37 protein-coding genes, 1 tRNA gene and 1 pseudogene are annotated in these 45149 nt (G+C 70.5%); 14 read left to right on the plus strand and 25 right to left on the minus strand.

The features are described 5' to 3' along the window. Window positions 1–127 precede the first annotated feature (127 nt). The gene (gene mscL / locus ACZ7M7_RS38925; RefSeq protein ID WP_383606414.1) at window positions 128–586 is read left to right on the plus strand and encodes a large conductance mechanosensitive channel protein MscL; all 459 of its coding nucleotides are present in this window, start codon (window positions 128–130) and stop codon (window positions 584–586) included. 4 nt (window positions 587–590) lie between these two features. Here the strand turns inward: mscL and ACZ7M7_RS38930 are convergent, their stop codons facing one another. Beyond that, window positions 591–776: a hypothetical protein gene (locus ACZ7M7_RS38930; protein WP_472125396.1), complete on the minus strand. Its 186-nt coding sequence runs from the start codon at window positions 774–776 to the stop codon at window positions 591–593. Window positions 777–875: 99 nt separating this feature from the next. Between ACZ7M7_RS38930 and ACZ7M7_RS38935 the strand changes: the two genes are divergently transcribed. From ACZ7M7_RS38935 to ACZ7M7_RS38950, 4 genes are all read left to right on the plus strand, one after another. Further along, entirely contained in the window at window positions 876–2114 is a 1239-nt protein-coding gene (locus tag ACZ7M7_RS38935) for a low temperature requirement protein A (RefSeq protein ID WP_383606420.1), read from the plus strand. Between the two features lie 91 nt (window positions 2115–2205). Further along, window positions 2206–3234 carry a P1 family peptidase gene (locus ACZ7M7_RS38940; protein ID WP_472125399.1) on the plus strand — a complete coding sequence of 343 codons (1029 nt, stop codon included), beginning with the start codon at window positions 2206–2208 and terminating at the stop codon, window positions 3232–3234. Between the two features lie 179 nt (window positions 3235–3413). Next, on the plus strand, window positions 3414–4634 hold the full coding sequence (locus tag ACZ7M7_RS38945) for a L,D-transpeptidase (RefSeq protein WP_472125402.1): 1221 nt from the start codon (window positions 3414–3416) through the stop codon (window positions 4632–4634). A 178-nt stretch (window positions 4635–4812) separates the two neighbouring features. Continuing rightward, complete coding sequence (locus ACZ7M7_RS38950) at window positions 4813–5559, plus strand: DUF6227 family protein (protein ID WP_383606428.1); 747 nt, start codon at window positions 4813–4815, stop codon at window positions 5557–5559. A gap of 495 nt (window positions 5560–6054) precedes the next feature. Here ACZ7M7_RS38950 and ACZ7M7_RS38955 read toward each other — a convergent pair whose 3' ends face one another. The 17 genes from ACZ7M7_RS38955 to ACZ7M7_RS39035 form a co-directional block, all read right to left on the minus strand. Then, entirely contained in the window at window positions 6055–6297 is a 243-nt protein-coding gene (locus ACZ7M7_RS38955) for a hypothetical protein (protein ID WP_383626643.1), read from the minus strand. Between the two features lie 120 nt (window positions 6298–6417). After that, a complete protein-coding gene (locus ACZ7M7_RS38960) occupies window positions 6418–8586 on the minus strand; it encodes a PTS fructose transporter subunit IIABC (protein ID WP_472125405.1) in 2169 nt (722 codons plus the stop codon). A 265-nt stretch (window positions 8587–8851) separates the two neighbouring features. Next, window positions 8852–9799, minus strand: coding sequence for a 1-phosphofructokinase (gene pfkB, locus ACZ7M7_RS38965; protein WP_472125409.1), 948 nt, complete (start codon window positions 9797–9799; stop codon window positions 8852–8854). Further along, window positions 9796–10557, minus strand: a complete 762-nt coding sequence (locus ACZ7M7_RS38970; RefSeq protein WP_472125412.1) for a DeoR/GlpR family DNA-binding transcription regulator — start codon at window positions 10555–10557, stop codon at window positions 9796–9798. Before ACZ7M7_RS38970 ends, pfkB begins: the two co-directional genes overlap by 4 nt. Window positions 10558–10721: 164 nt before the next feature. Continuing rightward, on the minus strand, window positions 10722–11267 hold the full coding sequence (locus ACZ7M7_RS38975) for an HD domain-containing protein (RefSeq protein ID WP_472125415.1): 546 nt from the start codon (window positions 11265–11267) through the stop codon (window positions 10722–10724). Then, window positions 11264–12112, minus strand: a complete 849-nt coding sequence (locus tag ACZ7M7_RS38980) for an inositol monophosphatase family protein (protein ID WP_472125419.1) — start codon at window positions 12110–12112, stop codon at window positions 11264–11266. The genes ACZ7M7_RS38975 and ACZ7M7_RS38980 overlap by 4 nt, the downstream gene beginning before the upstream one ends. Beyond that, on the minus strand, window positions 12109–13350 hold the full coding sequence (locus ACZ7M7_RS38985) for an alpha-D-ribose 1-methylphosphonate 5-triphosphate diphosphatase (protein WP_472125422.1): 1242 nt from the start codon (window positions 13348–13350) through the stop codon (window positions 12109–12111). The genes ACZ7M7_RS38980 and ACZ7M7_RS38985 overlap by 4 nt, the downstream gene beginning before the upstream one ends. After that, the gene (locus ACZ7M7_RS38990; RefSeq protein WP_472125426.1) at window positions 13347–14099 is read right to left on the minus strand and encodes a phosphonate C-P lyase system protein PhnL; all 753 of its coding nucleotides are present in this window, start codon (window positions 14097–14099) and stop codon (window positions 13347–13349) included. The genes ACZ7M7_RS38985 and ACZ7M7_RS38990 overlap by 4 nt, the downstream gene beginning before the upstream one ends. 14 nt (window positions 14100–14113) lie before the next feature. Continuing rightward, entirely contained in the window at window positions 14114–15979 is a 1866-nt protein-coding gene (locus ACZ7M7_RS38995) for an alpha-D-ribose 1-methylphosphonate 5-phosphate C-P-lyase PhnJ (RefSeq protein WP_472125429.1), read from the minus strand. Beyond that, the gene (locus tag ACZ7M7_RS39000; protein WP_472125431.1) at window positions 15976–17097 is read right to left on the minus strand and encodes a carbon-phosphorus lyase complex subunit PhnI; all 1122 of its coding nucleotides are present in this window, start codon (window positions 17095–17097) and stop codon (window positions 15976–15978) included. Before ACZ7M7_RS39000 ends, ACZ7M7_RS38995 begins: the two co-directional genes overlap by 4 nt. Further along, window positions 17097–17756, minus strand: coding sequence for a phosphonate C-P lyase system protein PhnH (gene phnH / locus ACZ7M7_RS39005; protein WP_472125434.1), 660 nt, complete (start codon window positions 17754–17756; stop codon window positions 17097–17099). The genes ACZ7M7_RS39000 and phnH overlap by 1 nt, the downstream gene beginning before the upstream one ends. After that, window positions 17753–18187: a phosphonate C-P lyase system protein PhnG gene (locus tag ACZ7M7_RS39010; RefSeq protein ID WP_472125437.1), complete on the minus strand. Its 435-nt coding sequence runs from the start codon at window positions 18185–18187 to the stop codon at window positions 17753–17755. The genes phnH and ACZ7M7_RS39010 overlap by 4 nt, the downstream gene beginning before the upstream one ends. Continuing rightward, the gene (locus tag ACZ7M7_RS39015; protein ID WP_472125439.1) at window positions 18187–18951 is read right to left on the minus strand and encodes a GntR family transcriptional regulator; all 765 of its coding nucleotides are present in this window, start codon (window positions 18949–18951) and stop codon (window positions 18187–18189) included. Before ACZ7M7_RS39015 ends, ACZ7M7_RS39010 begins: the two co-directional genes overlap by 1 nt. A 182-nt stretch (window positions 18952–19133) precedes the next feature. After that, on the minus strand, window positions 19134–20909 hold the full coding sequence (phnE, locus tag ACZ7M7_RS39020) for a phosphonate ABC transporter, permease protein PhnE (RefSeq protein WP_472125442.1): 1776 nt from the start codon (window positions 20907–20909) through the stop codon (window positions 19134–19136). Between the two features lie 5 nt (window positions 20910–20914). After that, window positions 20915–21718 (minus strand): phosphonate ABC transporter ATP-binding protein, encoded by an 804-nt coding sequence (gene phnC, locus ACZ7M7_RS39025; RefSeq protein ID WP_472125445.1) that lies wholly within the window; start codon window positions 21716–21718, stop codon window positions 20915–20917. Further along, a complete protein-coding gene (locus ACZ7M7_RS39030; RefSeq protein WP_472125448.1) occupies window positions 21703–22662 on the minus strand; it encodes a phosphate/phosphite/phosphonate ABC transporter substrate-binding protein in 960 nt (319 codons plus the stop codon). The genes phnC and ACZ7M7_RS39030 overlap by 16 nt, the downstream gene beginning before the upstream one ends. A 254-nt stretch (window positions 22663–22916) precedes the next feature. Then, entirely contained in the window at window positions 22917–24452 is a 1536-nt protein-coding gene (locus ACZ7M7_RS39035) for an MFS transporter (RefSeq protein ID WP_472125451.1), read from the minus strand. Between the two features lie 62 nt (window positions 24453–24514). On the opposite strand from ACZ7M7_RS39035, the gene ACZ7M7_RS39040 reads away from it, so the two are divergent. Further along, window positions 24515–25489 carry a helix-turn-helix transcriptional regulator gene (locus ACZ7M7_RS39040; protein ID WP_472125454.1) on the plus strand — a complete coding sequence of 325 codons (975 nt, stop codon included), beginning with the start codon at window positions 24515–24517 and terminating at the stop codon, window positions 25487–25489. Between the two features lie 208 nt (window positions 25490–25697). Here the strand turns inward: ACZ7M7_RS39040 and ACZ7M7_RS39045 are convergent, their stop codons facing one another. Both ACZ7M7_RS39045 and ACZ7M7_RS39050 read right to left on the minus strand, forming a co-directional pair. Continuing rightward, window positions 25698–26315 carry a TetR/AcrR family transcriptional regulator gene (locus ACZ7M7_RS39045; protein WP_472125501.1) on the minus strand — a complete coding sequence of 206 codons (618 nt, stop codon included), beginning with the start codon at window positions 26313–26315 and terminating at the stop codon, window positions 25698–25700. Window positions 26316–26746: 431 nt separating this feature from the next. Then, window positions 26747–27745, minus strand: coding sequence for a sigma-70 family RNA polymerase sigma factor (locus ACZ7M7_RS39050; protein ID WP_383606445.1), 999 nt, complete (start codon window positions 27743–27745; stop codon window positions 26747–26749). Window positions 27746–27914: 169 nt separating this feature from the next. On the opposite strand from ACZ7M7_RS39050, the gene ACZ7M7_RS39055 reads away from it, so the two are divergent. Further along, entirely contained in the window at window positions 27915–28445 is a 531-nt protein-coding gene (locus tag ACZ7M7_RS39055) for a GNAT family N-acetyltransferase (protein ID WP_472125456.1), read from the plus strand. A 22-nt stretch (window positions 28446–28467) separates the two neighbouring features. On the opposite strand, the gene ACZ7M7_RS39060 is transcribed toward ACZ7M7_RS39055, so the two are convergent. Beyond that, window positions 28468–29256, minus strand: coding sequence for a dioxygenase family protein (locus tag ACZ7M7_RS39060; protein WP_472125459.1), 789 nt, complete (start codon window positions 29254–29256; stop codon window positions 28468–28470). A 119-nt stretch (window positions 29257–29375) separates the two neighbouring features. Between ACZ7M7_RS39060 and ACZ7M7_RS39065 the strand changes: the two genes are divergently transcribed. Next, window positions 29376–29912 (plus strand): MarR family winged helix-turn-helix transcriptional regulator, encoded by a 537-nt coding sequence (locus ACZ7M7_RS39065; protein WP_427845356.1) that lies wholly within the window; start codon window positions 29376–29378, stop codon window positions 29910–29912. Between the two features lie 121 nt (window positions 29913–30033). Here ACZ7M7_RS39065 and ACZ7M7_RS39070 read toward each other — a convergent pair whose 3' ends face one another. Both ACZ7M7_RS39070 and ACZ7M7_RS39075 read right to left on the minus strand, forming a co-directional pair. Beyond that, window positions 30034–31575 (minus strand): MFS transporter, encoded by a 1542-nt coding sequence (locus ACZ7M7_RS39070; RefSeq protein ID WP_383606457.1) that lies wholly within the window; start codon window positions 31573–31575, stop codon window positions 30034–30036. A gap of 174 nt (window positions 31576–31749) precedes the next feature. Beyond that, window positions 31750–32394, minus strand: a complete 645-nt coding sequence (locus ACZ7M7_RS39075; RefSeq protein ID WP_383606460.1) for a TetR/AcrR family transcriptional regulator — start codon at window positions 32392–32394, stop codon at window positions 31750–31752. A gap of 267 nt (window positions 32395–32661) precedes the next feature. On the opposite strand from ACZ7M7_RS39075, the gene ACZ7M7_RS39080 reads away from it, so the two are divergent. Both ACZ7M7_RS39080 and ACZ7M7_RS39085 read left to right on the plus strand, forming a co-directional pair. Beyond that, window positions 32662–33942: a M6 family metalloprotease domain-containing protein gene (locus ACZ7M7_RS39080; RefSeq protein ID WP_472125464.1), complete on the plus strand. Its 1281-nt coding sequence runs from the start codon at window positions 32662–32664 to the stop codon at window positions 33940–33942. A 106-nt stretch (window positions 33943–34048) separates the two neighbouring features. Beyond that, window positions 34049–35722, plus strand: a complete 1674-nt coding sequence (locus tag ACZ7M7_RS39085; protein ID WP_472125468.1) for an IclR family transcriptional regulator domain-containing protein — start codon at window positions 34049–34051, stop codon at window positions 35720–35722. An 86-nt stretch (window positions 35723–35808) separates the two neighbouring features. Here the strand turns inward: ACZ7M7_RS39085 and ACZ7M7_RS39090 are convergent, their stop codons facing one another. After that, window positions 35809–36396 (minus strand): NADPH-dependent FMN reductase, encoded by a 588-nt coding sequence (locus ACZ7M7_RS39090; RefSeq protein WP_472125471.1) that lies wholly within the window; start codon window positions 36394–36396, stop codon window positions 35809–35811. Window positions 36397–36610: 214 nt separating this feature from the next. Here ACZ7M7_RS39090 and ACZ7M7_RS39095 point away from each other — a divergent pair. Further along, window positions 36611–36686, plus strand: a tRNA-Arg gene (locus ACZ7M7_RS39095). Between the two features lie 68 nt (window positions 36687–36754). Here the strand turns inward: ACZ7M7_RS39095 and ACZ7M7_RS39100 are convergent. Beyond that, window positions 36755–37112, minus strand: a pseudogene (locus ACZ7M7_RS39100) (tyrosine-type recombinase/integrase); the annotation flags it as partial. 948 nt (window positions 37113–38060) lie between these two features. On the opposite strand from ACZ7M7_RS39100, the gene ACZ7M7_RS39105 reads away from it, so the two are divergent. The 3 genes from ACZ7M7_RS39105 (at window position 38061) to ACZ7M7_RS39115 (ending at window position 44568) form a co-directional block, all read left to right on the plus strand. Further along, window positions 38061–41333 (plus strand): RHS repeat-associated core domain-containing protein, encoded by a 3273-nt coding sequence (locus ACZ7M7_RS39105; protein WP_472125474.1) that lies wholly within the window; start codon window positions 38061–38063, stop codon window positions 41331–41333. Between the two features lie 79 nt (window positions 41334–41412). Then, window positions 41413–41919 (plus strand): hypothetical protein, encoded by a 507-nt coding sequence (locus ACZ7M7_RS39110; protein ID WP_472125477.1) that lies wholly within the window; start codon window positions 41413–41415, stop codon window positions 41917–41919. 2103 nt (window positions 41920–44022) lie between these two features. Continuing rightward, the gene (locus tag ACZ7M7_RS39115) at window positions 44023–44568 is read left to right on the plus strand and encodes a hypothetical protein (protein WP_472125480.1); all 546 of its coding nucleotides are present in this window, start codon (window positions 44023–44025) and stop codon (window positions 44566–44568) included. The last annotated feature ends 581 nt before the right edge of the window (window positions 44569–45149 follow it).

A 45149-nucleotide genomic window follows, 5' to 3' on the forward strand; every position in this document is an offset into this window, starting at 1 on the left:
CACATGGCGCTGGACGCCCTGTCAAGTCCCTCGTTCAGGTGGCCTGATTGGACAGGATGGCGTAGCCCTGACGTAGGTTGCGGAGCTGTTCGTTCCACAACCTGCGTATGCGAGGAGAGACTCCGCGGTGAGCGAGAAGAAGGATCCGGGCCTCTGGGACGGCTTCAAGGCCTTCCTGATGCGCGGGAACGTCGTCGATCTGGCGGTCGCGGTGGTCATCGGCGCCGCGTTCACCAACATCGTCAACGCGGTGGTGAAGGGGATCATCAACCCGCTGGTCGGAGCGATCGGCACCAAGAACCTCGATCACTACAGCTCGTGCCTGAGCTCGACGTGCGAGGGCGAGCAGGGCATCCAGATCCTGTGGGGGAGCGTCCTCGGCGCGGCCCTCAGCTTCGTGATCACCGCGGCCGTCGTCTACTTCCTGATGGTCCTGCCCATGGCGAAGTACCTGGCCCGCGTGGAGGCCCGCCGCAAGGCGAAGGAGGGCACGCAGGAGGTCATCGAGGTGACCGAGCTGGAGGTGCTCAAGGAGATCCGCGACGCGCTGGTCGCGCAGCGCGGCTCGGGGCACAACGAGCAATAGGGGCTCAGATGTGGTGGGGCGGCTTCTCGTCGAGGAAGCGCTTCAGGTCGGCCGCGCTGTCGCCGCCGGTACCGGGCCGCTCGCCCCACCCACGGTCCGTGTCGTCCGAGGACTGCTGGTCCAGCGGGTCGTCGAAGACCAGCGCGGGCTTCGGCTCGCCCGGTTCAAAGGCGGCGGGGGCAGTGCTCATGCGTCCAGGGTACGGCCCGCCCGGCGATGACCCGCGCCCTCGCACACGGGTGATCCCTTACAGGAGAAATTCCCCGCTCCATCTGCTGTGCTTGTCCCCATGACGTCCAGTTCCACTCCCGCGTCGGGCTCCCCCCGCCCACCCGGACACCGCCGCCCGCTGCGCAGGCTCACCGCCCGTGGCCGGGGCGAGGAGCACCGGGTCGCCACTCCGCTGGAGCTCTTCTTCGACCTGTGCTTCGTCGTGGCCATCGCCCAGGCGGGCATCCAGTTGGTGCACGCGGTCGCCGAGAGCCACGCGGGCCAGGGGATCCTCGACTACGCGATGGTCTTCTTCGCCATCTGGTGGGCCTGGATGAACTTCACCTGGTTCGCCTCCGCCTACGACAACGACGACATCCTCTACCGGGTCGTCACCCTGATCCAGATCGCCGGTGTGCTGGTCCTGGCGGCCGGAATCTCCCGGGCGTTCGAGGACCACGAGTACCTCGCGGTGCTGCTGGGCTATGTGATCATGCGGCTGGCGCTCGTCGGGCAGTGGCTGCGAGTGGCCAGGTCGAGCGAGGGCCCGGAGCGGACAATGGCCCTGCGGTACGCCGGCGGCGTGCTGCTGTGCCAGATCGGCTGGGTGGGACTGGTGCTCCTGCCCGAGGACGCCAGACCCTGGCTGTTCCTGGTGATGGCGATCCTGGAGATGTGCGTGCCTCCGTTCGCGGAGCGGGACCACCCCACGTCCTGGCACCCGCATCACATCGCCGAGCGGTACGGACTGTTCACGATCATCGTGCTCGGCGAGACCATCGCGGCGGCCACCGTGGCGGTGAAGACCGGCATCGACGAGAACGACGCGCTGGGCGATGTACTGCCGATCGCCGCGGGCGGGCTGCTGATCATCTTCGCCGCCTGGTGGATCTACTTCGTGGTGCCGATCCACGGCCATCTGCGCTCCAACAGACAGGCGTTCCTGTGGGGCTACGGCCACTACGTGGTGTTCGCGTCGGCGGCCGCGATCGGCGCGGGGCTGGAGGTGGCGGTGGAGCAGACCGTGGGCAAGGCGCACATCTCGACGCTGGCCGCATCGGCCGCGGTGACCCTGCCGACGGCGCTCTACCTCCTGACGGTCTGGCTGCTCCACTCGCGTTACTTCAAGGTGGGCATCACTCAGCAGCTGGTGCTGCCGACCACGGCGCTGCTGGTGATCTGCTGCACGTTCCTGGGCGAATGGGCGGTGCTCGTGGCCGGCATCGTCACGGCGCTGGCGGTGGTGACCGGGGAGACTCTGACGGCCACCAGGTCGGCCCGAGGCCGCGGGACGACGGCGGAGACGCCGCTCACCTGACACATGGGGCCGGTCGGGCGCCGGTCACCCCAGCGGCCCCGTCCGGCCGGATCTCGCGGGACCGCACCGGTGGCTGCACGAGACTGGGCCCATGACAGTTGACGCACTGACAGATGTCGCCGGGCTGCGGGTGGGCCATGCGACGCGCACCGGCGACGGTTGGCTGACCGGCACCACGGTCGTCCTGGCGCCCGAGGGCGGGGCCGTCGCCGCCGTGGACGTACGCGGCGGCGGTCCCGGCACCAAGGAGACGGACGCCCTCGATCCGCGCAACCTCGTGCAGAAGGTCGAGGCGATCGTGCTGACCGGGGGCAGCGCGTACGGGCTGGACGCGGCGTCCGGGGTGATGGCCTGGCTGGAGGAACAGCGGCGCGGGGTGCGGGTCGGGGTGGATCCGGCTCATGTCGTGCCGGTGGTGCCCGCCGCATGTGTCTTCGATCTCGGCCGGGGCGGCGACTTCCGGGCGAGGCCGGACGCGGCCACCGGGCGGGCAGCGGTCGAGGCGGCCGCGGCGAGCGAACCGGGCGACCCGGTGCGGGAGGGCTGCGTGGGCGCCGGTACGGGGGCGACGGTCGGGCCGCTGAAGGGCGGGATCGGCACCGCGAGCCTCGTCCTCGACTCGGGGATCACCGTGGCCGCGCTGGTGGTGGCCAACGCGGCGGGGTCGGCCGTGGATCCCGAAACCGGGGTTCTGTACGGGGAGTTGTTCCAGGGGCGCGTGGACTACCCGGAGGAGAGCGTCCACGAGGCCGCGCGCCGGAGCCTCGCCGAGATCGCGGCGAAGAACGCCCCGCCCCCGCTCAACACCACGCTCGCCGTGGTCGCCACCGACGCGGACCTGACGAAGGCGCAGGCGCAGAAGCTGGCCGGCACGGCGCACGACGGCATCGCGCGGGCCGTACGGCCGGTCCATCTGCTCAACGACGGGGACACCGTGTTCGCGCTGGCCACCGGGGACCGCCCGCTCGACGCCGGGCAGCCCCTCGCGCTGAACGAACTTCTCGCGGCGGGCGCGGACGCGTTGACGCGCGCGATCGTGCGGGCCGTGCGGGCGGCTGTGTCGGTGGACGGGCCGGGTGGATTGTGGCCGTCGTACGGGGAGTTGTACGGGGAAGGGTGACGAGGAGCAATAACGGGGAGCGGTAACGGGGGCTCCCGTGCGGGCGCCGCGGGCGATTGTCCCGGTTGTGTCACGTGATGGCGTTCACGGCGCACGTTGGGAACCCGGTCCCGTGGCGGTGGCCTCTTCCACCGTGGAACGGAACGGATCCCGCAGATCGCATGAAGATGGAGTATCTCGTGACAACGCCGGACATAGCAGCGCGGCGCGCAGTGGGGGCCTGTGCCGCCCTGATGATCGGCGCTCTGACGCTGACCGCCTGCGGTGGGAGCGCCAACGCCGATCACGAGGACGGAAAGGGCGGCAATGACTCGTCCAAGACTTCCGCAGCGCAGATCGCGATCTCGGCGAAGGACGGCTCGACGGGGGCGTCGATCAACTCGACCGGTGTGAAGGTCAGCGACGGCAAGCTGACCGAGGTGAAGATGACGGTGGCCGGGACCGACCGGGCCGTGCCGGGCTCCCTGGCCGCCGACGGGGTCAGCTGGAAGCCGAAGGAGCAGCTGGAGCGGGGGACGAAATACCAGATTTCGGCCACCGCGAAGGACGCCGACGGGCGCAATGCCGCGGCCGACTCGACCTTCACGACGGTGTCCAAGGCCAACAGCTTCATCGGGACGTACACGCCCGACGACGGCACCACGGTCGGCGTCGGCATGCCGGTGTCGTTCAACTTCGACAAGGCGATCAGCAACAAGAAGGACGTCCAGTCGCACATCACCGTCACCTCCAGCAGCGGCCAGAAGGTGGTCGGGCACTGGTTCAACGGGCAGCGGCTCGACTTCCGGCCCGAGGCGTACTGGAAGGCCGGCTCCAAGGTCACGATGAAGATCGACCTGGACGGCGTCGAGGGCGCGAACGGTGTCCACGGGGTGCAGAAGAAGACGGTCACCTTCACCGTCGGGCGCTCGCAGGTCTCCACGGTCGACGTCAACACGCAGACGATGACGGTCGTGCGTGACGGCAAGACGGTCAAGTCGGTGCCGATCTCGGCGGGCAGCTCGGAGTTCTCCACCTACAACGGGCAGATGGTGATCTCCGAGAAGTACAAGAAGGTCCGCATGGACAGCCGCACGGTCGATCTCGCCAACGCGTACGACATCAAGGACGTGCCGAACGCGATGCGGCTGACGCAGTCGGGGACCTTCCTGCACGGCAACTACTGGTACAACCAGGGCAACCCGCCCTTCGGCCGCCAGGGCACCAGCCACGGCTGCGTCGGTCTGCAGGACATGAAGGGCGGGCAGGGGGACACCCCCGCCAAGTGGTTCTACGACAGCTCGATCCTCGGTGACGTGGTGATCGTCAAGAACTCCCCCGACAAGACCGTGACGCCGGACAACGGGCTCAACGGCTGGAACATGTCGTGGAACGAGTGGGGCGCGGGCAGCGCCGTGTGACCCACTGAAGTACCGTCCGAGCAGGGATTCTTGACAGTTCGTCGGGCCGCGCGGGAACTCCTCGCGCGGCCCGCGCGTTTTACCGGACGTACGTTTTCTCGGTTCCCGGACATGATGTCCGACCGAGGGGCTACGGTATGCACCCACAAGGTGACATGCAGCAACGCCGGGAGAAACCTTGAGCGTTCCGTACGAGACGGCAGCGTACGAACCACCCGAGTCGCCGGAGTCTCCGGAGGAGCACCTCGCGCGACTCCTCGGCCGTGCCCTGAACTCGTTCGAGCTGCCCGACGAGACGATACGGCGACTCGACTGTGCGCTGGCTCACGACAGCTCGCTGCACTCCGCGCACCACAGCGCGGGGCTGCATCGGGAGACGTACCGGCATACCTGGCTGCTCGCCGACGGGTCGGCGCTCACGCTGTGGGAGCTCGTCCACAACACCGCGCGGGGCCGGGCCCCGCAGCACGAGGTGTATGTCGACGAGGAGGAGCTGCGCGCCGCGACCGGGCGGCTGCCGCTGCCGCCGGACGCGCCGGACTTCGAACTGCCGGTGACGGTGCAGCTGTCGCCGATCCCCGCGGCCCGGCACGCCTATGTGCCGGACGACTCGGCGGACCACGCGCGCCGGTTGCTGCGCCGCGCGGAGAACCCGGACCGGCCGGACACGGCCACGGCCACCCTGTTGACCACGGCGTTCGCCCACCAGATCACCCAGGCCTTCGGCCGCCCGGGCCGTGCGGGCCGCCCCGGGCTCTGCTTCTCCCTCTACGAGCACGCCTTCCTGCTCCGCGACGGCAAGGAGATCTCCCTCTGGGAGGTCGAGCACACGGCCACGCCCGACGGCCGGCACATGTGCGAGGTGTACACCAGCGAGGACGCGGCACGCGACGCGATGGAGCGACGGGCTGCGCAGGTGCCGTAGGGGTCGGGCGGGGGCCGCGTGGGGGCGGCACAGGTACCGGAGGCGGCGGCGTAGGTCCCGCAGGCGGTGGGCGCAGGTCCCCCGCTGGTGGCGTGCGCAGGTCCCACTGGTGGCGTGCGCAAGTGCCGCCCGCGGCAGGACCAGTGCCGCACGAGCGGCGAGCGGAGATGCGCCAAGTGCCCCGCAGGTGCCGCAGACGCGGCGAGCGCAGGTGCCACGGACGCGCGAGCGCAGGTGCCACGGACGGCAGGCGTGCAGATGCCAGGGGTGGCGATCACAGGCCCCGATGGTGGCGAGCGCAGGTGGCCACGAGCGGCCTGGGTGCCGCAGGCGCAGACGTCGCGGGCCGGTGACGAGCCAAGTGCCGCAGACGCGGTGACCTCAGGCGCCGCAAGCCGTCGAGCCAAGTACCGCAGGCGCCGCGAGTGCATCTGCCGCGGGTGGCCGAATCAGGCGCCGACGGAGCCGCCGGACCCGTTCAGCCGGCGCGGCCCTTCAGCGGCTGTCGTCGAGTTGGCGTACCAGGCCGGCGAACGCGTCCCGTTCTGCCGGGGTCAGTTCCACGGCTTCCAGGGCGGGGGCGGTCTGCCGTTGGGGCGGGAGGCCGGAAAGTGCCCAGGGGGTGGTCTCGGGGCGGGTGCGGCGCAGGAGGCGGGCCAGCCCCATCACCCACAGCACAGCCGCAAGGGCGAGGACGACCGGGCCCAGCAGCTGGATGATCGAGACGTTCTCAGGCATACGCTCCAGTAGACAACACGGTCCGGGCCATTGGGCCCGGACCGTGACGTATCTCGCAGGTGCCGTGAACAACTCACAGCGCCCCAAAGGGACAAGCCGGAGGCCTGCCCTGCGGAGGGCTCAGGCCGCCACCGGCTGCTTCGCCGCCGTGGTCGCGGCCGACGCGGGATCGGCGGCTGCGGTGCCCTCGGGAGCCGTCCTGCGCATGCCCTTCAGGACGATGACCAGGCCCGCCGTGACCGCCGTACCGGCCGCGATGGCCAGCAGGTAGAGGAACGGCTTGCCGATCAGGAAGGTGACCCAGATGCCGCCGTGCGGGGCGCGCAGGGTCGAGCCGAAGGACATGGTGAGCGCGCCGGTGACCGCGCCGCCCGCCATGGAGGCGGGGATGACGCGCAGCGGGTCGGCCGCCGCGAAGGGGATCGCGCCCTCGGAGATGAAGGAGGCGCCCAGGACCCAGGCGGCCTTGCCGTTCTCGCGCTCGGCCGTGGTGAACAGCTTCTTGCGGATCGTGGTGGCGAGGGCCATGCCGAGCGGCGGGACCATGCCGGCGGCCATCACGGCGGCCATGATCTTCATCGCGGAGTCGCTCGGCGCCGCGACCGAGATGCCGGCCGTCGCGAAGGTGTAGGCCACCTTGTTGACCGGGCCGCCGAGGTCGAAGCACATCATCAGGCCGAGCAGGACGCCGAGCAGGATGGCGTTGGTGCCGGAGAGGCTGTTCAGCCAGTCCGTCAGGCCCTTCTGCGCCTCGGAGATCGGCTTGCCGATCACCACGAACATCAGGAAGCCGACGACCGCCGAGGAGACCAGCGGGATCACCACCACCGGCATGATGCCGCGCAGCACCGGTGGGATGTCGATGCGCTGGATGCCGAGGACGACCCCACCCGCGATGAGACCGGCGACCAGACCGCCGAGGAAGCCCGCGCCGATCGTGACGGAGATCGCGCCGCCGACGAAGCCGGGCACGAGGCCGGGGCGGTCCGCCATGCCGTACGCGATGTATCCGGCGAGGACCGGGACGAGGAAGCCGAAGGCCGCCGCGCCGATCTGGAACAGCAGCGCGCCCCAGCTGTCGACCTGCCCCCAGTCGAAGTGCTCGGTGACCGACTTGGCCTCGTTGATCTGGTAGCCGCCGATCGCGAAGCCAAGGGCGATCAGCAGACCGCCCGCCGCGACGAACGGGACCATGTAGCTCACGCCGGACATCAGCCACTTGCGCAGTTTGGTGCCGTAGCCCTCGCCGGGCTCGCCCGCACGCTCGACCGGGGTGCCGCCGCCGGGCCGGGCGGCGGCGGTGACCTCGCCGCGCTCCGCCTTGGCGCGGACCTCGGAGATGAGTGCGGCGGGGCGGTTGATGCCCGCCTTCACACCGACGTCGACGGTCGGCTTCCCGGCGAACCGGTCCTTCTCCCGTACGGCCACGTCGTGCGCGAAGATCACACCGTCCGCCGCCGCGATCACGGCCGGGTCGAGCCGGGTGAAGCCGGCCGAGCCCTGCGTCTCGACGACCAGCTCGACGCCGGCCTCGCGGCCCGCGTTCTCCAGCGACTCGGCCGCCATGTAGGTGTGGGCGATGCCGGTCGGGCAGGAGGTGACGGCGACGATACGGAAGGGGCGGTCGCCGGGGGCCTCGGCGGGGGCTTCGGGAGAAGCACCCTCGGCGGAGGGGGTGGTGCCCGTGGCGTCGTCGGCGGAGGCCGCCACCGACGACGCCACGGAGTCCTGGGAACCTGCGGAGGCTCCGGAGCCTTCGGAATCGGCGGTGTCGGCCGCCCCTACCGCCTCGGCCACCCCTACCGCCTCGGCTGCCCCTTCCGCCTCGGCTGCCCCTTCCGCCTCGGGCTCGTCCCCCCGAATCAGCGCCGCCGCCGACGCCGTATCCCCCGCCGACCGCAGCCCGTCCGTGAACTCGGGGTTCATCAGTTGCCGGGCCAGCGACGACAGGATCGTCAGGTGGGCGTCGTCCGCGCCCGCCGGAGCCGCGATCAGGAAGATCAGGTCGGCAGGGCCGTCCGTGGCGCCGAAGTCGATGCCGGCGGCGCTGCGCCCGAAGGCGAGCGTGGGCTCGGTGACGTGCTCGCTGCGGCAGTGCGGGATGCCGATGCCGCCGTCGAGGCCGGTCGGCATCTGTGCCTCGCGGGCGGCCACGTCGGCGAGGAAGCCCTCCAGGTCGGTCACCCGGCCCAGGGCGACCATGCGCTCGGCGAGGGCGCGCGCCGCCGCTTCCTTGGTGTCGGCGGACAGGTCGAGATCGACCAGGTCCGCGGTGATCATGTCGCTCATCGCGGGCTCCTTCGCACGCGTATCGCCCGGGGAGTCTGGTGGGCGGTGAAGGGGACGGGGGTGCCGTGGGGGGCGGCATGAATGCGGTGGGGGGAGGCGGAGACAGCAGAGGTGGAGACAGGAGAGGCGAGGTCGGGGAGAACCCGCTTCCCCCGGGCGGCGGAGCGGCTCAGGTTGCCCTGCCGTCCGTCGGCGGCCGTGAGTAACGCTGAGCTTCGCCGGTCACCGACCAGATCAGCGAGAACTGTGACAACCACGACATTCGTCATGACACCGGCTCCTTCAGTACGCGGTCCACCGGCACCTCGGCCGTGACCGTCACCGCGGACGGGTCCAGATCGGTCGGCGAGGGCATCACGCTGCCGGGCAGCTGTACGGCTGCCGCACCGTGCGCGACGGCGGAGGCCAGCGCCTCGGGCCCGGCTCCCCCGGCGATCAGAAAGCCGGCGAGGGTGGAGTCACCGGCGCCGACATTGCTGCGTACGACGTCGACGCGCGCGCTGCCGAACCAGGCGCCCGAACCGTCCACGAGCAGCTGCCCGTCGGCGCCCAGGCTCGCCAGTACGGCACCGGCGCCCATCTCGCGCAGCTCCTCGGCGGCCTTCAGCGCGTCGCCTACGGTGGTCAGAGGGCGCCCGACGGCCTCCGAGAGCTCCTCGGCGTTCGGCTTCACCACGTCGGGCCGGGCACGCAGCGCTTCGAGGAGGGCGCGTCCGGAGGTGTCCAGCGCGATCCGCGCGCCGCCCGCGTGCGCCCGGGTGACGGCATCGGCGTACCAGGACGGGGCGAGCCCTCGGGGCAGGCTGCCGCAGCAGGCGATCCAGTCGGCATCGGGCGACTGCTCGCGGACCGTCTCCAGCAGGAGCTCCTGCTCGGCGGCCGACAGCTGCGGCCCAGGTGCGTTGATCTTCGTGAGCACGCCGTCCGACTCCGCGAGCGCGATGTTGGACCGGGTGGCGCCGGCGACCGGCACCGGTGCGACCTCGATGCCCTGCGCGTCGAGCAGGTCGGCGACGAGCGCGCCGGGCGCACCGCCCAGGGGCAGGACGGCGACCGTGCGCTGACCGGCGGCCGTCACGGCGCGCGAGACGTTCACGCCCTTGCCGCCCGGGTCCATGCGCTCGCCGGTGGCGCGTATGACCTCGCCGCGGTCGAGGGACGGCACCTCGTAGGTGCGGTCCAGGGACGGGTTCGGGGTGACGGTGAGGATCATGCGCGCACTACTTCCGTGCCGCCGCGCTCGATCGCGGTGGCGTCTTCGGGGCTCAGCCCGCTGTCGGTGATCAGCAGGTCCACGTCGCTCAGGTCAGCGAAGCGGGCGAAGTGCTCCTGGCCGTGCTTGGAGGAGTCGGCGAGCAGCACCACGCGGCGGGCCGCGGCCACCGCGGCCCGCTTCACCGCGGCCTCGGCGAGGTCCGGGGTGGTCAGACCGTGCTCGGCGGAGAAGCCGTTGGCCGCGACGAACAGGACGTCGGCGCGGATCTCGCCGTACGCGCGCAGCGCCCAGGCGTCCACGGCGGCGCGCGTACGGTGCCGTACCCGCCCGCCGACCAGGTGGAGCTGGATGCCGGGGTGGTCCGCGAGGCGGGCCGCGATCGGCAGGCTGTGGGTGACGACGGTGAGGGACGCCTCCAGCGGCAGCGCGGCGGCCAGGCGGGCCACCGTCGTACCGGCGTCGAGGATCATCGTGCCCTCGGTCGGCAGCTCCGCGACGGCCGCCTTGGCGACCCGGTCCTTCTCGTCGGCAGCCGTCGACTCGCGCTCGGCGAGATCCGGTTCGAAGTCCAGGCGCCCGGCCGGGATCGCGCCACCGTGCACCCGGCGCAGGAGCCCGGCGCGGTCGAGGGCCTTCAGATCACGGCGGATCGTCTCCGCCGTGACCTGGAACTCCTCGGCCAGCGACAGGACGTCGACTCGGCCGCCGTCACGGGCGAGGCGGAGGATCTCCTGCTGCCGCTCCGGTGCGTACATGTCCGTTCGCCTCCGAACTGTGCCCGAACTTGTGGTTTCAGCGGGAGGCTACGCCTGGATTTCCGGAAAGTAAACAGGTTCGGGCTTGGGTCGGACACAAACAGACTTGAGCCTTCCGTGTGGCCTCGGGATGTGACTTCAGGATTCGGCCTCGGGATGCGACCTCAGGACGCGATGCAGCGCGCGTGGGCCGCCAGGAGGGCCGGCATCGGCAGCAGCGGACCGTTCGGGTCCTTGGCCGCGTCGTCCCAGCCGCGCAGGGCCACCGCGTCCACGGCCAGCGGATGGGCGGCGAACTCCGCCGCCTCCCGCTCGTCCATCGGGCCGCCTTGGACCTTCAGCGACGCGATCGACGCCGGGCTGAGCAGGGCGAGGTACGCGGGGTCGGTCGCCACCAGATAGCGCTTGGCCGGCACGTGCTGGGCGATGACCCAGGCCGCCCGTTCGCCCAGCCGGCGCCGGGCGAAGGCGGCCCCCGCCAGCTCGTGCGGCAGGCCCGGGTGCTCGGTCCGGACCGGTCGGGCGCGGCCGATGTCGTGCAGCGCGGCGGCCACCACCAGCTCGTCGTCCGCGTCCGCGGCCATCGCCAGCCAGGCCGTCTGCAGCGCGTGCGTGCGCTGGTCGACGGCCTCGCCGCCGTACGGCAGGCCCGCGAGGCCGTCGACGAGTGCGCTCAGTTCCTCGCTCGTGAGCGGGGTGAGGGTGGTCATCGCTGCTCCGTTCCACGGATGGTGTCCGCCAGTTCCTCCGCGAGCCGCGGCGTCGCCGCGATCACGCCCGACCAGCGGCGGCTGAGGTCGGGGTCGATCTCCAGCGGGCGGCCGTGCACATCGATCACCGCGCCGCCCGCCGCGGGGACCGTCACCATCGCGGCCGCCAGGTCCACGATCCGGTGCGTGTCGGAGCCGGCGTCGGCGAACGCGTCGATCGACCCCTCGGCAACCAGCACCGCTTCCAGGCAACTCGTCGACAGGATTCGGATCCTGGCGGCCCGGGCCGCCACCCGCCACCACGCGTCGGCGATGTGCCGCTGAGGCCGCAGGAGGCTCACCGCCGCGCCGTCCAGCTCCGTACGGCCGCTGGTCCGGTACGGCGACGGCTGCCCCGCCACCGTGTGCCAGCAGCGCCCGGTGTCCAGCCAGCAGGTCAGCGCCTCGGTCGGTACGCCGTCCACCGCGATGACACCGGCGAAGGCGGACAGCGGGACACCCGAGGCGGCGTTCGCGGTGCCGTCCACAGGGTCGGTGACGAGCGTGACCGCGGAGCCGTTGTCGATGCTGCCCAGCTCCTCGCTGAGCAGGTTGATCCGGTGGGCGTCCACGACCTCGGCGATCGCGGTGTCCACCAGGATGTCCAGCCGCATCGTCGGTGTCCCGTCGGCGCCCATCTGGACCTTCTCGGCCAGCTGGGCCCGGTCGTACGCCTCACGGGCGGCCCGGAAGGCGTTCACGGCGGCGCGGGTCGCCTCCGCCAACGCCGGGTGGACGCCGGTCGGCAGCTGCGGTTCGGGCACCGGCCACGGAATGCGGCCGCTCACGGGGTTCCTCTCGCTCATGCCGCGTCACCACCCGAGCCGGCGCGCAGCACGGCCGCGACGACGGGCCAGGGGCGGCCCGGCTCGGCCAGCACCAGGTCGGCCCGCAGGCCCGCCTCCAGCCGGCCGCGGTCCGCGAGACCCGCGACGTCCGCGGCACCGCCGGTGACCAGGCCGACCGCCTCCGGCAGCGGCGCCAGCCCCTCGTCGGCGAGCAGCAGCGCCGCCCCGAGCAGCCCGGAGGGCAGGTAGTCGGAGGCGAGCGCGGTGACCAGGCCGCGGGCGACGAGCTCGCGGCCGGAGGCGTTGCCGTTGTGCGAGTGGCCGCGCAGGACGTTGGGCGCGCCCATCACGACCGGCATGGCGTGCTCGCGGGCGGACTTCGCGGCCGCCACCGTGGTGGGGAACTCCGCGACCGCGCCGCCCCGTTCGCACAGCTCCTCGATCTCCTGCGGCGAACTGGGGTCGTGGCCGAGCAGCCGGATCCGGCCCGCCCGCGCCTGCTCGCCGAGCCAGTCGAAGGCCTCCTCGCGGACGCCGAGCCGGCCGTCGCGGTCCACGATCAGGCGGTCGACGTAGGCACGGGCCTCGTCCTCGGTGAGGCCGCGGGTGCCGACGAGATACCGCTCGTAGTAGGCACGGTCCGTGTACTGGCCCTGGCCCGGGGTGTGGTCCTCGTGCGACACCAGGACCGGCCCGGGAGCGGCGCCCCCGACCTGAGCGAGCCGCTGCCGCAGCCCGGCCAGGCCCTCCGGGCACCGCACGTCGAGGCGGTGCAGGATGCGGTGGTCGACCAGGCCGTCGCCGCCCCGCCCGTCCACGGCCGCGCAGATCCGCCGCGCGTTCTCCAGGGTGCGGCGCATGCCGCGCCCGCCGCTCTCCTCGAACGCGGCGCCGTGGAAGGCCGTCGTGACGCCGGCCGCGCGCAGCTTGCCCTCGAAGGACAACAGCGCGAACTCCAGCGGCAGTTCGGCACCGGGCCGGGGCAGCAGTTCCTTCTCCAGGCCGTCGCTGTGCACGTCCACCAGGCCGGGCAGGCACAGCAGGCCCTGGCCGTCGACGTCGGCCTCGACACCGGCCGGGTGCGGTTCGACGGCGGCGATCCTGCCGTCCCGGACGGCGACCAGCGCGTCGTCCAGCACCCGGTCCGGCAGTACCGCCCGGACGTGCCCGAGCACGTAGTCCGAGGGCGGCCCGCCGAGCGTCCAGCCCTGGGCCGGCGCCTCGGCCGGCCCTGTGCTCACCAGTCCTGTGCTCATGCCGCCGCCTCCAGCATCTGGGCCGGTGTGCCCTGCCGGGCGATCCGGCCGTCCCTGACGAACACGACCCGGGACGCCAACTGCCTGATGGCGTCCATGTCGTGGAAGACGGCGAGGACGGCGACGCCCTGCCCCGCCAGTGAGTCGATCAGCTCCAGCGCCGCCTCCCGGTTGGCCGGGTCCAGCGCGGAGACCGGCTCGTCGAGCAGCAGCAGCCGGGGCGGCTGCACGGTTCCCGCGGCGAGGTTCACCCGCTGGCGCTCACCGCCGGACAGGACACCGCAGTCGACGTCCCAGAGCGTCTCGTCGAGGTTGAGCCGGCGCAGTGCGACCGCCGCGACCTCCCGCGCCTCACCCCGGTCGAGGCCGCGCCGCCGGGCTGTCGCGGCGACCACCTCCAGCGGGCCGGTGCGCGGCGGGGCGGCGAGGAACTGGGAGACGTAGCCGAACTCCCGGCCGCGCAGCCGGGCCATCTCCCGGTCCGCCAGCGTGGTCAGCTCGACCGGCCCGGCCGCCGTACTCAGCCGTACGGAACCGGAGTCCGGCAGGTAGGTGCGGTACACGCAGCGCAGCAGCGAGGACTTGCCGGCGCCGCTGGGGCCGGCCAGGGCCACGTGCTCGCCGGTGCGCACGTCGAGGTCGACGCCGTGCAGCGAGGGCACGGTCCGGCCGTCGACGCTGTGCAGGGTGAAGGACTTGTACAGGGCGCGTACGGACAGCACGGCGTCCTGGGCTTCGGATGTGCTCACTGTGCTCACCGGGCTCACCTCCGGGCGGCGGCGACGAGCCGCTGGGTGTAGGGGTGGTGGGGGTCGTGGAAGAGCTGGTCGGTCAGGCCCTGTTCGACGACGCGGCCCGTCTGCATGACGAGGGTGCGGTCGGTCAGTGCCTCGATCACGGAGAAGTCGTGGCTGACGACCACGGCGGCGACGTCCCGCTCCGCGAGCAGGCTGCGCAGCAGGTCGAGCACGCCGGCGGCGACGGAGGCGTCGAGGCCGGTGGTGGGCTCGTCGAGCAGCAGCACGGGCGGTTCGGTGGCCAGGGCCTTGGCGATCTGCACGCGCTGGCGCATACCGCCGGAGAACGTGTGCACGGGGTCGTCCATGCGGGACAGCGGCACCTCGACCCGGTCCAGCAGCTCGGCCGCGCGGCGTCGGATTGCGTGGTAGCCGCGCCAGCCCGCTGCCGTGAGGCGCTCGGCGATGTTGCCGCCGGCGGACACGCGCAGGTCGAGTCCGGCGGCCGGGTCCTGGTAGACCACGGCCATCGAGTCGATCCGCAGCCGCCGCCGTACGGCCGCGGGCAGGCCGAGCACGTCCGACGCACCGTCGTCGACCATGGCGAGGCGGACCCGGCCCGCGGTGGCCGGCTCGTCGCCGATCACACAGCGCAGCACGGTGGACTTGCCGGAGCCGGACTCGCCGATGAGACCGAGAGCCTCGCCCGGGGCCACGTCGAAGGCGACGTCCCAGGCGGCCACGACCGCGCCGGTGGCGGGGCTGATCGCGGTGCCGTGCTCAGGACCCGTACCCGGTACGGCCGTTGCCCCGCCGGCGCCGTGCACCTTGCCGAGGCCGTCGACCCGCAGGGCCCAGTCGGGGCCGCCGGAACGGGACTTACGTGCGGGCGCGGGGGCGTCGTCCGCCTGCGCGGTTCCGACCACGGGCGCACTACGGCGTCCCGCGCGGGCCTGCGGGTCGGGCAGCAGGGCCAGCGGCGCGCGCTCGCGGTGGGCGGCGATGTCGGCGTCGCCCGCCTGGACCCGCGCGCACCACTCGGTGTCGCTGCACGCGAAGGCCCCCTCGGTACCGGCGTTGACGAGATACACGTCGTCGCTGCCGCAGAACTTGCAGCGCCCGCCGGGCTCGTGCTCGACCTCGAAGGGCACGTCGTCGAAGGTGAGGGGCCGCACCTCGGTGTGCGGGGGCACCGCGTAGATCCGCTTCTCGCGGCCCGCGCCGAACAGGTTGAGGTGCTCGCCTTGGTGCAACCGGGGCACGTCCCAGCGCGGGATGGGGCTCGTCGCCATCACATAGCGGCCGCCGACCAGCACGGGGTAGCCGGTGCTCGCGGTGATCATGCCGTTGCGGACGAGGTCCTCGTAGAGGCTGACCCACATCGCGGAGTAGTCGCCCTCGGCGTGCATCCGCGCGCACTCGGCCACCGACTTCTGCACGCCGCGCAGCGGTTCGGGCACCGGCACCTGGTAGACGAGCACGTGCCCGTCCCCCAGGGCCTCCTCGGGGATACGGTGGCGGGTCTGCACGACCGTCGCCTCGCGGGTGTCGGCAGACTCCTCGCACCCGGTGGTCTGCGCGATCATCCGGCGCAGGTTGGTGGCGTTGACGCCGGCGTCGTCGCCCTGGTCGATCACCTTCACCGTGTCGTCGGCGCCAATCACCCCCAGGGTGACCTGCAGTCCGCCCGAGCCCCAGCCGCGCGCGACCGGCATCTCCCGGGAACCAAAGGGGACTTGGTAGCCGGGCACGCACACCGCGGCGAGCGTGGCCCGGCGGATCTCGCGCTTCGCGTCCTCGTCGAGGATCCCGGCGGGCGGGCGGCCCGCCTCCGCCTCGGCGACCAGCGCGCCGATCCGGGACGTCTGCGGAGTGTCGTACGTCGTGGTCATCGGCATTCCTTTCCCGCGGGCTGGGCGACCCGGTCCGGCAGGTCCTCGCCCGCGTCGGCGGCGGCCCGCATGGCTTGCTTGCGCTCGGTCATCGAGCGGAAGGTGACGTAGTGAGGGAGCTTCAGGTGCTCCAGGAAGCCGCCCGAGTCGAGGCCGTCGATGGTGAGCAGCAGCAGCTGCTCCAGCGGTCCGCTGCGGCCGAACCGCCGGTTGGCGATGTCCAGGTTGGCCATCGCGATGGCCTTGCGCTCGTTGTGCCCGAAGCACAGGCCGTAGCCGACGTCGAAGCGCGTACGGTCCTCGTCCGCGCCGTCCAGGTCCTCGATGGCCTCGGCCTCGGTGACCCGGAACTCGCCGACGGTGACGGGGTTCTCGGTGTGCGGGTGGCGCACGCGCAGTGGCAGCCGGCCGTGCCGCAGCTCGCCCAGGGTGATCTCGTGGACGTCGCCGTCCGGCCCGAGGACCGAGCGGTACCAGAGGGCCACCAGCGCACCGGACTCCGCGCGGGCCATGGCGGCCAGGACGGCGGACCGGTCGGCGGGCGGCCGGGCGGGCCTGCGGGTGATGTCGTGCGGTTCCGGGTCGTCGCCGGTGCGGCCCTCGGCGACCAGCTCCATCTTCCGCAGCAGGTCGAGGAAGCGGCGCGGGTTGCGCTGCTCCTCGGTGCGCTCCGTGCCGGTCGCCGCGGCCGGTTCCTCGGGCAGCGGCTCCGGCGCGCCCTCGGCCCGCTCCAGCAGACGGCCTGTGTAGTCGGAGGTACGGCCGAGGAGTTGCGGGCCGTCGGGCTCGCGGAAGGCCGGCACGATGCGGCGCAGTACGGTCATCTCGCCGGGTTCGACGGGTTCGCTGACCGCGAGGCGCGGCAGCGTGGACCGCTGGGCGCGCAGCAGGTGCGAGGCCTCCAGGGTGTCGCCCTCGGCCTGCCGGAAGGCGGCGGCCGCGGTCGGCTCGTCGTAGAGACCGGCCTCGCCCATCACCCGGTCGACGGCCAGCCGGAAACGGGCGGTGATCTGCTCGGTCGACGCCCACGGCGCGGGCGCGTGGTCCCGCTTGCGGCGGACCAGGTCCTCGGCGGCGAGGATCGCCTCCAGTCCGCCACGTGCTCCCGAGTAACCCATCAGCTGTCCTCCTCGGACGCGGCATCGGCCATGACGGTGACGGTGGTGCTGCGCGGCACCCCCATCAGGCTGCCGTCGGGTGCGACGAGCAGCAGATCGACCCCGGCGGGGAAGCCACCGACGGCCTCGGCGCGCACCTCGACGAACCCGGCCGGCAGACCGCGCGGAGCGACGTACCGCTCCCCCGGAACGCCGGGCCCGGACAGCCGCCAGGTGTGCGGCCCGCCCTCCAGCGCGCTCACGGGCAGGCACAGCAGGGCGGCGTCCTCCGGCGCGTCGGCCGCACCCCGGGCCGACCGCAGGATCTCCTCCGGCGCGACGGGCCGCACGGCAGTGACGAGCCGGGCCCGCTCCAGCGGCACCACGGGTGCGTTGGTCGCCACGCTCACCACGTCCGACCAGCGCCGGGCGCCGTCCTCCTCCAGGATGTGGATGCCGGTGCCGAGGTCCGCGAGGGCGAGGACCGGCAGCAGCGCGGACGGCACCTCGGCCGCCACGGCCGCGGGGAAGCGGGTCGCCGTGCCGGGCCGCGCGAGAGCGTCCAGTACGGCGCGGAACACGCCCTGCGCCTGGGCGGGGCGCAGCTTGGCCGCAGTCACCAGCTCGGCTGTCCCGAAGGCGTCGGCCCCGGGCCTCGGGACGGTGTCGACGGCGGTCACGTCAGCTCCTCGAACTCGACGACGGTCGGGGCGAGTTCCGCCCACTCCTGGCTCTCCCGCCGCTCCCGGCGGCTCTCGACCCGCCGGCACAGCAGATCCACGTCTGCGGCCCGGGGGCGTTCGGACTCCGCCTCGGCGTCCAGCACCGCGGCGGCCAGCACCGCCGCACGGTCGTCCCCGAGGCGCATGGCCCAGCCGCGCCGGCCGGCGACCTCCACCTCGGCCCGGCAGGCCAGGACGTCACCGAGCAGGAAACGCTGGGCCAGGACGGGTTCGCGGACCTGCGCGGTCACACAGCCCACTTCGGGCGCCACGAGGACCCGCACCTGCGCGCCGTCAGCGATGCAGGCGTCGGCCAGTTCGATCAGTTCGGCCCTCTCGGCCTCGGCCAGCAGGGCACAGCGATGCTCCCTGCTCAACACGTTTGTCACTACTTCTCCTGATTGTTTACGGTGTGGCAGCTCTCTGAGTTGTGATCGTGGGTGTGTTCGTCGAGTTCGACCACGACGCGCACGGCGTCGGCGCGGGTCCAGGTGCGGCTGCACATCAGGACGCCGTTGCTCACCCCGTCGCGGCTGACGCTCTCCACCAGCCACGCGGGCAGGCTGCTCTCCATGCGCAGGGCGCGCAGGACCTCGGCCGGCGGGACGTCGATGCTGACCCGGCACCATGCCCGCGTCGGCCGTACGCGCCCCATCTGGCGGAGCACCAAGTCGACCGAGTCGACGGCGTGCAGCGCGAGGTCCAGGTCGGGCACCTCGTCCACCGGGATCCACTCGTGGGTCCAGGAGGCGAGGAGGTCGTCGATGTAGAACTCGCGCACCACCTCGTGCACGGGCGACCCGGCGGGCCGCTCGCACCGCTCCGCCAGATCTGCGGGCAGCGGGACCGTGCGCACCGACTTGACCAGGGCACGGGGCGTGGCGCCCGCCGCCGAGATCGTGGTGGACCACGATGGCGGAACGCTGCGCGAGATGACGTAGTCGATTCGGCGGTTGACATACGTTCCCGAACCCTGGGTCCGGCGGACGACGAATCGGCGTTCCAATTCCTGTACGGCCGCCCGTGCGGCGGCCCGGCCCACGCCGAACCGCCGGGCGATCTCGGCCTCGCTGGCGACCCGGGTGCCCCGGGCACACTCGGCCAGCTCGGCGGACAACTGCTCCGCGATCTCCAGATACCTGGTCGCACTCACACCGGGAACTTTCGTCGGCCAACTCGTCCGGACAACCTGCTGCCGACCAACGCGTCCGACCGGGACGGTGAACAGCCGTGTCAGTTGTTTCCCGGTTCGAAGCGCCCTTCTCTCATGCAATCGATGGGAAAAGGGCGCCGTGAGTTGAGGTATTGAGGTCGAGCTCGGTCCGGGTACGGTCGTCAGCGGACGACGCGGCGCAGCCACACCGCGAGCAGCTCCACGACCAGCACCGTGGCGAACACCAGCAGCAGCACGGTGGTGACGACCCCGAAGTCCAGCACCCGCGAGGCGTTGAGGAGGTCGAAGCCGATGCCGCCCGCGCCCACGATGCCCAGCAGCGTCGCGGCGCGGATGTTGACGTCGAGCTGGTAGAGGACGTGCCCGACGAACGCGGGCGCGGCCTGCGGCAGCGTCGCCGCGCAGAAGACCTGCCAGTGCCCGGCACCGGTGGCGCGCACCGCCGCCTCGATGCCCGGGTCGACCTCCTCCAGCGAGTCGGCGACGAGCTTGCCGAGCAGCCCGACCGCGCCGACGCCCAGAGCGAGCGCGCCGGCCACCGCGCCCAGGCCGGTGATCACCACGAAGACGATGGCGAGGACGAGTTCGGGGATGCCTCGGACCAGTACCACCACGACCCGGAACGCGGTGGCCGTCGCGGGCGACGGTGCCACGTTGCGGGCGGCCAGCGCGCCGATGGGCAGGGCCAGCACCGCGCCGATCAGGGTCGCGGCGAAGGCGATCTTGACGGTGTCGAAGAGGTCGGCCAGCAGGTCCGGCAGGATGCCGCCGGTGGACGGCGGCCAGAACAGCCCGAGTGTCTGGCCGATGTTGCCGAGCGCCCCGAGGAACTGGCCCGGCGCGAGACCGGCGCCCCACACGGAGGCGGCCAGCGCCAGGGCGGTGACGGCCGCGTAGGCGGTACGGCGGACACGGCGGGCGTTCCAGGGAGGGCTGACACGCGTCGCGGGGGCGGTCCGGGCTGCCGGGGCCGGGGCAGCCGAAGCCCTGCGGGCGGCCGCGGCACGCACACCTGCCGTGCGGGGACCCGACGTACGAAGGCCCGGCGCACGAACCGCCTTGGGTCGCCCGCCCGGGTCGGCCTTCCGCAGCAGGGCCCGGCGGATCGCCCCGGAGAGCAGCTCCACCAGCACGCACAGCAGCAGCACGATCAGTGCGAGCGCCATGCCCCGCCGGTAGTCCAGGGCGTTCAGGGCGCCGGCGATCTCGAAGCCGAGGCCGTTCACGCCGACGAAGCCCAGCACCACGGAGATCCGCAGGTTGATGTCCAGCCGGTGCAGGGCGTTGGCCACGAGCGACGGCAGCACCTGTGGCAGCACGCCCGAGACCAGTTGCTGGAGCCGGCCCGCGCCGGTGGCCCGTACTGCGGTGCGCGGTCCCTCGTCGATCTGCTCGATCGCGTCGGCGTACATCTTGCCGACCATGCCGACCGAGTGGAGGCCCATGGCCAGCACGCCGGTCAGCGCTCCGAGGCCGAAGATGCGGAAAAAGACGATCGCCAGCACCACGTCCGGCACGGCCCTGGCCAGCACGATGACACCGCGCGCGGCGAACCGGGCACTCGGGTGGGGGGTGGTGTTGCCGGCGGCCAGCACCGCCACCGGAACGCTCAGCAGCACCGACAGCAGCGTGGCGCACACCACGACGGCCATCGTCTGGCCGCACAGCCGCAGCACCTCGGCGGCGGGCGGGAAGTCGAGCGGGAACATCCGCCGCGAGAAGTCCACCGCGTTCGAGGCGCTGTCCGCGAGCGTGGCGGCGTTGATGCGCAGGTCGGCGAAGGCCCAGCAGGCGAAGCCGGTCAGCGCGGCCATCACCAGCAGCGCGGCGAGGCCGCCCACGCGCGGGCGGGGCAGGGTCCGGGGAGCGGCGGAGGGCGGCTCGGTCGGCGGGGCGGGGGAAGGCGGCGTAGGGGCGGCCGTGGTCGAGACGGTCACGGGGCTCAGCCGGCCGTGGCGGCGAGGACCGGCGGGGTCGCGGCACCCAGCTGGGCGTACACGGACATGGCATCGTCCCGCGTCAGTTCGGACACCGGGCTGTCCAGCAGGACCCGGCCGCCCCGCAGGCCGATGATCCGGTGGCCCCAGGAGAGCGCCAGGTCGACCTGGTGGAGGCTGCACAGCACGGTGAGGCGCTCCTCCTCGCCGATCTCCTTGATCAGCCGCATGATCTGCGCCGAGGACTCCGGGTCGAGGGAGGCCACGGGCTCGTCGGCGAGCAGGATCTCCGGCCGCTGCATCAGCGCGCGGGCGACCGCCACCCGCTGCTGCTGACCGCCGGACAGGGTGTCCGCCCGCTGGAACGCCTGGGCCGCGAGGCCCACCCGCTCCAGATGCCGCAGCGCCTCGCGCCGCACGCTCTGCGGATAGCCGAGCAGCCCGAGGCGGGGGCCGCGCAGCCGGCCGAGCGCGCCGGTGCACACGTTCTCCAGCACCGTGAGGCTGCCGACGAGATGGAACTGCTGGAAGACGAAGCCGATACGGCGCCGCAGCCGGCGCAGTGCGGCCCCGCGGGCGCGGCCCACGTCGGTGCCGAGGACGGTGACCGTGCCGGCGGTGGCCCGCTGCAGTCCGTCGACATGGCGCAGCAGGGTCGACTTGCCGGACCCGGAGAGCCCGAGTAGCACGACCATCTCCCCGGCCCGCACGCTCAGCGAGACGTCGTCGAGCGCGCGCACCTCGGAATCGAACTGCTTGCTGACGCCGTCGAATCGCACCACGGAATCGGCGTTCAGGAATTCAGGCACTGCTCGTCCTTGGTGACCTCGCAGACCTTGCGGACGCCGTCGTAGAGGGAGTCCTCGACCTTCGCGAAACCCCAGTCGCCGGCGTCGTCGACCTCGCACTTTCCGCTTTCCGGGCAGAACCCGTTGGCCTTGAGGTAGTCGACGTTGGCCATCGTCTGGAAGGCGTTGCTGATCTTCTTCTTCAGCTCGGCGTCGAGGTCGTCACTGATCGCCACCGGGGAGCCCGGAATGACCTCGGACTTCCACACCGTGGTGATCTCGCCCTGCTTCAGCTGACCCTTTTCGATCAACTGCTCGTCGACCATGGTGTCGTAGGCGAATCCGGCCTCGCACTGACCGCTCTTCACCGCGAGCACGGAGGCGTCGTGGCCGCCGGACATCACCGGCGTGATGCCCTTCTTCACGTCCACCCCGGCCTCCAGCAGCCCGGAGCGGGGGTAGAGGTAGCCGGAGGTGGAGTTGGGGTCGACGAAGCAGACCTTCTTGCCCCGGAAACCCTTGAGGTCCTTGATCGGCGAACCCTTCTTGACGATGGCGTAGGACCGGTAGCCCGGCTTCGCGCCCTTCGTCTCGACACCTGCGGCGATCGGGGTGGCCTTCACACCGGAGCTCTTCGCCTGCACATAGGAGAACGGCCCGTACGCGGCGATCTGGATCTTTCCGGAACGCTGCCCCTCGATCACGGCCGCGTAGTTCGTCGCCTTCTGGAAAGTGATCTTCTTGCCCGTCTCCTTCTCCAGCATCTTGATCACGGAGGCGTAGGAGGCTTTGAGATCGGTGGAGTTCTCGGCCGGCACCGCGGCCATCACCAGGGTGTCGCCGCCCTTTCCGCCCGCGGACGTGGAGTCCTTCGAGGCGGCACTTTCACCGCAGCCGACCAGTGCGAGAAGAGAGGCGGCACCGAGGGCGAATACGCCGAGCGCGCGCCGATTCACAGGAAACATCGTTTGACTTCTCCTCAAAACGGCCCGCGGGGGCGCCGCCGAAACGGGATTTCGAACGGCACCCAGGCTGAATCCGGGCCATGCCGTGGCGGAGAAGCGATGGTTGCGTCCGGTCGAACGGGGCCCGTCTCTTGCGGGCACCCGACCGGACGACTCGGACCCTCACGGACGTCGAGCCCGGTGCCAGGGCACCGGGCTCGAGGACAACGTCACTGAGGAAAGGCCCTGGCCGGGACGGCCGGCCCGCCGGGGAGTCAGCCGACGAGCTCCGGCTCCTTCTCCCCCGCACGGAGCTCCGGCTCGGCCTCCCCCGCGCCCTCCACATGCTGCGCAGGCCGCTTCGGCAGCGCGAACATCAGCAGGAAGATGACGGCCATCACCGCGGCCACCCAGCCCAGCGCGTGCTGGAAGCCGGCCGCGAACGCCGCGCCGACCGCCGGCTCCTGCGCCGTCTCGGCCAGCCGATCGTCGATGACGCCGAAGAAGACGACGGACACCAGGCCGAGGCCGAGCGCGTTGCCCATCTGCTGCACGGTGTTGATCAGGCCCGACGCCGAACCGGAGTGCTCACGCGGCACCTCCGACAGGATCGCGTCCGTCAGCGGGGCCACGATCAGGCCCATGCCCACGCCCATGACGACCAGAGGCAGAGCCATCTGCCAGGGCGCGATGGACAGGCCGTAGTGGTCGGACTCCCAGATGTAGAGCAGGACGCCGAGCCCCATCACCAGCGCGCCCGCCTGCAGCACCTTGCGGCCGAAGCGCGGCACCAGCGCCTGCACGGACATACCGGCCGCCACCGAGACCGCGATCGAGAAGGGGATCCCGGTCAGGCCCGCCTTCAGCGGGCTCCAGCCAAGCCCGAACTGCATGTACATCGTCCAGACCAGGAAGAAGATGCCGAGCGCCACACCGAACACGGTCTGCACCGCGATGCCCGCCGCGAAGCTCTTCACCTTGAACAGCGACAGTTCGACGAGCGGGGAGCCGTCACGGCCGGCCTTGCGCCTCTCGTACGCCACCAGCACCGCGAGGACGACGAGCGCGCCCGCCATCGACACGTACCCCCACAGCGGCCAGCCCAGCTCACGGCCACGGGTCAGCGGGTACAGCAGCATCAGCAGGCCGAGCGTGACCAGGGCGACGCCGACCAGGTCCAGCTTCAGTGCCTTCGGCGCCTTGGACTCGGTGATGTAGCGGCTGCCGAGGATCAGGCCCGCGATGCCGACCGGAAGGTTGATGAGGAAGATCGGGCGCCATTCGAGGCCGAACAGGTTCCACTCCGTCAGCAGGGCGCCGAGCAGCGGGCCGGTGACCGCGCCGAGTCCCACGACCGCTCCGAACAGGCCGAAGACCTTGCCGCGTTCGTGCGCCGGGAACGTGGCGTGCACGATCGACAGGACCTGCGGGACCATCAGCGCCGCCATCGCGCCCTGCAGGATGCGGGAGGCGACCAGCATCTCCGGGTTCGCCGCAAAGCCGCACAGCGCCGAGGCGATCGTGAAGCCGCCGATGCCGATGAGGAACAGCCGCTTGCGGCCGTGGATGTCGCCGAGACGGCCACCCGTGATCAGGCCCGCGGCGAAGGCGAGCGCATAGCCGGCGGTGATCCACTGGATCTGACTGAAGGTCGCGCCGGCGTCCCGCTGGATCGACGGGATGGCGATGTTGACGATCGTGACGTCCACGAGGTCCATGAAGGCCGCGGTCATCACGATCGCCAGGGCGAACCATCGGCGGCGGTCGCCTGGGGCGGGCTGAGGGGTGGGTGACGTTTCGGAGGAGGTCATGCATCGAAGATAGGACCGCATTAGGCCAGATCGTGTCCTACTTATGGGGGATCCTCGGATACATGACGACGGATACTCCGGCACGGCTCCTGACTCTTCTCTCCCTGCTGCAGACGCCCCGCGAATGGCCCGGCGGCGAGCTCGCCGACCGGCTCGGGGTGTCCCGGCGTACGGTGCGGCGGGACATCGACCGGCTGCGCGAGCTGGGATATCCCGTACAGGCGACCATGGGTGCCGACGGGGGCTACCGCCTTGTCGCCGGCAAGGCGATGCCACCGCTCGTCCTCGACGACGAGGAGGCCGTGGCGATCGCGGTCGGGCTGCGGGCGGGGGCCGGGCACGCGGTGGAGGGCGTGGAGGAGGCGTCCGTGCGGGCGCTGGCGAAGCTGGAGCAGGTGCTGCCGTCGCGGCTGCGGCACCGGGTGTCCACGCTGCAGGCCGCGACCACGCCGCTGACCAGCGGGGACGGGGCGAGCATCGCACCCGAGACGCTGACCGTGATGGCGGCGAGTGTGGCGGGGCAGGAGCGGTTGCGCTTCGCGTACCGGGCGGGGGACGGGACGGGGTCGCGGCGGCTGGTCGAGCCGTATCGGCTGGTGTCGACGGGGCGGCGTTGGTACCTCGTCGCGTACGACCTCGACCGGGGGGACTGGCGGACGTTCCGGGTCGACCGGGTGAGCGAGCCCTTCGCCACGGGGGCGCGGTTCGCTCCGCGGGAGTTGCCCACGGGCAGTGCGGCGGAGTATCTGCGGCAGTCGATGTGGCGGCGGCAGGGGACGTACGAGTTCGAGGTCACGTTCGCCGCGTCCGCCGAGGTGGTGAGCGCTCGGTTGCCGGGGTGGCTGGGCGTGCCCGAGCCGCTGGGGGCGGAGCGGTGTCGGTTGCGGGGCAGCAGTAGTGATCCCGTCGAGTGGATGGGGGTGCGGTTGGCGATGGTGGGGTGTGAGTTCGTGGTGGAGTCGCCTGGCGAACTGGTGCGGGCTGTGCGGGAGTTGGGGGGACGGTTGCGTCGGGCGGGTGAGTCGGGGGATGGGTGAGGCATGCCTGCGGCAGCCTGCGCGGGTGGGTGGCGGTTCGCGTAGCGCCTGCGGGTGGGGGTGGGTCGGGGCCGCGCCGGGGGGTGTCCGTCCTCGGTCGGGCGGTTGAACTCGCTCAAGAGGTGCCGTTCTTGACGCCCGCCGCTGCGGGCGGACACCCCCCGGCACGCCCCCTTGCCGCCGTACGCGGCTGCCCGCCGCCATTCCCTCAGCTTTGCGGCTTTACGTCCTCCCAGGGGAAGTCCCTCAGCGTCGCCAGGTTGTGCATCGCCAGGGCCGCCGGACCCTCCGGACCCTCTGGTGGGGCGTCGCCCGCTGCCCAGGTTTCTACGGCAACTCGTACGGCGGCGGCGGCCACTGCGGCTGCGAAGTGGAGGGAGGGGGAAGGTGGTTGGGGTTCGGCAACGTTGTCGTGGTTGCCGGGGCCCGCTGCCCTCGCGGCCAGGACCTCCGCCAGTGTCGTCTCCGACTCGTGGCAGACCTCCGCCCACACCTTTCTCAGTGCGGGGCTCGAGTTGGCCAGGCGGACCAGGGTGCGGACCCAGTCCCAGGAGGCTGTTGAGACTGTGGTGCCGGGGGTGAGGGTGTGGCGGGCCGCGTGTTCCAGGGCCTGGGGCAGGGGGAGGCCGGGTGGGGCCGTGCGGACTGCTTGTGACCAGCGGTCGGCGCCCGCCGCGTAGAGGGGGGCCACCGCCTCTTCCTTGGTGGCGAAGTAGCGGTAGAAGGTGCGCGGGGCGATGCCGGCGGCCTGGGCGATGTCCTCGGCCCGGGTGGACTTCAGGCCGCGTTTTACGAAGAGCCCGGCTGCGGCGCGGGCGATCTCCATACGGGTTGCCGCCTTGCGCCGCTCGGTGAGGGACGGGGAGGAGGCGGGGGTGGGACTGCTCACATTCGGCAGGCTATGCCCATGTGACACAATCTGCCATTCGGGTGGGCCACCCCGTGGTTCAGGTACGGGGTGGCCCGCCCTTCCAGGCCTGCCCCGGCGCGGGAAAGAGCCGGGCCCCGGCACCCAGGGGGGTTGGGCGCCGAAGCCCGGCTCGGGGAAAGTCCCGGCGCCGGGGGGAGTGCGTCGGGACTTGGTCGGTGGGACCCGGTGCGTTGCGGGTCAGTGGCCTCGGAGGCTGAACTCCCTTGCCTTGAGGTCTTGTTCCCGGGGTCCTGTCGGTTGAAAGCGGCGTTACGCGCCATGTTTGCGCGGTCTTTCGCCACCCGGCGTACGCGGCCGCACCCTTTGCACGCCCTGTGCCCGTGACGTTACGCGGCGGCGTCGAAGCCAGTGCTGCGCGCCAGCTTCTTCAGCTCCAGCAGGGCGTGCTTCTCGATCTGCCGGATGCGCTCGCGGGTGAGGCCGTGTTCCTTGCCGACCTCGGTCAGGGTGCGCTCGCGGCCGTCCTCGATGCCGTACCGCATCTTGATGATGGACGCCGTGCGCTGGTCGAGGCGGCCGATCAGGTCGTCCAGCTCCTCGCTGCGCAGCAACGTGAGGACCGACTGCTCCGGGGAGACCGCGGAGGTGTCCTCCAGCAGGTCGCCGAACTGGGTCTCGCCCTCGTCGTCCACCGACATGTTCAGGGAGACCGGGTCGCGGGCCCAGTCCAGGACGTCCACCACGCGGTCCGGGTTCGAACCGAGCTCGGCGGCGATCTCCGCGGGCTCCGGGTCGCGGCCGTGCTCGCGGTTGAACTCGCGCTGCACTCGGCGGATGCGGCCCAGCTCCTCCACCAGGTGGACGGGGAGGCGGATGGTGCGGGACTGGTCGGCTATGGAGCGGGTGATCGCCTGGCGGATCCACCAGGTGGCGTACGTGGAGAACTTGAAGCCCTTGCGGTAGTCGAACTTCTCCACCGCGCGCACCAGGCCGGCGTTGCCCTCCTGGACCAGGTCGAGGAGGGGCAGGCCGCTGCGCGGATAGCGGCGGGCCACCGCGACGACCAGGCGGAGGTTGGAGCGGATGAAGATGTCCTTGGCCCGCTCTGCGTCGGCGACCAGGGCCTCCAACTCCTCACGGGTGGCGTCCGCCCTGGCCTCCTCGAATCCGTCGAGGACCTGCCTTGCGAACACACCCGCCTCGATGATCTGTGACAGCTCGACCTCTTTGGCTGCGTCGAGAAGCGGCGTGCGCGCGATCTCGTCGAGGTACATGCCGACCAGGTCGCGGTCCGCGATCTCGCCGCCATGGGCGCGAACACTGCGTGCCTTGTCGACGGTCTCGCCGGTGGCGGACTGACGACGGGCGACGGCACGGGTTGCCATGCGTGCTCCCTTGCGATGTGGGCGGGCGGGTGATTCGTAAACGCTTGGGACTCTTCTCGAGTGCCCTGCATCCGATGGAAACAACGACTGGAATCAGGACAGAATTCCCAACCCACCCCTAGATTTTTCTGATCTTGCAGTACCCTGTCCGGCCACACGAGGAGGCCCGATGCCGTCGGCACGTACAGAGGTGCAGGTCAGACCGGGAGTCGAACGTGACCTCGAAGCCCTCACCGACATCTACAACCACTATGTACGTGAGACGCCCATCACATTCGATACCGCGGCCTTCACGCCGGAAGAGCGCCGCCCTTGGCTGCTCTCCCACCCTGAAGACGGCCCGCACCGGTTGATGGTTGCCACCCAGGCGACTCCCGGGGCCGACTCACAGCGGATTCTCGGCTACGCCACATCCAGCGCCTTCCGGCCGAAGCCCGCCTACGAGACCTCCGTCGAGGTGACCGTCTACCTCGCGCCGGACACCGGTAGGCGAGGCGTCGGCACCCTCCTCTACAAGGCCCTCTTCGAGGCCCTGGACGGCGAGGACGTGCACCGCGCCTACGCCGGCATCGCCCAGCCGAACGAGCCGTCCACCCGGTTGCACGAGCGGTTCGGCTTCCGGTACGTGGGCACGTACCGCGAGGTGGGCCGCAAGTTCGGCCGCTACTGGGACGTCGCCTGGTACGAGAAGGAGCTGTGAGCCGGGCCGGAAGGCCGGACCCTCAGCCGAACTGCACCGAGCGCTTCGCCAGCCCCATCCAGAACCCGTCGATCACCGACTTCTGCGGCGTCTCCAGCTCACCGGCCGCCTCCGCCGCACCCATCGTCACGAACAGCGGGGCGAAGTGCTCGGTGCGTGGATGGGCGTAGCGGCCGGCCGGAGCCTTGTGCAGGAAGTCCAGCAGGGCGTCCCAGTCGTGGTTCTCCAGCGCCCGGCGGCCCCAGTCGTCGAACTCCACCGACCACGCGGGTATTCCGCCCTGCCGCAGGGCGGCCAGGTTGTGGGTGAAGAAGCCGGAGCCGACGATCAGCACGCCCTCGTCGCGCAGCGGCGCCAGCTTGCGGCCGATCTCCATGAGCCGCACCGGGTCGAGCGTCGGCATGGAGATCTGCAGGACGGGGATGTCGGCGGTGGGGTACATCTCGACGAGGGGGACGTAGGCGCCGTGGTCGAGGCCGCGGTCCGGGATGTCCTGCACGGGGATGCCGGGGGCGCGCAGCAGCTTGCGTACGGACGCGGCGAGTTCGGGGGCGCCGGGGGCCGCGTACCACACCTGGTAGTAGTGCTCGGGGAAGCCCCAGAAGTCGTGGACAAGAGGAACGGTCTCGGTGGCGCCGATGGCGAGCGGGGCCTCCTCCCAGTGGGCGGAGACCATGAGGATCGCCTTCGGGCGCGGCAGGTCGGCGGACCAGGCGGCGAGCTCGGCGGGCCAGACCGGATCGTCCGCGAGCGGCGGGGCACCGTGACTGAGGTAGAGGGCGGGCATGCGCTCCTGCGTGGCGGCGGACATGGCGGCGACTCCCTCCGGGGACCTGAAGCCATTTGCTTCAAATCTAAAGCTTCTCTGCCCAAAAGACGGTACGCCGCGGTAGTTAAAATTTCAAGGAGAGCTCTCGTACAGTGGAGTACATGAACACGGCATCGACCTCCGCGCCGCCCTCGCCCGACCCCGCATCCGCGACGGAACCGCGCTGGCTCACCGACGAGCAGCAGCGCGTCTGGCGCACCTACCTGGATGCGACGACCCTGCTCGAGGACCATCTGGACCGTCAGCTCCAGCGGGACGCGGGCATGCCGCACATCTACTACGGGCTGCTGGTCAAGCTCGCCGAGTCCGCGCACCGCCGGCTGCGGATGACCGAGCTGGCGATGTACGCGAAGATCACCCGCTCCCGTCTCTCGCACGCCATCGCCCGGCTCGAGAAGAACGGCTGGGTCCGGCGCGAGGACTGCCCCGACGACAAGCGGGGCCAGTTCGCGGTGCTGACCGACGCCGGCCTCGAGGTGCTGCAGCAGACCGCGCCGGGCCATGTGGAGGCCGTGCGGCAGGCGATGTTCGACCGGCTGACGCCGGAACAACAGAAGGCCCTCGGCGAGATCATGCGGATCGTCGCCGAGGGCCTGCAGCCCAGCGAAGCGGGTGCGGACCTGCCCTGGCTCCGCTGAACCGCTCATTCAGCGAGCCGGGGCAGGTCCTGGGGGTCGTACGTACGGAGCGTCCCCATCCCCGTACGTACGCCTGGCCCGAAGGGGTGGGCCGACGGTCAGCGTCGGCCTCGGTGCGGCGTCAGTGCGCGACGACCGGCACCGGCACCTCGTCCTGGGCGCCCTCTTCGGAGGACGCCACCGTCGTGCCGCCCGGGCGGCCGGCGTTGACGAAGGTCAGGGCGATGACCGCGGCCGCGACCAGGATGCCGACGGCGAACCAGATGGCGCTGGTGTAGCCCTGCACCATGGCCTCCAGCTGGACCAGCTGCTGCTGGGACCGGCTGGTGGCACCGGCGATGTGGTCGGCGACGTACGCCGTGGTCGCCGAGGCGGCGATCGTGTTCAGCAGCGCCGTACCGATCGCGCCGCCCACCTGCTGCGAGGTGTTCACCATCGCGGAGGCGACACCGGCGTCCTGCGGCTTGACGCCCTGCGTGGCCAGCGACATCGCCGGCATGAACGCGGTACCCATGCCGAGGCCGAGCAGCAGCATCGCCGGCAGCAGGAGCGCGGCGTACGAGGAGCCGATCTCCAGCTGGGTCAGCAGCAGCATGCCGACGGCGGCGACCAGGAAGCCGGGGCCCATCAGCAGCCGCGGCGCGACCCGGGTCATCAGTCGGGTGCCGATCTGGGTGGAACCCGTGATCATGCCCGCGATCATCGGCAGGAAGGCGAAGCCGGTCTTGACCGGCGAGTAGCCCTTCACGATCTGCAGGTAGTAGGTCAGGAAGAGGAACAGGCCGAACATCGCGATGATCGCGAGGCCGAGCGAGAGGTACACACCGCCGCGGTTGCGTTCGGTGACCACGCGCAGCGGCAGCAGCGGGGCCTTGACCTTGGCCTCGACCAGGACGAAGGCGGCCAGCAGCACACCGGAGGCGACGAACATGCCGACCGTCAGGGAGTCGCCCCAGCCGTTGGACTCGGCGCGGGTGAAGCCGTAGACCAGCGCGACCAGTCCGAGGGTGGACAGGATCACGCCCGGGATGTCGAGGGCGGAGCGGTTGCGGGCGCCCTTGGGCTCACGGATGACGAACCAGGCACCGGCCGCGGCGAGAATGGCGAACGGGATGTTCACGAAGAACGTCCAGCGCCAGTCCAGGTACTCGGTGAGGAAACCGCCGAGGATCAGACCCACGGCACCGCCACCACCGGCGATCGCACCGTAGATGCCGAACGCCTTCGCACGCTCCTTGGCGTCCGTGAACATCACGGCGAGCAGCGACAGCGCGGCCGGGGCGAGCAGGGCGCCGAAGACACCCTGGAGGGCACGGGCGCCGAACATCATGGCCTCGTTGGTGGCCGCGCCACCCAGCGCGGACGCGGCGGCGAAGCCGGCCAGACCTACGACGAACGCCCGCTTGCGGCCCCAGAGGTCGGCGATACGGCCGCCGAACAGCAGCAGACCACCGAAGGCGAGGGCGTAGGCCGTGACGACCCACTGCCGGTTGCCGTCGGAGATGCCCAGGTCCTGCTGGGCGGAGGGCAGTGCGATGTTCACGATGGTCGCGTCGAGCACGACCATCAGCTGGGCCAGCGCGATGAAGACGAGCGCTTTCCAGCGGTTGGGATCGGCGGCACCGAGGGTGCTGCCCGGAGCCTTTGCGGCCGTTTCAGACATGGGTCTACCCACTTCGGGACTTCGTGACGGAAAAAGCGAAAGGAAAGGGGACGGCTCGTCGGCTGTGACGGCCGGTGAGAGTTGGTGGCTATGTGATGTGGCGATGCGATGTGGCGATGCGATGTGGCGATGCGATTCGGTCTGGTGACTACCGCTGTGCTCTGAACTGATCGGTCAGGCCTGGCGCAGGTCCTCCATGGTCAGCGGCGTGCCCGGCAGGGCGGAACGGGCCGGGGCCCGCAGTCCGTCCAGGAACAGCTGCAGATGGCGGTGGACATAGCGGTCGGCGATGTCGCAGCCCGTTCCGGCCGGGGGCCGGCTGAGCTGGGCGGCGGCGATCATGAGGTCGCCGACGTCCACGTCGGAGCGGAGCTGGCCGGCCGTCTTGGCCCGGTCCATGATCGCCCCGATCAGCTGCTCGACCCGCTCCCGCGAGGCCTCCAGATCCGGGTGGTGCTGGTCGAACGTGCTCTGGACCATCGGGCACAGCGCACTGATCCGCTCGTCGGCGGCCGTGTGCACGAAGCGCTCCAGAGCCTCGAAGGCATCCCCGGTCTGAGCGAGCGCGAGCTCGGCCGCCGCGGCCGTACGGTCCATGACGGAGCAGACGACCTCGCGGACCAGCGCGTCGCGGTCGGGGAAGTTGCGGTACACCGTGGCGTTGCCGACGCCTGCCCGGCGGGCGATGTCGTCCAGCGGCACATCGGGGCCGAACTCGACGAACATCTCCCGGGCGGCGGTGACGATCCGCTCCCGGTTGCGCAGGGCGTCGGCGCGCGGCCGGGTCGCCTTGCGCGGTGCGGGGGTTGCGGTCTGCACGGCGTACTCCTGAGTTCTGCTGGTGGGCGATCCGGGGAAGCTGTCCCCGTTTCGCTCGGACACATGGCTAAACGGGGAGGGGCTCCCCGGTTATTTCCGAAACCCCCCATGAATCTCTTGTGACCTGAGCCACAATCCCTTCCCGCCTCCCGCGGCCGGGGACCCACGTTCGGTCTCTTCCAACGCGCGCACGCGCAGCCCTCGACACAGGGTGATCGAGAGGGTGCAGTACGCAGTCGGCGGCTGCCATGGACGAGAGGCCCATGCATGCAGCCGACCAGTCGGATACGCCCCCGCCGTGCGGCCGCCCTAGCCTCCGTGACCGCCCTGACCCTGGCGGTCAGCACCTCGGCAGGCACCGGGCACCTCACGGCGGGGACCTCCACGGCGGCCGGAGCGAGCCCGATCCCACCGGGTCACTCCGCGGCTCTCGGCCCCTGCATGATCAGCGGCCGGCCGACCGTCCAGATGTCGGAGGGCGTACCGACACCGCGCGGCTACGCCCGCTCCACCGGAACCGTCCGCGCCCTCACCCTGATGGTCGACTTCCCCGACGCGCCCGGCACGGGCAAGGCGCTCGACCGCTTCGCGGAGTTCTTCCCGCAGACCCAGAAGTGGTTCCGCACCAGTTCCTACGGCCGCCTCGACTACCGCCCCGACACCCCGATACCCCGCTGGCTGCGCATGCCCAAGTCGTTCCGGGCGTACGGCATAGAGCGCGGCGCGCCCTTCGACCCCGGGTACCGGCAGCTGGTCCAGGACCTCGTGGTCGCGGCCGACCCCAAGGTGGACTTCGGGTCGTACGACTTCCTGAACGTCCTGGTGACTCCGAACGCCGGCCCGTCGGCCCTGGACACGGTCCTGTCGGTGACCTTCGCGGGCAACGCCGAGGCCCCGGTGGCCGACGGCGTCTCGGTGACCAACGCGTCCTTCGTCTACTCCCGCCAGGACGACGGCTCCGGCACCTACCACCGCACCGGCTACCGGGTCCTCCCCCACGAGAACGGCCACGTCTTCGGCCTGCCCGACCTGTACACCGCCGAGGGCGGGGGCGCGGTCGGCCACTGGGACATCATGAGCGAGGACTGGGGGGCCAACAACGACCTCCTCGGCTGGCACAAGTGGAAACTGGGCTGGCTCGACTCGGACCAGGTACGGTGCGCGGCCACCCCCGGCAAGGCCGAGTACGCACTCACCCCGCTGGCCCGCACGGGCGGCCCCAAGCTGGTGTTCGTCCCCCTGGACCGCCGCACCGGCTACGCCATCGAACTACGCACCCGCGAGGGCAATGACGAGGCCGTCTGCCGCCCCGGCGTCCTGATCTACAAGGTCGACGCCGACGTCGACACCGGCATGGGCCCGGTCAAGGTCCTCGACTCCCACGAGGACAGCGGCGGCTGCACCCGCAGCCCGAACGTCCACGCCGAACTCTCGGACGCGACATTCGTGCCGGGGGAGGAATTCCGGGACGAGAAGAGGGGGGTGCGGGTGGCGGTGGTGGGGGCGGATCTGGCGGGGGCCTATCGGGTGCGGATTACGCGGGGGTGAGGGGTGTGGGGGTGGGCCCGAGTCGACGCCGTACGCGTCCGTGAAATCGAACCGAATCCGTTCGCATTACGGTTAGGCCTGCCGTGACCGCCGTACCGGAGAGCCGATGCCCGCGAAGACGACCCTGGACGACCGTGCCGTGCCGGTGGAGGCGGTCACGCCGCTGATCCGTGGGGTCGGGGTGCTGTGGCGGCTGACGGAGGCGGGCGGGACGCTGAGCGCGAGCGGACTGGAGCGGGCGACCGGACTCGCACGTTCCACGGTGGACCGGATCGCGTCCACGCTCGCGCGCATGGGATACGTCCGCCTCGACGGCCGCGACGTGATCCTGTCGCCCCGCGTGATGGAACTGGGCAACGCCTACCTGGCCGCCCTCGGTCTGCCCGCCCTCCTCACCTCCCACGCGGACGCGCTCGCGGACGAGTTGGACGAGTCGGTGTCGCTGGCGGTCGCCGACGGCGACGGCATCCGCTTCATCCACCAGGCGACCCGCCGCCGCGCGATGTCCCTCAGCTTCCGCATCGGCGACCTGCTCCCGGCCGAACGCACCGCGCCGGGCCCGCTGTTCGCGACGGAGTGGACGGCCGCGGAGTGGCAGGCCTGGCGCGGGCGCCGGGCGGCGGACCCGGAGGACCGCGGCTTTCCCGCCGTACCACCGCAACCGCACCCGTCCCCCGACGAGGACTTCGAACGCCGGGCGGCGCGGGCGCGGAAGGACGGCTGGGCGCTGGACGACCAGTTGATCGAGCCGGGACTGGCGGCCGTGTCCGTACCGGTGAGGGACCCCCGCGCGGGCGGCGGCATCGCCTGCGTGGCGAACGTCGTCAGCCACACCAGCCGGCACACGGCCGCCGACCTGCGCGACACGCTCCTCCCCCGCCTGCGGGCCACGGTGGCGAAGATGGAGCACGAACTGCGCGAGGCGCCGCAGCCGCAGTCGCAGCGCGGGGCGGCGCCGGCGGGGCTGGCGGCCTGGACCGGTGCCTCCAAGCAGGAACTGGGCAGGGAGTTCGTCGAGTCGCTGGCCCGCGGGCTGACCGTACTGACCGCCTTCGGCGAGGGCCGGACCGAACTGACCCTGACGGACGTGGCACGAGCGACGGGACTGGCGAGGGCCACCGCACGCAGGGCACTCATCACCTACGAGCACCTGGGCCTGGTACGCCAGTCCGGCAACCGCGCCTTCGCCCTCACCCCACGCGTACTGTCTCTCGGCTTCCCACCCCTGTCCCGCACCTCACTCCCCCAGATCGCGACCCCGCACCTGACCGAACTGGCCACCCTCGTCCACGAGTCGACGTCGCTGGCGGTGCTCACGCCGTCGGGCGACGAGATCCAGTACACGGCCCGCGCCGCCACCGGCCGCGTGATGAGCGTCGACGTCACGGTGGGCACGCGACTACCGGCGTACGCAACATCGCTGGGCCGGGTCCTCCTGGCGGATCTCCCGCCCGCAGACCGCCACTTGGGCCCCCTCTCCCCCCTCACCCCGCACACCACAACCGACCCCGCGACCCTGACGACCACGCTGGACGACATCCGGACGCAGGGATACGCCCTGGTCGACGAGGAGTTGGAGGCCGGTCTCCGCTCGGTGGCAGTACCGGTACGGGACCGCACCGGCCGCGTCGTGGCCGCCCTGAACGTGGCGATGCATGCGGCTCGGCGGTCCGTGGAGGAGTGCGTACGGGAGGTGCTGCCGGAGTTGGTGGGGACGGCGGGGCGGGTGGAGGGGGATCTTCGGGTGGCGGGGAGGTTTGCCCGGGTGGGGGTGGGGTGACCGGGGGGAGGTCGGGGGCCGGAGCAGGTCGGAGGGCCGGAGGGAGGTCGGAGGGCCGGAGGGAGGTCGGAGGGCCGGAGGGTGCCTCAGCCGTCGTACGGCCTGGCGGCCCGGCCCTCCCGCAGGGTCAGCCCCCACCAGGCCAGCTGATCCAACAGCACGGCGGCGGCCTTGGCGGTGCCGTCCTGGTCGTGCGGGCGCCCCTCGTCGTCGAACTGCTCCCAGGCCATGTGGAAGCTGACGGTGTCGCGCAGCGTTACCGCGTGCAGCTCGGCGAAGACCTGCCGCAACTGCTCCACCGCCCGCTGACCGCCGGCCATACCGCCATACGAAACGAAGCCGACCGGCTTGGCTCGCCACTCGCGGTAGACGTAGTCGATGGCCAGCTTGAGGGCGGCGGGGTAGCCGTGGTTGTACTCGGGCGTCACGACAACGAACCCATCGAGCCCACCGATCCGCTCGGCCAGCGTCGGAGCATCACCGGGCCCCTCGGTTTGCTCCAGCGTGAGCTTGAGCTCGTCGGCGAGGGCCGGCTCGGACAGATCGATGACATGCGTCTCCATGTCCTCACGCCGCCCGATCTCGGACACGAACCACTGGGACACCTTGTCGGCGAAACGGCCGGGACGGACGCTGCCGATGAGGACGCCGATCTTGAGTGGGGGCTGGGACATGGAGGTGCCTCGATTTCGGTAGCCGGGATAGCCGGGAGTGTTCGCGATCGCCCCCTTGTGGGGCCCGCGCAAGAAACGTAAAATCTCAAGTTAACTTGAGGTCAAGCACGACCGACACCGGCACCCGAAGAAGATCGACAAGCCACGCCGCCGGTCCCCCACAACCGAGGCGAACCCCGAGGGACGCATCCGCTACGCTGTCAGGGCACCTTCCGCCTTCGTAGCTCAGGGGATAGAGCACCGCTCTCCTAAAGCGGGTGTCGCAGGTTCGAATCCTGCCGGGGGCACCAGCCGAAAGGCCCCGGACCGATCATGGTCCGGGGCCTTTGACATCCACTTCTGACATCAACGGGGTCGGTTACTGACGACCGGGCCGACGCTTTCGCAGTAGCCGGTCCATGTGGCTCATGGCTTCGCGCTGGGCGTCCTGGACGACGTGGGTGTAGACGTCCATGGTGATGCTGATCTGGGAGTGCCCGAGGATCTCCATCACGCCGCGGGGAGCGACTCCGGCCGCGGTGAGGAGGGTGGCCGTGCCGTGGCGAGCGTCGTGAAGGCGGATGACGCGGAGGCCGGCGGACTCGGCGACGCGGGTGAACGAGCGGTAGATGTTCCGCGACTCGACCTGGCGGCCGGTGCGGGTGGCGAAGACGCAGTCGGACTCGTGCCACCTCTCCCTTGGTGCGAGCAGCTGCTTGGCGCAGCCGGTGCCAACGGCTCGCGCACCTCCTCGTCCCACTCTCTTACCGACGACCTCACAAGGCACCGACCGCTGAAGGAGGAAGGGCTAGCCAGAACGGATCCGCGACGAAGACCTACCGGGACGGAGAGGTGTTCACCGGCGTCCTCAAGGTAGCGGCCCCGTTCCCGGTGGAGATCGACCTCGGCCAGATCTGACCACGCGCTTGCTTGGCAGCCGGCGGCGCGTGAGCGATGCATGAGCGGACTGCTCGGTAGGGCCCACGGTCGTCATCTGCGCATCCGGCACGGCGCTCTGGGCGAGGAAGCGCAGGTGGAACGCCTTCTCGGTGGCGGCGCCAATCCGCTCCGGGCTGTGCGGCGTCGTACGTGCCTTCTCGGTAGGGCCCACGGCCCAGTGGGCGGGGTCGCATTGAGTCGATCCGACTTCGCCCGGAACGGTCCGCTCCGCCACTCTCTTCGCACGGGCCTCACAGAATGACGCAGCTCTGTGCCCTTTCCGGTTTGCCGTCCGGTTCTTCCGCTTAGCCCTTCATTTCGGCCACGTGTTCGATTGGCGGTGTACGGGCAGCGACCGCTGTGCCTACGGTGGCAGCCGCGCTGAACGGTCCAGACCAAGGCATGCGCGTCCCGGCACTGGTGACGTTCTGCCAGACCACGAGCTGCGGCTCGGCTGGACGACGAGCACGCACCGGGATTCGGCCCAACTCAAGCCCGGTGTCCAGTACGGCACGGAGAGCAGCGTCACGGCACTAGGCCCGCACCCTCCCCTGTCACCCCGAGGGCGTCGGCCTCCCCCCTTTACGCCCGCGCTGTTCTCCGTGCCTCCAGATGGGCAAACACGAGGGGAAACTGTGTACTTAAGAGTCAACGGCACGTCCCGCAAACGTGCCCGCACCCGGGCGGGGGCTGGCGCCGTCGCGGTATCGGTCACCCTGGCTCTGGCAGCAGGGGCAGTCCCCGCGATGGCTGCCGAACCGGGGCCGGACAAGCCGTCCTCGGTGTGGGGCAAGGACGGCGCGAAGGCGGAGATGCCGCCGGTGAAGGTCGGCACGACGGAGGCCCCGGATTCCACTCGGGCGAAGGCGCCAACGGCAGAGGTTGCCCGATGGCTGGCCGCGCAGGAGGAACGCGCACATGCCGCGACCGGTGACCCGCAGCGCGCCGGGGGTGCGCTCGCAGCGGTGGTGCCCAAGGGGCAGGGGCAGGTGCCCTGGCACCTGATCTCGGATGTCCGGGTGACGGACTCCCTGGTAGCGCGCGTCAACTACTCCACCGGCAATCTCATGCTGGCAGCGACCGACTTCCAGATCGCCGGCGTCGGCCAGTCACTGCAGCTTTCACGGACGTACAACTCGATGGATGCTCCCTGGGGGAAGGTCTCGCAACGCTGGTGGCAGGGCTACGAGCGCTACCTTCAGATCGAGACCGACAAGGTGGTGCTCTACGACGCCACCGGCGGCTCGGTCTCCTTCACCAAGAAGGCCGACGGAACCTTCACCACCCCCGAGGGCTACCGCCTGGACCTGAAGAAGACCTCCAGCGGCGAGTACACGGTCACCCAGCGCGCCTCGGGCATGAAGGACACCTACAGCTCGGCCGGCACCCTGGTGAAGGTGACCGACCGCAACGGCGGACACGTGCTCGTGGACCAGCATGACGAGGGCGGCGAGAACAAGGGCTTCAAGCTCACCGAGTCCCGCTCCGGCCGCTGGATCGACCTGGTCAAGACCGACGCCTCGCAGTGGCAGGCGAAGGACAACAGCGGCCGCACCGTGGTCTATGACCTCAACCCTGCCGGTGACCTGTCCAAGAGCACTGACACCGAGGGAAAGGCCACCGCCTTCGGATACGACGCGAACCGCCGCCTGACGAAGATCACCACGCCTGAGGGGCGGGTGACCGTCTTCACCTACGACAGTCACAACCGTGTGACGTCCATGAAGCGGGCCACCACCTTCGACGGCTCCGGGGAGACCGGCCCCACCTACCTCTACGACTACTCGTCAAGCACCCCGAACACCGCGGGCACCACGACGGTCACCGACCCGGTCGGCGACACCACGACGTACAAGTACGCGGCCGACGGCGAGATCACCAAGGTCACCGACGCCTTGGGGCACTCCCGCGACCGTACCTATGACGCGAACCGAAACGTGGCAACCGCCGCCGATGCAATGGGAGTTGGGAGCACACCGGGCAACGTGACGACCTACGGGTGGGACGCACGCTCGAACCCGACGACAGCGAAGCTGCCGACCGGCGCCACTTCCTCGCTGTCCGGCTACCAGACCGTTGCCGGCGCGGACGTGCCCGGAAAGCTCGACACGGCGGACGGCGTCTCGGTCAGCTACAGCTACGACTCCGCGGGCAACACCACCAAGGAGACCGTCTCCGGCACCGAGGGCGGCACCCGCTCCTTCACGTACAACCCCGCCACCCCCACCTGCGGCGGCTTCGAGGGCCAGCGCTGCGAGGTGAAGGACGCCAACCAGAACGCGACGAAGTTCTCCTACGACGCCAAGGGCAACCTGTCCAAGGTCACCCCGCCCAAGCCGCTCCGCGCGACCAACTACATGTACGACAGCCTGGGCCGCACCGAGACCGTCACCGACGGACGTGGCCTCAAGACCGTCTACGTCTACGACAACCGCGACCGGATCACCAAGGTCTCCAGCACGAACGCGACCGTGACCTACGCCTACGACGGGGACGGCAACCTCAAGCAGCGCTCCGACGCGACCGGCATCACCAAGTACGACTTCGACCCGCTGAGCCGGGAAACGGTCCGCACCCTGCAGGACGGCTCCCAGACCGTGCTCACCTACACGGCCGACGGCAACGTCGAAACGTACAAGGACCCCTCGGGCACCGTCCGCTACACCTACAGCAAGACCAACCGGCTGGAGTCGCTGACCGATCCGTTCGGCCAGAAGACCGGCTACGAGTACAACGCCAACGACGCCCGCACCAAGATCAGTTACCCGGGTGGGACGGTCCAGTCGATCACCCTGGACAAGGCCAACCGGGCCACGGCCATCAAGGCGATCTCCTCCAAGGGAACCCTGATGGACCTCGCCTACACCTACGCCTACACCAGCGGCACAACGACCAAGGACGGCACGAAGATCCGCACCCGCAACGACGCGGCGACCGGCCTCAAGCGCACCTACGACTACGACTCAGCCGGACGCCTGACCTTCACCAAAGAGACCAAGGGCACCACGACCAACAGCAGCTGGCTCTACTGCTACGACAAGGCAGGCAACCTCACCTCACAGGGCACCGCGGCCGGCTGCCCCGGCGGCTCCACCTACGACTACAACGCCGCCAACCAGATCACCGGCAAGAACGGCTCCTCGACGAACTGGTCCTACGACCAGGACGGCAACGAGACCGCAGCCGCCCCGACCGCCGAGACCACCCGCACCGGCGGCCAATGGAGCGACTTCTCCCAGCAGACGTCAATCACTCAGGGCGGCACCACCTACAAGGGCCGCTACGCCAGCACCGACAACTCCGAGCGCACCCAGTTCGGCGGCATCGCCTTCCACCACGGCCCGCTCGGCCTGTCCTCCCAGACCGTCGGCGGCGTGGACACGAACTTCACCCGCGAAGCGGGAGGCACCCTCAACTCCTTCCGCACCAAGGACAAGACGTACTACTACCTCGCGGACTCCCTCGGCACCATCGAAGCCGTCGTGAACGCCGACGGCGAAAAGGTCAACACCTACACCTACAGCCCGCGCGGCGTCACCAACGCCAACGAGAAGGTCTCCCAGCCCTACCGCTTCGCGAGCGGCTACCAGGACCCAACCGGGCTCTACCACTACCAGGCCCGCTTCTACGACCCGAACCTCGGGCGCTTCACCCAGCCCGACCCGTCCGGACTCGAAGCCAACCCCTACCTCTACGCCTCCGGCGACCCCACCAACATCATTGACCCGAACGGCCTGTGGGGCATGCCCGGCTGGGCCAAGGCTGCAGTCGCCACCGTTGTGACCGTCGCGGTCGGCGCTGCGGCCGTGTTGGCCGTCGGAGCCGCCTGCGGAGCAACCGCAGGAGCTGCTTGCCTCCTTGCGGGCGCCGTCACCGGAGCCCTCTGGACTGGCGCAGCGGGCGCCGGGATGGCCAAGGCCATGGGCCAAGACCCCGTCGAAGGCCTGACCGGGGGCGTCGTCGGCGGCATTCTCGGACCGTGGGTGCCCGCCCTCCGCCCGATCCACTACATAAACTGAAGCCTCCCGTGCTGGCCTCCCCCCGAATTTCAGGGGGAGGCCAGCACACCGGTCCGTGCAGCCGAACCAAGGGAACGAAATGAACCCCGCCGCTAAAGGCATTGCAATCGGCTCTGCCCGACTGTCGATGCTCGTTTTAGCCATCGTCATTATCTGCACCCCATGGATCGTCGGTTGGTCCCTCTCCGCGTTCATAGTCTGGAACGCGTCCTTCGTCGTCATTGTTTACGCGGCAAATCTCCTGCTGTTACGGGCCGTTGCCCGATGGGACATCCGGAAGCAAGTACCGCAAGGCGAACCTGTACGGCTGGTCGTTGCAGTACGCAGGAGAGTCGGGCGGCTGCCATTCCCCCTGCTCGGCGATGAGTTCGTTGTGGCGCTAACTGACCAGCGCCTGCTCATTCAGCCACGCTCAACGTTCACCGGACGCCCGAGAGGGGAGCTTCTCTTGGGCGGGCAAGTCACCTTTCGCCAGGGGAAGGTCCTCTCTATCGAGACAGAATCCGGCGTCAGAGTAGACGCGCTGGTGCAGATGGCGCATCGAAGTGACGTCGCCTATTGGATACAGCGGTGGCAGGACCGCTGACCGCGCATTAGGTGCGTCCTCGCCGGAGCAGTCATGGTCGGCCTCGGCTCTGGATCCGGCGCGGCTATCGGATCCGCTCTGCTCGGTGGAGACAACGAGGACCGGACCGATGCCTTATGAACGGAACTCTGTGGGGAGCGCTCGGCTCGAGTCCAGCTGGAGCCTGGCTCGGACGCTTCCTGTGAGGTAAGAGGCACCATGGACGAGGGCCCGCGAGCGTACTCCGCCTCGCAGGCCCTCAGCAGCACGAAAGGAGCGCCGACATGAGGAGAAACTGGCCCAGTCTACGCCGCCGTTGGCGCGGCGCGTTGGTTACGAGCATCTTCGGATGCATCGTGGCAGGACCGCCGGAGCTTCTCGACTCCGGTATCGGATGGAGCGTTCTGCTGTCCGCGCTAATAGGCGTTGTCGCTGGAGGCGTTGTCGGCTTTACGTTTCCCTCGCTCCTGGCCCGCCGTCAGAAACAACGCCCCTGCCCCCTTCCGCCGCCTCCACATCCTCCAGTCCCGCCCCCTCCTCCATAGGCGGCGGGCCGTGTCGTATCCCCCCAATCTATTGACGCCTCCGATCGTCGTACTCGGGCGGCGAGGTAGTGGGTCCCAGTGTCGTTGACGCATTTCGCCCATGCCTCGGCGGTGGAGGGGTGGAGGCCGACCAGGCGGTGCGGATCGGTGCGCTGCTGGTGCTGCTGTACCCGTGCGTGGACTACCGTGACGTCGTCAAACCCCTGCGACGCTTGGGGGGCCGGTCGTGAGGGTACGTCAGGCGGTCGCTGGCGACCTGACGGTGCGGGCCCAGCCGCGTCCGGGCCCTGATGACGACTTCCGGCGGAGCGTCCTCCCGACGAACATGATGTCGTCCGGTGATCAGCAAGGTACCGATGGTCTCCCAGGAGGAGATCGGAACCGCCGAGGTAGCCGTGTGCCTAGCCGTGAACCACAGGCGAAACCTGCACTCCCAGGCGCTACCGGTGTCATCATGAAGACGAAAGATGCAGGTAGGAGCCACTGGCTACACGCTCTGTTGCCCTCCTTAAAGCGGGTGTCGCAGGTTCGAATCCTGCCGGGGGCACACGACTAAGGGCCAGTTCAGAGGCTTGATCCTCTCGAACTGGCCCTTTCGCATCATCACGGCCGTGCCACGCCTGTGCCACAAGCTCCGCCAGGAGGCCGCGACTACCCCGTTCCTCGCGGATAGCCAAGCCGACTGCCCCACATCAGGCGCAGGTTGCTCGCGCGACAGCTCCACCATGGGACACCGCACCTCCTCTGAACCTAAGCCTCATCAGTGCAGCACCTCAGCACCTCGGTCCGCGGGCCCTCGGCGTCATGGCCCAGGTAGGGGCTCTTGGCCTTCGGCCATCCGGTCGCGCTGTCCCCACGGCTTCTCTGGCCGCCGCTACGCAGGATCACACCCCACCGGCTCCTACGGGGCCGGCGCGGGCTCGGGGGCTCGTCGGGGCTGCGCTCTATGCCTTCGGCGCCGCGCCGCCCCGGCCCCGCACCACCTCACGATGCCCCGAGATGATCCGCAATTCACGCTCTGGCCCACCTAGGGCCGATGCACCAGACCAAGCCTGGTCCCCACCGTGACCCACACCACCAGGCCCGGCCCAGGAGCTAGGCACTGCCTCATGGTCAACAGCCAGTGATCCGTGCGATCCCTCGAAGCGCTTTCATCCAAAGCAGGTGCGTCACGACTGAGGTCGGCCGCCCTCCACAGGCCGTAGATGGTGGGGCCGTCCGTGGCTGGGCGGTCGGCGTAGCGACTTTGGTGGTCAAGATTTACGCAAGCAGGCGCTGCGCCTTCCCGGCATTGGCCTCATCCAGGAGGTATCGCCTAGCCCGTTTTGTTGATCTATAAGCGTGTTTCCACCTAATCATGCCTATGCTCCAGCGCGCTCCCGTCAAGCTCGCAATCGGGCTCGGGGAACCACCCGAAACTCGTGGAACAAGGAGCACCCATATGAGTCCTGAGCACAGGACGACCTCACCACTTGAGCCAGCGCCTCAAGACGGATTCAAGAACCTTCGCAAGCTCGCCGCGATTGCAACGGCGGTGACGGTCGCAGTAGGGACCCCGGCGGTGGCGGTCGCAGCCGGCATGACCTCTCAGAAGGACGCGACGTACGTCACCGACCCCCACTGCGACCATGACAAGCCGGGCAAGCACCGCGGCGACTGTCCGACCAAGAAGCCCAGACCTACCGTTACGGTGACAAAAACCGTGACCGCAACCCCGACCGTGACCGCCACCGTGACGGCGACGGCGACGGCGTGCGGCACCGGCGTGGACTCGACGAAGCCGAACGGCAACGAGCAGTTCCTTGCCGCGCTCAGAAACGGGGTGCCGTTCGCCGGTAGACGTACCACCAACATGAACAACCCGGACAACCCGAACATCGTCTCGGGCCCGGTCAACACTCCCGGCTGGACCGACCTCAGCACGATCGCCGGCTTCCCCACGAACTCCACGGTCTGCGGCGTCTCGGTTGACGCCCAGGGCAGCGACGCGTTCTACAAGATCATCACCCAGGACGGCGCGGTCTTCACCCTGCATTGCGCTGCCACAAACGCCCTCGTGTGTCCCGCCCCGGCACAAGGGCAGCTGCCTGCATCGCAGTGGGTAGCGGTGGCACCTCAGCCCTGATCGCCACAACTCGTGCTGCTGGGAACCGCAGGGAGCCACGGTCTCGAGTGAGCGTCCTACAAGACAACGGCCCCTGACCGACCTGACCGGTCAGGGGCCGTTCCCCGGTGCGGTGGATAGGGGCCGATCGTGCCCTCACCATGCCCGTTCGAGAAGTGGCCAAGGAGGAGCAGCGGGGAACGACAGCAAGCAACCGAACTGGAGACGGGCCAGCCACGAAGCAGTGCCGTCTCTCGGCTGTGGCCGTACAGCAGCGATCTACCGCAACCCCAGCAACCAACTCTGCCTAACAGGGCCCCCACCAGGCCGCAGCACGACCGGTATGCCCCTCACCGACCGGTCCGTATAGAGCTACGGATCAGAAGTTCCCCCGTGCCACACCCGCGCCAGATCCAGCGGGGAGTCACGGGGAACTGCGGTAGCCGGCGGGGAGCTGATCGCGTGTCCTCCCCTGTCTGGACGCCTCGCAGGTCAGAGCCACACGCGGGTCACGTCCGCTGGAGTGGTGTATCGACGGCCACTCGGCGATCTCGTTTTTGAGGCTATGCGGTGAGTTCGGTGGGCAGGTCGGTCTCGTCGTT

This window comes from Streptomyces sp. NPDC111606 (genome assembly GCF_055656945.1).

Excerpts from the sequence above, each read along its gene's own strand:
- ACZ7M7_RS39055 (WP_472125456.1), top strand. The coding sequence starts at position 27,915 with ATGCCGTCGGCACGTACAGAGGTGCAGGTCAGACCGGGAGTCGAACGT.
- ACZ7M7_RS39050 (WP_383606445.1), bottom strand. The coding sequence starts at position 27,745 with ATGGCAACCCGTGCCGTCGCCCGTCGTCAGTCCGCCACCGGCGAGACC.
- ACZ7M7_RS38975 (WP_472125415.1), bottom strand. The coding sequence starts at position 11,267 with ATGACCACCCTCACCCCGCTCACGAGCGAGGAACTGAGCGCACTCGTC.
- ACZ7M7_RS39065 (WP_427845356.1), top strand. The coding sequence starts at position 29,376 with ATGAACACGGCATCGACCTCCGCGCCGCCCTCGCCCGACCCCGCATCC.
- ACZ7M7_RS39090 (WP_472125471.1), bottom strand. The coding sequence starts at position 36,396 with ATGTCCCAGCCCCCACTCAAGATCGGCGTCCTCATCGGCAGCGTCCGT.
- ACZ7M7_RS39040 (WP_472125454.1), top strand. The coding sequence starts at position 24,515 with ATGACGACGGATACTCCGGCACGGCTCCTGACTCTTCTCTCCCTGCTG.
- ACZ7M7_RS39035 (WP_472125451.1), bottom strand. The coding sequence starts at position 24,452 with ATGACCTCCTCCGAAACGTCACCCACCCCTCAGCCCGCCCCAGGCGAC.
- ACZ7M7_RS39105 (WP_472125474.1), top strand. The coding sequence starts at position 38,061 with ATGGCTGCCGAACCGGGGCCGGACAAGCCGTCCTCGGTGTGGGGCAAG.
- ACZ7M7_RS38930 (WP_472125396.1), bottom strand. The coding sequence starts at position 776 with ATGAGCACTGCCCCCGCCGCCTTTGAACCGGGCGAGCCGAAGCCCGCG.
- ACZ7M7_RS39045 (WP_472125501.1), bottom strand. The coding sequence starts at position 26,315 with ATGGAGATCGCCCGCGCCGCAGCCGGGCTCTTCGTAAAACGCGGCCTG.
- ACZ7M7_RS39030 (WP_472125448.1), bottom strand. The coding sequence starts at position 22,662 with ATGTTTCCTGTGAATCGGCGCGCGCTCGGCGTATTCGCCCTCGGTGCC.
- ACZ7M7_RS38985 (WP_472125422.1), bottom strand. The coding sequence starts at position 13,350 with ATGAGCACAGGACTGGTGAGCACAGGGCCGGCCGAGGCGCCGGCCCAG.
- ACZ7M7_RS38980 (WP_472125419.1), bottom strand. The coding sequence starts at position 12,112 with ATGAGCGAGAGGAACCCCGTGAGCGGCCGCATTCCGTGGCCGGTGCCC.
- ACZ7M7_RS39000 (WP_472125431.1), bottom strand. The coding sequence starts at position 17,097 with ATGGGTTACTCGGGAGCACGTGGCGGACTGGAGGCGATCCTCGCCGCC.
- ACZ7M7_RS39115 (WP_472125480.1), top strand. The coding sequence starts at position 44,023 with ATGACCTCTCAGAAGGACGCGACGTACGTCACCGACCCCCACTGCGAC.
- ACZ7M7_RS38935 (WP_383606420.1), top strand. The coding sequence starts at position 876 with ATGACGTCCAGTTCCACTCCCGCGTCGGGCTCCCCCCGCCCACCCGGA.
- ACZ7M7_RS38955 (WP_383626643.1), bottom strand. The coding sequence starts at position 6,297 with ATGCCTGAGAACGTCTCGATCATCCAGCTGCTGGGCCCGGTCGTCCTC.
- ACZ7M7_RS39070 (WP_383606457.1), bottom strand. The coding sequence starts at position 31,575 with ATGTCTGAAACGGCCGCAAAGGCTCCGGGCAGCACCCTCGGTGCCGCC.
- pfkB (WP_472125409.1), bottom strand. The coding sequence starts at position 9,799 with ATGATCCTCACCGTCACCCCGAACCCGTCCCTGGACCGCACCTACGAG.
- ACZ7M7_RS38995 (WP_472125429.1), bottom strand. The coding sequence starts at position 15,979 with ATGACCACGACGTACGACACTCCGCAGACGTCCCGGATCGGCGCGCTG.
- ACZ7M7_RS39110 (WP_472125477.1), top strand. The coding sequence starts at position 41,413 with ATGAACCCCGCCGCTAAAGGCATTGCAATCGGCTCTGCCCGACTGTCG.
- ACZ7M7_RS39060 (WP_472125459.1), bottom strand. The coding sequence starts at position 29,256 with ATGTCCGCCGCCACGCAGGAGCGCATGCCCGCCCTCTACCTCAGTCAC.
- ACZ7M7_RS38940 (WP_472125399.1), top strand. The coding sequence starts at position 2,206 with ATGACAGTTGACGCACTGACAGATGTCGCCGGGCTGCGGGTGGGCCAT.
- ACZ7M7_RS39085 (WP_472125468.1), top strand. The coding sequence starts at position 34,049 with ATGCCCGCGAAGACGACCCTGGACGACCGTGCCGTGCCGGTGGAGGCG.
- ACZ7M7_RS39080 (WP_472125464.1), top strand. The coding sequence starts at position 32,662 with ATGCAGCCGACCAGTCGGATACGCCCCCGCCGTGCGGCCGCCCTAGCC.
- ACZ7M7_RS38970 (WP_472125412.1), bottom strand. The coding sequence starts at position 10,557 with ATGTACGCACCGGAGCGGCAGCAGGAGATCCTCCGCCTCGCCCGTGAC.
- ACZ7M7_RS38960 (WP_472125405.1), bottom strand. The coding sequence starts at position 8,586 with ATGAGCGACATGATCACCGCGGACCTGGTCGATCTCGACCTGTCCGCC.